Source organism: Pedobacter faecalis, assembly GCF_030182585.1.
In the GTDB taxonomy this organism is placed as follows: Bacteria; Bacteroidota; Bacteroidia; order Sphingobacteriales; family Sphingobacteriaceae; genus Pedobacter; species Pedobacter faecalis.
The window spans coordinates 1,152,728-1,210,398 of the sequence record NZ_JARXOW010000001.1 but is presented as its reverse complement, the minus strand read 5'-3'; the positions used below and the strand labels follow the sequence as shown (position 1 = coordinate 1,210,398).

Below are 57,671 nucleotides of genomic sequence, written 5' to 3'. Positions count from 1 at the left end.
GAGCTGAGGCGTTTGCTGTACTTGGAGAAACTACCCGTGCGATTGAAGATCTTAATGCGGTCAGACAGCGCCGGTATAACGTGGATCAGATGGGACTCAATAACCCGAATGCAGATCAGTTCGTTCGCTACAGCGAGCCTAGGCATGGTTCTGTATTTGAGGCAGTTTTCAAGGAACGTCAGAAGGAATTTATGGGAGAGGGTCACCATTTTTATGATCTCGTGAGATATCATAAAGTAAAGCGCAAGGATCCCGTTTGGCTTAACTTGATTAACAGTGGAGGGATCTACTGGCCGATCTCAAGGCAAATTCTGGCTCAGAATCCTTTGCTTACCCAAAACTCTTATTGGAAATAAACTAAACATTAATAGGCATGAAGAGATCAAATTTTAAATCAAGGTATGTAGTGGCATTATTGTTTGGTGCCCTATTGATCCAATTTGGGTGTAAAAAGGAAGACACCTATAAAAAGGCTGTCGATATAACGATGGAGGTAAATATGAACACTTACGACTATCTGAAGAGTAAGCCGGGTGTATATGATTCCTTATTATATGTAATAGACAGAATGGGTCTAACGGAGACACTAAAAAGCGGAGAGGTTACACTTTTCGCACCATCCAATGAAAGTTTTCGTATAGCGATCCGCAACCTTAACGATGTACGTAAGGCGCAGAGTAAGCCAGCTATGTTTCTAGGTACGATTGCCACGGGCCCGACAGATAATATGTTGCCCAGGGAAAAGCCTAAGGCCAGAGCAGATAAAGAACATTTGGATACGATGATCAATATGTATATTGTTGAAGGCCTTCATACTGCTGGGGAGTTTGCTCTGGGCGATGGCTTGCCGCTTACCGCAAATAAGGTAGGTTACCCTATGCACGGTAAACGTGTATTTGCTGATGCTCAAGGCTGGAAAGGTGGAGGCTCAGAAGTTATTGAGTTCTCCAATACAAAACGCAGCGTGTTTGTTCCTCAGTGGGCCAAAACCACCACCACCTCAGTGAATATAAAGACCACTAACGGTATCGTCCATTTGCTTGAACCTGATCACGTGTTTGGATTTGATGAGTTTGTTACGAGGCTGACTCTAATACCTCCGCCAACCAATTTATTCCTTGATCCGAGAGGTGGAAAAACAAAATTGTATATAGATTGGGACAATTCTGGTAGTTTCGATGGTTCCGTAAACCCGGGCGAGAAATTCATCTGGTCGTACGATGGTAACTATCTTACCAAAATGGTTGCGTCATTCAGCCAGGCCAATAACAAGGTTTATTTCCTGTGGAGCCCGGTAGATCCGCTGGCGGAAGTTGACGGCAGGCCTTTGATTGCCAACTCCTATACAATTACGTCTGCAAACGATTCGAAGATCTATCAGGATCGTGATCCAAAAGCGTGGGTTGTTGAGGGAACAAACGATCAGCCTAACCTGAATGATCTTCGGGATAATAATAACATTAACTGGGTTATCCTAGATACCCGTCAGGATCAGGAGTTCACTACGAACTATCAGCGTAAGATATACGATTTCAAAAATACTGTGCCATATAAGCATTACAGAATTACATTCTTGCAGACGTTTGCAGCGGGCAGTATGCTTCAGCTTTCTGAATGGACATTTAACTACAGAGAGGAATTATAATTAGATGGCTTTGAATAAACTAAACATAACTATGCAAATGCAATTAAAACATAAAGCTGCGGTTCTGATGTTATCGGTGGTTGCTTTCAGCGGGTGTCGTAAAATTTTCGACATACCAGAGGAGAAGGATTACTTTAGTCAGAACGCTGATTATACTGTCAGAACATTCGAGCCCATACTAGGACGTACTACGGTTTTTAACCGCTCTTTCGAGGAGGATAACTCAACTTATCCAATGAAGTTTGAGTTGATCAACCCCAGATTCGGAGACGGACGTCCGGCTGAGGATATGGTTACCAAACGAGATGTGCTCGTATGGACACAGGAGTACACCGGACAGGAGAAGAGTCTGGCTGAGATTGAGGCCAAGCGTAAGATTGAGAACCGCCCTGTGGTTGAAATCAGAAGCAATGGAGACCTCATTGTGTGGAATTCAGCAACCAGGGATCTTATTACTCCAAGAGATTCAGCTCAATATGACTTTATTCAGAAGCAACGTTTCTTTGATGTTCGCGTAAGTAATTCAGGTGGAAGTAAGGTTATTCGTGACCTTAAATTCTGGCCTTGGAGAGAGCGGCCTTATGAGACCGATGACGCGAGCGACATAAACCCGTATACAGGTGCGCGTAACACCACTACGCCTGGAGGTAGTACTTTTATATTAATGTATCCATCTATCAGTAATGTATTTCGAGAGTCGGACAGCAGACCGATGGAAACTGTGAGAGACAGGGTTACGACACGTATTGAAAAGATCGGCGAAGGTAGCTCACTAACGTTTCGCTTCCTTGACAGGCTAGGTAATCCTATTAATCCAGCTAGGTTTAATATGACCAAATGGGATCAGCTCGTTCATGGTTTCAATATGGAGATGACTCCCGAGTATGTTAAATATGATGTGGCGTATCCTATTCCTTTAGCGAGGATTCCAACGCGGTTTACTCAAGGCGGTGTTAACGGGTCTGGCGACCGCGCCCATGTGGAATTTAGCTACTCAAGAATAGGTTTTGGTAACGTTGTGGTTATCGGTACAATCGCCGAGAACTTCAGCATCTACGAAAAAGGTGACTGGCGGATCACATTTAGGTTTGAGACCGTGAATCCTAAGTTTACAAACGACTAGAATCTTAATGATAAAAATTAATACAATGAAAAGATATATTATTTTGCTATCAATTTTTTTCAGTTGCGTATTCGTATGCAAAGATTTGATGGCGCAAACCAAAAAGGTGACCGTTACCGGTACTGTGTATGACGCAGCGACCCGGGAAACGTTGCCGAGCGCGAATATTTACATCGGAAATCCGCCGAAACCGTTAGCTGCGACGAACGCTAATGGAGGGTTCTCTTTGGTCGTAGATGAGGGTTCAAGACTGATGTTTAGTTATACGGGTTACGAAAATAAGTATGTAACCGTGACTGCAGCCAATGCACGTTTAACTATTCTTTTGAGCGAGAACAAGAATCAGATGGACGAGGTGGTAATCCGCGGATATCAGAAACGTACCAGGGATGTAACTACCGGTTCATCATATATTGTAACTGGTAAAGAGATTCAGGACGTTCCTGTAGCTAACATTGAGCAGTTGCTTCAAGGTAAAGTTGCGGGTCTGAACATCCAGAACAACACTGGTGCTCCGGGTTTGAGGGGATCCGTTTCAATACGTGGTCTTTCAACCATCGCTACTCAAGGTTCTGGTGATGAAAAATTCCTTCAGCCAACTTCTCCTTTGTATGTAATTGATGGTGTACCTATGGATGCAGACCGCGCTTCAGAATTCGGTTTCCAGCAACAAGGTTCTGGCGTTAGTCCACTGTCAATGATTCCTCAGGAAGATATCGCCAGTATCGAAGTATTGAAAGATGCGACTGCTACTGCGCTTTACGGTTCAAGGGGCGCTTATGGCGTTATTTTGATCCAGACTGTCCGCGGACAATCGGAGACTCCGCGCGTTCGTTACACAGGAAGGGCGTTCTTGAGTAAGACACCTAAACTAAGGGAAACTTACGGCGGTGTGTCTGAGCGTAATATCAAAACACAACAGATTCTTGATTATGCTTTAATCGGAGACTACTGGAGAATCAACCGCACACCATATTTGTCGGACAGTTTGAACGCTTACTATAACAACTCAACCGACTGGCAGGGTATCTATTATCAGGATACTTATAATATGACCCACAACATTGCTATCGATGGGGGTAACGAGCAGTTTAACTATAAAACCAACGTCGGATACTTCTCTCAGTCGGGTGTAATTAAAAACACCGGATATGACCGTTATAGCATGAACCTGAACATGGAATATAAGCCGTCTACACGCTTACGATTCTTTGGAGCGCTGATGGGTGCTTTAACAAACATCGAAAAAGCTGATGGTGTTGGTTTGCTGCAAACTGGTGTTGCTGCCAACGGACAAACCTCTTCTTTGCTTCCTGGTCCGTCATTCTTTACCGCGAGCAGCCAGCAGTTGGCTGCACTACGTATACGTAACGATGCTGGTCCTAAGTACGTTAAAGCTAACATGGAGGCATCGTATCAGCTTATAGAGGGATTGACCCTGACTACCTTTGGAAGTTATGATTACAATCAGGATCATGAAGACCGTTACACTCCAGCTATTGCTAACCAGCAATTTGCACGTTTAAGCGCATACAATAGCTATACATCTGTTCTATATAACCGTAACAGTGTTGTTTATGCTAAACCGATCAATGATGATCATAGTTTCAGCGTCAACTTGTTCAGTGAGATGTTCATCCGTAACGGAAAAGCCAGTCAGACCCGGCTGGACAGGCTGCCAAATGACCAGTTTGAAGGACCACTTGGGTATGATGGTTTTGAATCCAGAGGTGGTGGTATCCTTGCCGGAAGTTTCCTGAACCAAAATACAGTGTCTCTTGCAGCGGCTATTGGTTATGATTTTAAAAAGAAATACGTTCTTGATCTGACTTATCGCGTAGATGGTTCATCAGATGCGGGTAACGAAGACCCGTATACGGTAAACCCATCCGTTGGTTTTAAATGGAACTTTCACAAAGAGAGCTTTTTCGGCTTTGCTAAAGACTGGCTTACCTATGGTGACGTTCGTTTAACGGCAGGTCGTAACATCTTCCCGATCGGTACCTTACAGGAAATCTACGGTCGCTATGAGCCAAGAGGATTCTATAACAACAACCCGAGCATTGGTATTGCGTTTGATAACGTACCTAACCCGTTGCTAAAACCAAAAGTAGTTACACAGTACAACCTTGGTTTAGACCTTGGATTGTTTAATGGAAAATTAGACCTGATTTTTGATACATATTATAAGCAGGTTGATAACGAGAAGTTCGACGTAATACTGCCAAACACGCTTGTATTCCAGAAATACATTAGTAATGATGCAGCCCTCGCCAACTATGGTTACGAGCTTTCATTGACAAGCAGACCACTTTCTAAAGACAGCAAGGTAAACTGGACAGTGATGGTAAACGGTGCCTGGAACTCAGACATTCTTACCCAGCTTCCTGCACAGTATGGTGGCCAGTTCATTGATTGGGATGGAGGTGAGTTTAATCAGAATTTGGCGAAACGTGTAGGTCGTAACGCCTTGGCTAACTACCTGATCGTTAATCAGGGTGTTTATGCCAATACTTCAGACGTACCTATCGATCCGGTTACAGGTGTTAGATACCGCAATAATAACCCGCTGGACCATAGGGCGTCATTCCAGGGTGGAGACGCGAGGTTCTTAGATGCAAATAGTGACTATGTTCTGGATGAGCGTGATTACCAGGTTTCTGGAAGTACCCAGCCTACACTGAGCGGTGGTTTGTCTAACACGGTTAGTTATAAAAACTTCTCGGTAAACGTTTATGCTTCTTACACCGCGCAACGTTCTATTTTGAACAACGCATTAGCACGTCGTCTAAGATTAATGAACAATCCTTTCAGTCAGGATGCCGTAGTTCCAATAGACAGACTCAACGTATGGAGAACACCTGGTCAGGTGGCTAAATATGCGAATGCTTATGACTATGCACATAACGCATTTACGAATCCTTTCCGTTTTGATCAGACTTTATGGGAAGAAGAAGGTGCATATTTCAAAATCAACGAGGTTACACTTTCATACAGCTTTGATAAGAAACTTGCCAAGCGTTTCGGACTCAACAGCTTCAGGCCGTATGTGAACGCGCAGAACCTGGTTACTTTCTCAGGTTACTCAGGGCCTAACGCAGAAAACGTGACCGCAATTGGTCGTGATGCGTCTAACGGTTATCCTGTACCGCGTATATATACATTTGGTGTAACAGCAGAATTTTAATAGAGGGGAATAAAGGATATGAAAAAATTAGTTATTTATTTATCGCTGCTGGTAGTCGCCAGCCAATATGGATGTAAGAAGTTTCTTGACATTACGCCTATTGACAAGCTTACAGGGAATAATTTTTATCAGACTGTAGACGACGTTGAGGCAAACATTACGGACATGTACAGCACGCTTTACAACAAGTATGCACAGACTGCGACCGCCGCTATCACAGGTGAAGCCCGTTCAGGCGAGGTTATCCCTGCAAACCAAGCCAGTGAGGTAGATCGCTGGGCCGGTCGTGTAGGTGGGCATACGCGTATAGCTCCAAACCCTAACGGTAACACAACTCCGCAAACCATTCCAGGTAGTTCTTATAATGATTACACCGGAATCGAGGAATTACTGGATCCAAGCCGCCCATGGGCTAACTCGGTGTATAATTTCCGGTCTATCATGAACTGGAATGCTTACTATCAGGTCATTCAATCAGCCAATATCTTGGTCAGCAAACTAGAGGAAGGCATTCCAGGGTTGAACGCTAACCAAACCAGACAATATGTTGCTGAAGCTAAGTTCATTCGCAATTTTTGTTATCTGACTTTGGTTCGTCTGTATGGCGATGTAGTTTACTATACAAAAGCTTTCCAGAAAGATCCGCTGCCTAGAGAGAATATGGTTAGTGTAGTGAACAAGTGTATCGCTGATATGAAAGCTAGCTATAAGGACCTTCCTCGGGGATATAGTAATCCTTCGCTTCGCGGTGTAAGAGCTACACAAGGAGCTGCAATGGGTCTTATGATGCATCTTAATATGTGGAATGCAGGTTTTGATCTTAATAATCGTGTGAATTATTGGAATGAAACGGCAGCTTTAGGAGAAGAGCTGATTAGCAGTAACGACTTTAGGCTATTGCCTATATCTGAATGGAGCACTGTTACAAAAGGCCGTTCTGAAGAGAGTTTATTCGAGTTGTTCAACACGATCAACTATAATATTGGCGTTGGTTTAACGGCTAACCCTCGCGATTTTGGTTATTCATTTACCCATTTCCCTTACCGGAGACCTGAGTATGTAAGCCGTTATAACTTCAACATCTTCACAGAAGAATATATGCGGAAGCTATATCCGGATCAGACAGCTCCAGACCTGCGTTTGTCGACCTGGTTTCTTGCACCCTATGACCAGAACAACACTACTTTCCAATTGTTGAAGTTCGCGGGTAACACACTGAATACTGGTCAGGGCCCTGATGATGCGCTTGCTACTGATAATAGTTACCTTATCATGCGGTATCCTGATGCTATCCTTCTGGCTGCTGAAGCAAATGCCAATCTTGGAAATGATGATGTGGCTATATCGCAATTATATAAGGTTCGTGAGCGTGCGGGACTCCCTGGATATCCAGATGCTCCGGGCGATTCCCGTGGACTAAAGGATGCTATTTTCTGGGAGCGGTCTAAAGAGCTTATGGGAGAGGGTCATCATTATTTCGACCTGGTTCGTACGCGGCGTATCATGAACAGGGAATATGCTGATAACATATTAACGACCGATAAATTTAACAGAGGCGCATGGACCTGGCCTATAGACAAATCTGCAAGGAACAATAACCCGTATATGACTCTGAATCAGTACTGGCAAAACTTAAGAAATAACTGATACTATTAGCACAAACATTATGATCAATAAATATTTTAAAACGATAGCGCTTTGTTCAGCATTGCTGATGTTTCTGATCGGGGCGTGCAAGCAGGATGAGTATTTTCTGGATGGAGGGAAGTCAGACCCTAAGTTCAACGGAAATGTTCTGCAGTATCTTGAATCAAACCCGTCCAAGTTTGATACACTTGTGCGTGTGATACGTATAGCCGGACTGGAAGATTTGTTTTCTAACGAGGAGATCACGTTTTTTGCTCCCACAGACGAGGTATTTCGCCGGACTATAGGACAAGTAAACCGTCAATCACAGTTTGGAGATGATCCTTATGTCAATAAGTTAAATCAGGAACTGTTCTCGGCAGGTCGTGATACAATAGCGAATTTTGAAGACGTTCCGGCTGAGATATGGCGGAAGTATCTGCTCAGATATGTTTTTAAAGGAAAAATGCGACTTAGAGATTATCCGCAGCTTGACTTTAGATTAAGGCAGTTATATCCAGGCGGATATTTCTATACTTATGAAAGAGAACTGGCCAATATCGGCGTAGTATTTAACTCAGCAAATGGTGTGAGGTATGCTGGGTCAAGACAGATCAGTATTTCTTATCTGCCTGATCCTTCCAATCCTGAGGCAATTCAAAGTGCAGCTGTTGCGACATCCGATGTCCAACCATCCAACGGGGTGGTACATGTGCTGGCGGTTTATGCAGGCACGGAGTTTATTGACGAGTTGCGTTTAGACCGCCAGGCATCAGATAACTTTGGTTTCAACAAGGAGTTTAATATAGATGTTGTGCTAAATCGTTAATATCAATTTGTAACGGATAAAATAAGGAATCATGAAATATACATATACACGATTTTTCACTTTACTCCTTGCAGCCGCTGTTGTTACAGGCTGTAAGAAGTCTCAGGAAATCTTTGAAGACCCATACGCAGGCGGTGTTCCGGCGCTGGGTATTGTGGTCGACCCACAGTCGGTCGCATCACCTGCTTCCGGTAATGCAGGAACTGTCGTTACCATTAATGCAAAGGGACTGTTGCCCCACAAGGAAAAACTAAAATTCCTTTTCAACGGTGAGGAAGCAGAAGTAAGAACTGTAACCGACAGCAAGATCGAAGTGTTGGTGCCTGCAAATGCAAGCACCGGCGTTACGTCCTTCGTAGTAGATGGTCAGTTGGTTTTCGGTCCTGACTTCACTGTACTTGGTAAGGTGACGAAAGATCCTACTTTCAGGGCCATAAATGGTGCTAACGATTATGTAACTAACATTAAAGAGGTAGCTAACGGAAACCTGATCTTTCTTGGCCGGTTTACCAACTTTGATAACAAAGGTAACGTACGGGCAATTAACCGAATAGCGCGGACATCTAAGGATGGCGTTTACGACCGTACTTTCCAGGTAGGTAACGGAGCAACCGGACAATTAAATGATATGGCAATCATAGGAAGCCAGTATTTTCCGGTTGGTGGATTCGGTGGTTTCGCTCAGCGTGGTGGAATTAGTAATATCACCCGTATCGCGAATAACGGCGTTATAGATACTGTGAAGATCATTACTTATGAGAAACGCGAGCGTTTTGTCTCACCATTCAATGGTGGAACTGACTCAAGTATTGATAACGTATATGCGCGCGATGGTAAACTCATTGTGACGGGTAACTTCCGTTACTATGTTTCCAGAAGATATGATCAGCCTACACGTGACTATAAAGACAGTACTATCCTCGATAGCATTGAGATGCGTCAGCTGGCTAAATTAAACCCAACAGATGGTTCGCTTGACAAGACATGGCGATTTGATCCGAATGCTGTAGGCTATAAGGGTCAGTTGGGTAAGGGATTACCAGGGGCCAACGGTCCGATTCGTACGATTATGCATGACGATGGTAAGATTCTTGTTTTCGGAAGATTCACAAGCTTCGACAACACAACTGTAGGTAGTATTCTTCGTCTGAATGCTGACGGTTCCATTGATCAAACTTTCAATCCTGGAGGTGCGGGGGCCGATCAGGAAGTTTATTCGGTTAGTTACAGCGCTACGCTAAACAAATATATCATTGTCGGATCGTTCAGAACTTACAATGGAGCTGCCGCACCTTTTATGGCGAGACTAAATTTCGATGGGACATTAGATCAGACCTTCCAGGCTAAAGTAATTACCGGAGGTATTCCTAGCTATGTGAAAGTCCTGAGTGATGGATTAATCGTTGTTGGCGGTGACTTTAAAAATTATGGCGGTACTATAAGAAATGGATTTATGATCCTGGATCAGACCGGTGCGCTTGCTGTTGGGTATAACAACATCGGAAACGTACTTGGCGGAGTTTCTAAAGTAGTGGAAACTACTTCGGCTGAAGGTAAACGTGCATTGCTGATCGCGGGCGGGTTCTATACGTTTGATAACGTGCCGACAAACAGAATAGTAAGGGTGACATTGGATTAGTGATGAGAGATATAACAGAAAACCTGATGAATAATAAACTAAAGATTATGAAAACATTCAAGATGAAAGCCTGTTTAGGTGCAGCCGCCATGTTTCTGGCCATGGTCACCTCATCCTGTAACAAGGATTTTGATAAGGTGATTCCCGGTTCGCCTGATAACGAAACCGACCTTACATATAAAACGCCTAAAGTGCTTTATATCATTGCCGACGGAGCCAGGGGTCTGTCGGTACGGGACGCTAATGTTCCGAACATTAAATCGTTGTTGCCCAATTCCATTTATACCTGGAACTCGCTGGCAGACGTTAATGCCTTGAACTCTACAAACTGGGCAGATATGATGACGGGTGTAATGAAGGAAAAGCATAACATTACAACAGAAGATTTTGCCAACAACAAACTGAGTGACTACCCGGTTATCTTCAAGCGGTTAAAGGAAGTAAATCCTGAGATTAAAGTAGCTTCGTTTGCGTCAACTGCTGCTTTCAAGAATAACCTGATGGCAGATGCAGATGTGTCTCAGCTATACAGTAACGATGATCAGGTTAAAACCGGCATCATTGATTACCTTAAGGGTGAAGGTGCTTCTGTTGTGGTAGGGCAATTCTCGAACATTCAAAAAGCCGGTAATAACACTGGGTTCGACAATGAATTCCCTACTTACAAGACAGCTATTGAGCAGTTCGACGCACAAGTTGGCGAGATCCTGAATGCGTTGAAAAGCCGCGCAAATTATCCGAAGGAGAACTGGCTGATTATAATCACGTCGAGCCGTGGCGGTACTTATGTATTGCCACCCGCGCAGGATGACAAAACTCTGTTCAGCAATACGAATGCAAACACGTTCACGATTTTCCACAGTGCAAGTTATAACCAGACGATTGTAGCTAAGCCGTTTCTAGGTAATCTATTCAATGCCAAATCTGTTCGTTTTAAAGGAGACCCGGATAAATCTCAGGCGCTCGTTGATCCAGCTAAATCAAACCAGTATTTCAATTTTGGCTGGGACGGAAGCTTTACAGTTTCTGTGAAGATAAAAAAGCACAAAACAAGGAACACGGGTCGTGGAGACTATTTCTACCAGTGGCCATCAATCCTCGGTAAGAAAAACAGAAGTGGATGGGGTAATGATTGGGGGCCAGGATGGGAAATTAGCTTGTTCCAGAATGGCTGGCGTTTCTTTGCTTCAGGCGGTGACGGCGACATGCGTAATGGTACAGAAGTAGGGGGGCCGGATTTCAGCGGAGACGCATGGCATGACCTTACTTTTGTAGTAGAAAGAAAAGCTGACGGTGCAAAATATGTGCGCCTGTACACAGATGGGGTCAATGGTATGACGAACAAGCTTACCGGCGCGTCAAAAACTAACCCGGTTGCAGGTGAATACAAACTTCCTGCCAGGGCTAACTTTGACAACACGGCACCATTGCGTTTAGGATGGGTCGATGGCGAGATAGATGGACAATACGGAATTATTGATGTACAGCTGGCTGAATACAAAATATGGGGCGTTGCGCTATCAGAAACAGTTGTTAAGCAATTGGCTTGCGAGCCAGAAATGGATGAGAATGCACCTAATTATGACGATTTGGTAGGTTACTGGAGACTTGATGAGGGATCTGGTAATGTGTTAAAGGATCAGATATTTGGTAATAACTTTACACTCCAGGGTACCTATACGTGGAATACATTCTCGGAGTTGCTGTGTACACCAAATAACAGGACACTTAATACCCTAGTACCCAAGAATGCGGATATCCCGGCTCAGATTCTTAGCTGGTTCAATATAGCCCGTCAGGAAGAGTGGGGTATAGACGGAAGGGTTTGGATCTCTAACTAATTAATTTAGAAAAGTAATGAAAAGAATTTTAACATATACGCAGATTGGCCTTATGGCCGCTGCGTTCCTGGCATCTTCTTGTGAGCGAGAAAAGTTAGACGATGTATTTGCAGACGGTCAGTTCAAGTCTGTCAGCGTTTCAATGCCAAAAGAGGTGGTTGTTGGTACAGGCAGCAACGCGACACTATCTTCGGATGCATTGACCTTGCCTGTTACTGTCAATTTTGACGCGCCGACTTCACGGGCATTCGTAGTAAACTTAAGTTCAAATGTTGATACCATTCAAACACTGATTAACAACAATACACTTCCGGCAGGTACCGTTGCACTTGGGGAGGGCGATTTTTCTTTGCCTCCTGTATTGAATGTACCTATCGGTGTTACAAGCGCTTCATTTGACTTGGTTATCGGAAGGTCATTCCTGGAGAGGAATCATGGGAAAAACGTGGCGCTTGCTGTAAAGGTTACTGATGCCGCTAAAGGAAATTCCATTAAAGCAGGTCAGAATGCTACGGTTCTTACCATTAAAACCGGAGAGGTGATGACTGCAGATGATGTTCACCTTATCGGCTTTAATACACCGGCTAATACCATGACGGTGTCCGCTTTTACTAAGGGTTCTCAAGATGTATTCGTGTCAATTCCACTGGTATTAACAGGGGAAGCTGGTTCTCCGTTTACCGTTGATGTTGCCGAAGCTCCTGAGCTTATTGCGCAAATTGCGCCGGATCACAATCTTATACCTGACGCCGACTGGAGTATTGTTGCTACAAATATTCGTTTTGTGACTAACTCAAATGTTGCTACACTTGAAATTTCTGCACGCAGGAATAAGCTTACTTCTGTTACTCAGGGCGGAAAAAAATGGGCTGTGGGTTTAAAGCTGGCCAATCCTAGCCGCTATATCCTAGCCGAGAACAAAGATCGTTTGGTAGTAGTATTCGATCCGGACACTTTCCGTCCGTACAATGACGCCGGACCGTTCAGGATTTTAGGCTCCATCGGTGCAACCTCGCCCATGATTGTAGCCGCAGAATACGACTACGGTGGTCAGGGCATTTCGTATAACGATGATAACGGCAAAAGTGGTGATGCAAACTTCCGCTATCCTGACGGGGTAGATGTATCAGCTGACTATAATCCAAGAACAGTTGTTGGTTGGACCAATGCCGGTGAGTGGTTGACGTATTCTGTGATCGTTGAAGAAGCTGGGGTTTATGAAATGAACATGATTGCTGGAGCAAACAATGCCGACGGTCGTTACAGGGTTCAGTTTGGCAGCACTATTGTTGCTGATGATCGTCCTGCAAGCAACACAGGCGGGCACAACAACCAGCAGCCACATTATACAGAAGTAACATTGCCGGCTGGGCGTCATATTATGAGAGTGACCTGGACTCGTGGTAATCACGACTGGAGAGGTATCGTTTTCAAACGTCTTAGATAATTAGTTATAATTTTTAATAATACTGACATGAATAAGTTATTAAAGCCCTTTGTATTTCTGTTTATTGCTGCGGCCGTTTCAGCATGTTCTAAAACAGATGATCCGGGTTTAACATTTGAACCAGAAGGCGTCCCACCTATTGTTGATTTTGATGTTGTAGCTGGTGATGATCCTTTTACCTGGAAGTTCACTAACAAGACCTCAAACTTCAAAGAAGTAACCTGGCGATTTGGAGATGATAGTGTTGCATACGATAATGCTCCTGAGCATCTTTACAAGACCACCGGTAAATTTCAGGTAACATTGACAGCTACGTCTGAATCAGGTAAGACTGCCCAGGTTTTGAAAGAGATTAATATTACTCCAGACGATGTGTTTCTTGTAAGTGCAACAGGGACAGCTGTAGCTAACAGGCTTAAGTTTACTGCAGAAACTGATGTGGACGTGGAAAAGATAGACTGGAGAATCGTTGACAACACAAGGCCAAATCCTGTGACTACAACGAGCAGTGAAATGTCTCCGGAGTTTAATGTTCCTGTAGGTATGATAGCTCCTGTGAGAGCAACGTTGACAAGTAAGAAAGGGTCGGTTGCCATCCAGAATAAAAACGCAAGTACTGAGGGTATTGTTACCGATTTTACTAAGAGCCTGGTTGCGTATACAGTTACCGAAGATAATACAAGTAACGCCAACGAAACTTCTAAGGAATTGTTCGACCCGAATAATGACGATAAGGGTAAGTTTCTGATCGGTTGGTCTTCCGGAAAAACCTGGAATGTAACCATGGAGTTTGGTGGACCGGAAACCATGAAGTTTTATAGTATCGCCAACGGTAACGACTCGCCAGGCAGATCGCCTAAGAGCTGGAAAATCGAAGGTTCAAATGATAAAGAGAAATGGACACTTGTTGATACCAGAACTTTAGATAAGCACTGGCACCAGCAACTGGTTGACAGAGGGTTTCCGAATACTAACGCGGGTACAGAGTGGAAGAAATTCTATTATCCTGTTACAACTCCAGGATCATACAAGTATTACCGCTTGACCGTTACGGCCAATTTCGGTGATGGTCTGATTCAGTTTGGTGAATTGATTTTCTTCAAGTAATAGCCCAACGTTATTACAATGGAATATTCTTGAAAGGGTGCCTGAAAAGGCACCCTTTTTCGTTGTATCACATTTTGATTACACTCGCACATCTGGTGGTTTTTAGCGCTATTTTTGTTAATACATTAAAAAAAAACAACGCAATGAAAAAATTAGTTAAACCGCTGATGTTTATCTTTTTTGCGACAGCAATTGCTGCCTGCTCTAAAGATACACCAGTCGAAGTCGTCGAAGACGAAGGGACCCGGCCCGTCGTTGACTTCGCAGTAGAACCAGGAGATGACCCATTTACCTGGAAGTTTACCAACAACTCGTCAGACTTTAAGGAAGTGACCTGGCGTTTTGGAGATGACAGTGTTGCCTACAGTAACGACCCCGAACACGTTTACATGACAACCGGTACATTTCAGGTTACGCTCACCGCTACTTCCGAATCTGGAAAAACTTCGCAGTATTTGAGAGAGATCACCATTGACCCGAATGAGATCTTAGGCATCAGTGCTACGAAAACCGGTACACCGAATGAGCTGGCTTTCAAGGCGCAAACGGATTTAGATATTGAATCTATTGAGTGGAGGTTCACCGATACTTCGACGCCAACAACTAAAACGTTTATTTCTGACGATTTGGAGCCCCTGTATAAGGTGCCTACCGGGGTAATTGTTCCGGCTAGAATCCAGCTGACCACAAAAAAGGGTTCTGTTGCAATCATTACCAAAGATGCCAGTACTGAAGGTATCGTGACCAATTTTATGGACGCGATGGTAGGGTATACCGTAACAGAAGACAATACCGGTAATGCCAATGAGAACGCAACAAAGTTGTTCGATAAAAAAGACGACAACAAGTTTCTGATTGGTTGGGCGGCAGATAAAGAGTGGAATGTAACTATGGAATTCTCGAGCGCTCAGACCTTGAAATTCTATAGCATCGGTAACGGAAACGATTCGCCAGAAAGAGACCCGAAAATCTGGACTATGGAAGGATCTAATGATGGCGAGAACTGGACAATTGTTGATTCGCGTTCTATGGAGAAACACTGGACAGACCAGTTACTGGAAAGGGGCTTTCCAAATACAGACGCCGGTCTGGACTGGAAGAAGTTCTACTTTGCGGTTAGCAACCCTGGATCTTTCAAATACTACCGCTTAAATATCAATGAGAACTTCGGCGGGGGTGCGATCCAGTTCGGTGAAGTAGCTCTGTTCAAGTAAGCCTTTAGACCAGGTTTAGCAATATTTTGTAATTTAATCCTCAAGGTGTGTGTAACAACCACTTTGAGGATTTTTGTTTTTACTCCGGTTGATACTCATAAGGTAACTGGTCGCCAATACGCTTGCGTCCCCAAAAACCGCTGATCAAAAAACTCCGATAATCTACATAGCTGCCTTTTGCATCGATCTTCGCCTGTTTTAAATAGGGTTTCATAATCGACCCCGTCTTTTCCATGTATTGCTCGAGGCTTTCCTTATCCATGTTCCGGTCTGCGGATGCGGCTTTTTTGCGGTCGAAAACAGTATACATCCTACTCGGCAGTTCAATGGTTACGAAAGTGCTGTCAGCCCGGTAAGCAATTTGGTCAAGCAAAACCGGTCGTGGGTCAATCTGCATCGGATTAACCCCGTTCTTAATAGAGTAGGTGAGAAAGCCCTCTTCTCGGAGTTGATTATTATAAAAAGCCCGGAAATAGTGCATGAGCGAACCTTCGTAAGCTAGCTTCCTGTTTTCCTGCCAGACTGCCTTTTGTGCTTCGCTGCCCTCCAGTTCTTCAAAAATACACTGACCGTCGTAGCTTGTAGTACCCGTAGCCTGGTTAAAACGGAAGTGCCGCAACAGATATTTGATTCGATAGCCTAAGCTCTGGTTGTCGATAATCAGAAAGTCATCCGTTACGCCCTCAATAATTTTTTTGTTCGTGCTGAAATCGATGATCTGCGGATTAACCAGTTTACACTGTTTGGCATTGCCCGACTCTCCGATGAAGTTCTTGATGAATATCTTCATAAACTTTTCCCGGGCAGCGTTATTTCCGATGACGACCTCTTTAAGGATTATTGCCTTATCGGCCATGCGTATGTCAAGTACAGGCGAAATCGTCTGGATGTTGGTGCTTTGCTTCACAGGCTGGTAACCCATCATATTAACCACCACCTGATAAGTGCCGGGAAATAGGTTTTTGAATGCAAAGCCGCCGTCTTTGCCCGACCGTGTGATACTTTGAGAACCATCTATAAATACAGTGGCAGCTTCTATCGGTTCCCCTTTGCTGTTTTTTACAAATCCGGAAATGGTAAAGGTTTGCTGTGCCATACCCGTAAAAATGGCTGACGATAGCAGGAGAAGCGTTAATATAAACCTGATCATGATTGCGAAAATTTGATTGTTTAGCTAATATACTAAACCTTTCCCAAAGCCCCGTAGATCTCCGTAAACAACAGCCCGCTGCCGCCGCCATAGTGAAACACGACAGGAACGCGATTGCGCGAGCGCTCAATCGTGGTAACCAGTTCCTGTTCTTCTTCTTTGCTGAGCCCGGCACCGATCAGCACCAGGTCGTACGCTGCCGAACGGAACATGGTAAGGGCCTGGTCGACCGTATTAATGCCCGTACCATGCATGTTCGGATTGCTGTTGATCAGTCTGATAATGGTTTCGAGTATTTCATGCTCAGTAGATACTACAAGGATTTGTTTTTGCATAACCTTATAAAAACAATTAAGTCATTATAAATATAGCATTAAAAGTTCATAGGTACTTCCATCAAAAGAATTTCAGCTCCTGCGCTTGCGGTGATCGAGATGTTTTCCGTTTCCCAAACACCGTAGCCGTCTCTGGCATGAAGTTCCTGGCCCTCAACTATAGTCGACCCGTTGATGACAAATACATATAAGCCATTGTCTTTGTTTTTTAGCGGGTAACTAACCGTCGTTTCAGCATCGAACTTTCCGATGTTAAACCAGGCGTTCTGATGTATCCAGACCCCCTCATCATTTGCATCGGGTGATAATACCTGGGTAAATGTATTAGGTGTTAAACGCTCACTATATTTTAGCTGCTGATATCTTGGCGTTACGTTCCGCTGATTTGGAAACAGCCATATCTGCAGAAATTGAACCGTCTCCTGGTGGTTTTTATTGAACTCCTTGTGATAAATCCCTGTCCCGGCGCTCATGACTTGGATCTCGCCTTCCTCTATAATGGCTACATTGCCCATGCTGTCTTCATGCTTTAGTGCGCCGCTCAGCGGGATGGAAATGATTTCCATGTTGTCGTGCGGGTGCTCGCCAAAGCCCATGCCACCGCTAACGGTATCGTCGTTAAGAACGCGCAAGGCGCCGAAGTTGATGCGCTCAGGATTGTAATGTTTACCAAAGCTAAAAGTATGAGCGCTTTTAAGCCATCCGAAATCAGATGTGTCTCTCGATGCTGCCAAATGTAAGATAGATTGTGCCATGGCGATTGTGATTAATGTTGTTTTTTAAACTGTTGATACAAAATTAAGTCGGCCGAATGTTAAAAATCTTGATATAGGATAAGAAATGCTTTACGGGCGGTGTAAAGGTTTGAGAAAACACGTATTTTAGTTCCCCGTTTCAGGTGCTTAAATTATAAGTAATGAAGAAGAATTTTATTTCCAACTCGAGGGAGTCTATCAGGATGTTCAAGAGTCCGCTCTTAGAAAGTCTTTCGAAGGTTCCTTTCTACGTGCCGCTCATCGTTTTTGTGCCGGTGATCCTTTATTTTTCCTGGCTTTCTGTTGCGGAGAGCGGATTTGCTGCCTTTGCGTTTCATCTGATTCTCGGGCTTTTTGTATGGACGCTGACGGAATATGTTATGCACAGGTTCGTCTTTCATTTCTATCCGGCGTCGGAGTGGGGCAAACGCATTCATTTTATCTTTCACGGGGTTCATCATGATTACCCTAACGATGCTAAACGCCTCGTGATGCCGCCTTCGGCAAGTATTCCGCTAGCCACGCTGTTTTACTTTCTCTTTAAATGGACGCTTCCGGACGATATGCTGGATGGTTTTTTTGCCGGTTTCATAGTGGGTTATCTTTTTTACGATATGACGCATTATATGCTGCACCATGCCCAGTTCAAAAGCGGAGCCTGGAAGAAGCTGAAGCAGCAGCATATGCTGCATCACTATAGCGATCCAAACACTAAGTACGGTGTAACCTCCAATTTGTGGGATAAGGTATTCGGTACCAAGTAATCCCAAACAAAGCTGTCTGCCTGCGTGTTAAGCCATTAAAACACCAGGTTATGGCAAAGTATTCTAAAAAAGCATCAGAAAAAGTAGAAGAAACGATGCATGAAATGAAAGAAGGTAAACTGAAGTCGGGCAGTGGTAAGAAGGTCACGTCCAAAAAACAGGCCGTGGCTATCGGGTTATCCGAAGCACGTGAGGAGGGCGCCAAAGTGCCGAAGAAGAAATCTTGAATGAATTATCAGAAAAAAGGAGCCCGATTATTTGGACTCCTTTTTTGTTGTTACTTTTTTAGCGTCTTTAGCTGAGGTGTTATTTTCCGGTTCGGGGCCTTTAGGGTTTTTCTGTTCCTTCTGTTCAGCCTTCTTTGTTTTTTGCTGGGTGTTCATGTCTGATCAATTTAACGGTTGCATTGGTAGTATAATAACAGCGCAGGACTTTATTAGTTCATTTTATTTCTATTTTTACGGCCTTATTGACGATACATTTATGTACATCCGCCTACGATGCCTTTTGGCTTTCTTTTTTACACTTGCGGTGCACGCTGCCAGTGCCCAGAAGCTGGAATATAATTTTAACCTGCATACATTTGCTGACAACCGGGAATATGCTAAATCCGGCCGTTACCCACAAACCATATTCGGTCTTCGTTTCTCGCCGGAGATTGGGGTTTTGCTGGACAGTGTACACCATCTGCGTGCCGGATTCAATGCCCTGCACGAATTCGGTTCTTCCAGGTTTACCGATAAAATAGACCCGGTAGCCTATTATGAATTTAAAAAGAGCGACTGGAATTTTTATATGGGAATGTTTCCCCGGCATGGGTTGGTGTCTGACTATCCCAGAGCGGTGCTTAAAGATACCTTTAATTACTATCGGCCAAATGTGGAGGGTATGCTCCTGAAGTATGAGAACAGCAAGTGGCGGCAAGTGCTTTGGATAGACTGGACAAGCAGGCAAACGGCTACCGACCGGGAGAATTTCATCTTTGGCTTGTCGGGCCAATACAAAACCGGGGTCTTCTTTATATCGCATTATGCGATGATGCTGCATGACGCAGGCCCTGCCGTTGAAATTCCTGGCGATCATATTGAAGACAATGGCGCATTGCTCGTAAAGGCAGGGATGGATTTGTCGCGCAAAACTTTCCTAGACTCGCTTGTACTTAACGTTGGGGGACTAATGTCATTTGAGCGCTTGCGAACTATAGGCGGCTGGCAAACGCCCAAAGGGCTGTTGCTCGAGGCACAGGCCGAGTATAAGTCGTTCGGCATCATCAACTCTTTTTACACCGGGGAGGGGCATAATATCAGGTATGGCGACCAGTTTTATACGGCTAAACAGTATAACCGCACTGATTTGATCTGGCGGCCAAAGATCTATAAAGGTATAGAAGGCATGTTCGCCCTTTCATTTCATTTCGTGGAGGGTGTTGTTGATAACCAGCAGGCCTTTGGGCTCCGGTACAATTTTTCAAATTAAATTGTTACAGATATACAGCGAGAAGTTATGTATATTCAGCCTACAATTTAACCAGATATGACCGACAAACCACTATTCACGGAAAAGAGATTCCTTGTAATTATTGTTTTTGTAACCTCACTCTTTTTGTTTTGGGGTATTGCCATCTCTATGGCAGATGTATTGAATAAGCACTTCCAGAACACGATGAGTCTCTCGCGTATGCAGTCGGGCTTTGTGCAGTTTGCCGTTTTCGGCGCGTACGGTGTCATGGGTATTCCGGCTGGATTATTCATGAAACGTTTCGGCTATAAGAAGGGGGTTCTGCTCGGGCTCTCGCTTTTTGCAGCGGGCGCTTTGCTTTTCATTCCTGCGGCCAATTTGTTTTCTTTCCCGTTTTTCGGGATCGCCTTATTTATCGTAGGCTGCGGATTATCGACACTGGAAACGGTGGCGCACCCTTTTGTAGCGGCATTGGGCGATCAGCGGACGAGCGACCTGCGGATTAACTTTGCGCAGACCTTTAATGCGGTGGGAACGATGCTCGGACCAACCATAGGTGGCTACTTTTTGCTGGCCAGCCATGTGGAGGGTAGTTCTGACCTGACCTCTGTAAAAACACTTTATGCGGTAATAGGTACGGTGATTCTGCTTGTGGCCATTGCTTTCTCGTTTGTGAAGGTGCCGCCACTTACCGATCCGCATGCTGCCGAGGCTGTAGATCCTGAGGCGGTAAACGTTGATATAGCGCCTGGTAAAAAGCTATTTCAGCACAGGCATTTTGTGTGGGCAGCTATAGCGCAGTTCTTCAATGTGGCCGCACAGGCAGCCACCTGGGCCTTCTTTATCAATTACGCTGAGGAGATCGTCGGATTCAGTCACTCAAAATCCTCTTATCTCATGGGCGGACTGTTCATGGGGGCTATGCTGTTAGGCCGGGTGGTGGGTACCACACTGATGCGATTTGTCGCACCAAACAGGCTTCTTGCCACTTTTGCCCTCGGTAATATATTGATGTGTATTATCGTAGCGCAGAGCCTTGGTATGGTGTCATTTGTTGCGCTTATCCTGATCAACTTCTTCTTCAGTATTATGTTCCCTACCATATTTAGTCTGGGACTTAAAAACCTGGGCCACCACACCCAGCGCGCTTCATCATTCCTCTCTATGGGCGTTGTGGGCGGTGCGTTTTATCCTTTACTTATGGGCTTTGTGGCCGATCATTATGGTGTGGCCAACGCCTACTATACGCCGATCATATGCTATCTGATCATCTTCCTTTTCGGGTTTAAGTTTTATAAGACCGGAAAAGCTTAATCGTTGATTGTTTCATAGAGCTGTATGCCATTGCGTATTTTGTGGAGCAGCGGCAGATCGATCTGGCAATTCACAGATTCGCAATGATCATGATTTTTATCGTCTAACTGAACGGTGCCAACCTTGGTGCCGTTCAGATAAACGTCGTACATACTGCTGCCTAAGGCCACTACATCGTAAAATAATTCGCGGTCGCCATCCGCAACCTCAATGCTAAATTCCTCCATGTGTTTGTGTTTTTTACAAGCAACAAAGAAAATCAGCGATTGTTTTCAGGACGAAAAGTATAGGTTTTTCCAGCCTTTGCCTGGAAGCTGAGGTTCAGTCCACCACCCGATATTCTGCATTCTCCTGCGGAACCGGCCGTTATCTTAAGGCTGGTAACTTGCCCATCTCTCCACGCCATATCTGTAATCTCGAAGTTTCCTCGTGTGCGAAGCCCCTGTACCCGCCCGTTCTTCCAGGCTGAGGGCAGGGCAGGGAGTATTTCGATGCTGCCCGTCTGACTTTGTACAAGCATTTCGGCTACGCCTGCGGTATAGCCAAAGTTGCCATCAATCTGAAAGGGCGGATGCGCGCAGAAGAGGTTGGCGTATATACCGCCGCCTTCGTTGTAGTCGACCCCGCCTCCGCCCACAGGCGTAATGAAGTTCTTTAGGATGAGGTAAGCATGTTCCCCATCGTGCAGGCGTGCCCAGAAATTCATTTTCCAGGCCATCGACCAGCCAGTAGAGGCATCGCCTCTGGCCAGTAGGCTCACCTTGGCGGCTTTCGCCAGCTCCGGCGTCTGCGCAATGCTGAACTGCCGGCCCGGGTGCAGACCAAACAGGTGCGATACATGTCGGTGCTTATCGTTCGGGTCGTCGCGGTCGGTTTCCCATTCCTGCAGCTGGCCCCATTTGCCGATTTTGGGCTTAAGCAGTCGCTCTCGCATATCGGCAATACGATCGCGATAGGGCTTATCGGCGCTAAGCACATCAGCTGCCTCGATGTAATTGGTAAACAAATCCCAAACAATCTGCTGGTCGTGCGAGACCCCATCTTCTGTTGGGCCGTGTTCGGGCGACCAGCCCATGGGGGCAACCAGTGTCCCGTTGTCGCGACGTTTAAGGTGGTCGTCCCAGAATTCCGCAATCTCTTTAATGATCGGGTAGGCAAAGTTTTTCAGGTAACCGGTATCTCGTGTAAAGGCATAGTGTTCCCATATCGCCTGTGCATACCAGGCGCTTCCAGGCGTATTCCACGAAAAGCTTTCTCCGCCAAAAATGTTGTTCTCTGTTTTTACCGTCCAGCCCCTAACGCCAGGATATTGCTTTTGGGTATTTGCTTTCTTTACCTCACGCATGCTGTTGATGTAATCGAGATAGGGGATATGGCATTCTGAAAGGTTAGTCGGCTCTGCCGGCCAGTAATTCATTTGTATATTGATGTTGGAGTGGTAGTCGGAGCGCCAGGGCGGATTGTTGCTGTGGTTCCATAACCCCTGCAAGTTTGCTGGCAATCCGCCTTTTCTCGACGAACTGATGAGCAGGTAACGGCCGTACTGCGCAATAAGCGCTTCCAGTTGTGGATCAGGGTTGTTCTTGTAGTCGCTGAGTCGCTGCACGGTAGGCCTGGCAAGGATGTCCGCTGAACTCGAACCCAGGTCGAGGCGAAAACGGCCGAACAGAGACTGGTAGTCGCGGATATGACGATCTTTTATCTGCCTGAAGGATTTTTCTGAAGTTTTCCGGAAGATCCGGTCGAGCTTTATCTCCGGCAACTCGCCCTTCCAGTTCTTGCTGCGCTTATTGCTGTAGTCGGTAGCCGCCGACATAAGGATGGTAAAGCTATTTACCTTGTCGAAACGCAATTCAGCGTTGCCTTTGGCGCCCCTGTCCGCAGATACCGATCCGCCTTCGGCTTTAAGCAGGAGCCGTGCGCTGTATGCCATGCCATTTTCCAGCTTTCCCTTAATGATGAGTTGCCCGCCGCTTACAATTGCGGTTGCTTCATGTGCATCTTTTAAGGTGATAGTGCCGCTATACGCCTGCTTCTTGCTGGCCGTAAACGATATGGCTATTACGCTGTCCGGAAAGCTGCAAAAGTATTCCCGTTTAAAGTGTGTATCGCCAAGCGTATAAGAAACCGTTTGCACAGCATTGCGTATATCCAGTTCCCTGCGGTAGCCTTGTGCTTCGCCCTGCCGCTGTGTGTTCAGATTGATCAGGATATCCCCGAATGCTTGGTAGGCACCAGTTTCCTGCTCATCGCCGGTCCAAAGACTGATCTCATTGAACTGTATACGGTCGGATGTTATACCGCCGAACACCATTCCCCCGATGCGGCCGTTGCCCATGGGGTAGGCCTCCGTCATCCAGTCGCCCGCCGGCTTACTGTCCCACAACTTCAGGTCTGAACCTGTGAGGAGTTTGTTTTTAACTTGAGCACGCATACCAAAGGGCAGGGCGAGAAGGGCAAATAAAAGGCCGAGGGTACTTATATATCTCATTGTGGGTTGTTTCAAATCCAAAGTTAGCCTATGCGCTTCTCAATAATTCAGTTATTTTGACTGGGTCTTCAGTTATTTTGACCGCGCATTTGTACCGTAGTTTTAATTTTTGGTATGTTTGCCCTATGCTCGCTTTTGCCAATGCTAAGATTAATCTGGGGCTCAATGTCACCGGTAAACGACCGGATGGTTATCACGAGCTTCAGACGGTATTCTATCCGGTGAAGATCTATGATGTGGTAGAAATCACCGATGCTCCTGAGACTACTTTCGAATCGTACGGCATCGCAATACCAGGCAGCCAAAGCGAAAATATCTGTCTGAAAGCCTATGAGTGCTTGAAGGCTCATTTCGAGATTCCGCCGCAACGCATTACCCTGCTAAAAAACATTCCGGTTGGTGCCGGACTGGGCGGGGGATCTTCCGATGCCGCCTTTTTAATGAAGCTCGTCAATGATAAATTCAAGCTTGGTCTAACTACAGCGCAGTTGGTAGAATATGTTCGTCCGCTAGGTGCAGATTGTGCTTTTTTTATTGAAAATAAGCCTGTGTACGCTACTGGCAAAGGCGATGAGTTCAGTCCTGTTGAACTGGATCTTTCCGACCGCTTCATCGTTTTGATCCAGCCTGAAATACATGTTTCTACGGCAACGGCATATGCAGGTGTTCGCCCTCAGGAACCAGCACATGCGCTGCGGGAACTTATTGAGCTGCCGCTGAGCAGTTGGGCTGGGCATATCAAAAATGATTTTGAGACCAGTGTTTTTGAACGATACCCTGAAATTGAACAAATTAAGACAAAACTTTACGCCGCGGGCGCTACATTTGCATCCATGAGCGGGAGTGGTTCTTCTGTATTCGGGCTGTTCGACCATCCGGTATCCCTTCCGGAACTGGAAGGCCAGTACAAAGTATTTTACAACGTTTGACAAAGCATATATGGAAATCAATCTGATAAGGAAAAGCGGTAAGTTTAATTTCGAAGCACAAAATTCGGGCGGTTTTTCGGTAGAACTGGATGCCAAGACCGAGATAGGTGGCGAAGGCAAGGGTTTCAGGCCCATGGAGATGCTGCTGATCGGTCTGGGCGGCTGCAGCGGTATAGATATGGTCAACATCCTTGCGAAACAGAAAGAGGAACTTAACGATATCAAGATTGCGATCCGCGCAGAGCGCCGAGAGGAAATCCCTTCTATATTTGAAACGGTCAACATACACTTCGACTTATACGGGTCGCTCAGCGCACAGAAAGTAGAGCGTGCCTTAAGCATGACTTTTGAGAAATATTGCTCGGTGGCCAACATACTGGAACGCTCGGCACAATTAAAATATACATACACTATACATCAGTAATACCCATGCAGGAAGAAAACTTTGAAACCCTTGCCATTCGTTTACAGGCCGAAAGAAGCCAGTATAAAGAACACTCTGTTCCGCTCTATCTTACCTCAAGCTATAAGTTTGACGATGCTGAAGATATGCGGGCTTTGTTTGCAAACGAGAAGGAGGGCAATGTATACAGCCGTTATGCCAATCCAAATACCGACGAACTGATCGGAAAAATGGCAGCGCTGGAAGGGTCGGAGACCGGCTGGGCTACTGCAAGTGGTATGGCGGCGATCTTTACAACCTTTGCGGCCTTCCTGAAATCGGGCGATCATGTGCTTTCCAGTCGCTCTGTGTTTGGTTCTACGCATCAACTGCTGAATAATGTGTTTTCGAAATGGGGTGTTACCTATACCTATGCCGATCTTGATAAACCTGAACAATGGGAAAGCGGCGTAAAGCCCAATACGCGGATTATTTTCGTGGAAACTCCATCCAATCCGGGCATAGACATTATTGACCTTGAGTGGCTGGCTGGCTTTGCTAAAAAGCACAATGCTTTACTGGTAGTGGATAACTGTTTCGCAACCCCTTATCTGCAGCAGCCTATCAGGCTTGGGGCAGATATTTCCATACATTCTGCAACAAAGTTTATTGACGGACAAGGCCGTACACTTGGCGGTATTATCCTTGGTTCTAAGGCTTTGATTAAGGAGATTGAAGGTTTTGCACGGCATAGCGGACCGTCGATGTCGCCTTTTAACGCCTGGGTACTCTCTAAAAGTTTGGAGACATTGGCGGTACGCATGGACAGGCATTGCGAAAACGCCTTGAAAGTGGCTGAGTTCCTGGAGGAGCATCCGAAAATTGACCGGGTGATGTACCCTTTCCTTAAATCGCATCCGCAATACGAGATCGCGAAAAAGCAAATGAAGCTCGGCGGTGGCATTGTAACCCTTGTGGTGAGCGGTGGTGCCGCAGCGGCAAGTGCTTTTATGGATAAACTGAAGATGTTTTCTATTTCTGCTAATCTGGGCGATACACGTTCTATTGCCACCCATCCGGCAACAAGTACGCATTCTAAACTTACGGAAGAGGAACGCTTACAGGTGGGCATTGAGCAAGGCACCATCCGCTTGTCGATCGGACTGGAACACGTAGACGATATCCTGAGAGATATCGCTCAGGCTTTAGGTCAGTAAGCGCTAGTTGATATAATCCCGGTCTTCGTCGGACAACCTTTTATCAGTTTCCGGCTGATCGGGATCAATGCGGTCATCGTACGAACTGACCGTAGTTCTTGGTCGGCCCGCCCAGTATCCCAAAATAAACCCGACAAAGGTACATACGCCTATAACCAGCAGTTTGGATACATCTGCTTCTGTAAAGATGAAATTGAACCGTACGGCGTCGGTGTTGATGGTTAGGAATACGGTGATCACGGCTGTGAAGGCAATGATAAAAATCGTTTTGCTGCTCATAGACTGTAGGATAAGGTGAATTCTAAGATAGGCTTTTGATCGTAAAGTTTATTGACAAACACAAATCTTGCGCCAACATCGACAAGAGGCTGGTAGCGCAGCAGATGCATATGGCTGCGCAACTCGAAGCCGTAGGTCTTAGGTTCAGCAAGGGATGTTTCTGTTCCAATGTTTTCGTAGTGACAGAAAATTCCCGCCCGCAGGTTGCGCACATAGGCCAGCGGTCCAATCTCCGCATCGGGGAATGCAAAAGGGAAACGGTAGTTGAATAGCAAAGTGTTGTTGAGCGGACTTCTTGCATTGATGTTATTGTATCCGAATACCGTGTTGATCTGCGTTTCGTACCTGCGTATGCCGGTGGCGGTCTGGTAATTAAAATTGGCCAGAAAAGAATGATTACGCGCAATCCCCGGGAAGTACAGGAATCCCTCTGCGGCAAAGATGCGCCCCGCGAGATTATCGTCTAAAGGCTGATGTGCATATGTGACGCGCAAGATTTGTGCCCAGGCCGGTGCAATGTCGCGCGGTGCCGTCCTGGTGCTGTGCGTAAAACTCAGGTTATACTCCAACGGAAAGCGCAATGTCCGGATGTAATTAGCAGGCATGTTTTCTCCCATGTAGCGTTGTGTATAGCTTGTGGAAGTATTGAAAGAAAAACTATAATTGTGGTTCATGGCATTGATGCTGAGTGGAACAGATGCCTGTAACTGCATGTGGTTCTCGCGCCAGTCGCCCTGCTGCATGCCGTTTCTTGTGTTGTAAAATGTCCTTCTTGGCCGGTTGCGGTAAGTTGCACGCAGGATGGGGTAGAGGCTTTTAAAACTGAAACCGGTATAGTAAGCAAAGCGCTTGAGGTCGCGGTGATAATCTGCTCCGGCAAACACATCCAGCGTGTTGAGCAGGTTGTTCGACTTGAGCTGTAATCCGCCCTGGTACTCATTTGCAATAACCGGCGACAGGCTGTGGAATTTAAAGAGGTTATGCAGGCTGTGGCTGTGATAGCGTGTCGATTGATAGCTGCTGTCGGGTATGTTGCTAAACACGTCCACATCCCCTTCCTGCGCTTTCGCCGCCGTACCAAAATTTACAAAGTTGTTTTGGCCTATGGTCCCGTGCTCAAACTTTGTTTCCGCAATTTGATAACCGGTGGCTCCAAAATCATTGAAAAGTATTTTTGGAGCATCGGAGTTTTCATTCTGGAGTGAGATGTTGAACGCGCCGTATTTAGAGGCGCTTAGAGCGCTTATCTTTTTGCTGGTGGTGTCGATATAGTAAATGTTGTCAATTCCATTGTAGTGGGCGTTAAAAGCGATTCCATTGCCTATAAAGACCGGACGATTGATCTGCTGTCGACTGCTGTCGATCAACACACGCATATTTCCCTCGCCGTCCGTAAGGGCGAGTTGCTTGCCGTCTTCACTAACCCGTACGACGGCGATGCGCTGGCCGTCATGGTCGTACGCAGGCGTTTGCAGAATGTGGTTGTCGACATTCGGAACCGTGTTTAGTATTTTCCCGGTAGAGGCCTCAAGTTCCACCAGATTGGATTTGTTCGACAAGTCGATTTGCACCGCAACGATCCTGCTGGCATCTGCCGACAGCGAGGGCGAGAATAATCTGCTTCTTCGTGTCAGCGTTCTCCGAGTGCCCGACTTGAGGTCGTAGCTGCAAATGACGCTGTAACTTCTCTGCTTATATCGGGGATCCTCCCGGATCTCGTCCCAAACCACCAGTCCGTTGGCGTAACTGAACCAGGGCTGTTCCTGCGGACCAATACCCAGCAGTTTCTTTTCATGTTTGGCTGAATCAATCACAACGAAGCAGGATGCCTCGGCTTTGCTTTGCTTTAAAGCAAGGATACGCTGGTCTGCCAGCCTCACCGGCATGAAGTAGTTTGTGGCAAAGTCGGCCGGCTTATTTAAGATCTCGTAGGTTTTAGATTCCGTCCTGCCGGCTTGGCCCGACCACGAGCGCTGCAAGTCTGATTGCGTTTGCAGGTACCAGCGGCGTGTACCCATGCCAGTAAATTTTTTAAGACTTCCTGAAAAAGGGTAGGGGCGGAGCGGCCGTTTGCGAACGTCGGTCAGGATACTGTCGGACACCCCGCCGCCATGCTTCGACCGGATGTGTGATGACAACAAATAACCGAGCTGATAATACCCCGGGGTGAGGTCTTTGTCTGACCCGAAGTAAGCCTTGCTGTACGACAGTCTTTTTCCCTCCAGAAGTGCCGCACGGTAAGGCATAATCCAGGACGGAATTTTACCGCGACCAGCCCGGGTAAGCGCCGTTTCAATGCTCACTGCATCGCCTTCAAAAAACCACAGCGGAATGCTTGCGCCAAACCAGGCAAAGTAAATTTCCTCGGGAAATGGCGACGCCTTTCCGCCAGTCAGTTTGTCGAACTGCGCTACGTGCCGGAGCTCATGCACCGCAAGGTTGTTAAGCCAGTCCTGACTGTCGAATTGCTGGGGTGGGGTGGTGTAGAATTCTGACTTTTTTGGAGCTAGCTGGACGAAGCCATTTGCTGTTACCCCGCCGTTTTGCAGTACCACCGGAATGCTGGTTTTATGCCGGCTCAGACTGCTTCCTACATAGGGGTAAATATGCGACATGGTATTGGCCATTCGCTGTGCCTCGTGTTCGAGTTCGTCGGGATAGATGATGCGGAACCCGGGCGACTGAATCTGTCGCCATTTTACACTAAGGGGGTTCTGTTCTTCACTAAAAATCTGTCCGAAAGCCGATTGTGATGTGATTATTAAAATAATAACGCATATGGCATTGAAAATTAGAATAATATGTGCTTTATATTGGTTCATTTAATATTAATGCTAAAAATATTAGTTTTTACAGCTTTCATTTTCAATTTTAAGCTTCTTAATTAATTTACGTGCCTATATTTAATATGCTGATATCTAGTGTGGTAATACGTTTATATATGTCTGTAAATACTGTCGTTTATTTTGCTTTTTGAAACCTAAAAAGCACCTTTTTCGGCCTTTTATATAATCCGCTAACCATATGCTTATTACGATTGTAATATACACTAATTAGCCAGAAAATAAACAAATAAAAAGGAAGGATTTTACTGTAGGCCCCTACGCTTTTTGTAGATCGGATACAAGAAAACTGCGCCTAAAATGAGGATGCTTCCAGCGTAAAAACCGGTCGACATAGCCTCTTTGGAACCAAAGAAAACGAAGGCTAACAGGATGCCATAAACAGGTTCGAGATTGGTGACCAGCGCCACCCGAAAGGCCGACAAACTACGCATCACGGCCACCCCGGCAACATAGGCAAGTGCGGTACAAATGGTGCCCAGCAACAGCAGGTTCGTCCAGTCGGAAACCGAAAGATCAAAGTGTTCTGACCACAAGCTTTGATCGGCCATTCGGTATAAGGTTATCCAAAAAAACGCACCGGCGATCTCGTAAAATCCGATAATCCGGTAGTCGCTTTTTTGAACTAAAGTGGAGTTAATCGTAGCGAAAAGACTGGAGCCGAAAGCCGACAAAAGACCGAATATGATGCCTTCGGTATACTGAGATTCAAACTTAAAGATAAGGTAAATTCCGAGAATAATAATGAGGCCGACGACCACGTCAGGAAGCAGTATGCGCTGACGTTTTACGAGGGGTTCGAGTATGGCTGTGAACAGGGTAAATGAGGACAAACAAACGAGTGCTACCGACACGGTTGACGCCTTGATGGCGTAGAAGAAAAGCACCCAGTGGATGGCAACCACCCCTCCGGTGGCGACGAATTTTATGAATTCGCTGCCAGTAACTTTGAGGTTCGTTTTCGTTAATATGAAGTAGCCAAAGAGTGTAATGCTGGCAATCAGAACCCGGTACCAAACTAACTGAATAGCGTCTACAGAAATCAACGCGCCGAGGATACCGGTGAATCCCCAAACAAATACCGTAAGGTGGAGGATAACCAGGTTTCTGGTAACGGAGGTCGGGTTGTTTTTCATTATTTAGGAGCTTTCCTGAGCAGGTAATAGCCCAGGACGCCGAATATCAATGTGGGTGCAAGTACAGCAAACAACGGCGGCATCCCTCCCTTTATGGAGAACATTTTGGCGAACTGATTGAAGACGATATAGGCAAAGCTCAATAAGATTCCTATTCCAAGCGGTAAACCTACACCTCCACGCACCTTTCTTGAAGAAAGCGCCACGCCGATCAGCGTAAGCACAAAAGCCGACAAAGGGTGCAGATATCGTTTGTACTGTTCAAACAGCAGGTCGTTCCATACACCTGTGCCCCTGATCTTTTCCTTACGGATCTTCTCAGCAAGCTCCTTGTTGCTCAGGTTTTCAAAGATGTTGTCGTAGGCCGAAAAGTCGTCGGGCCGCATATCCAGTACGGTGTCTTTAGTTAAGCCTCTGCCTTCCACAAAAGTCTCTTTCAGGCTGTCTATATAACGTACCGAATAGTTGGTCAGCTTCCAGTGACGCTTTACCGAATCCCACTTAATCTCGTCTGCCACAAGTTTTTTAGTAAGTACATCTCCCTTGAAGTTATCCAGCGAGAACTTGTAGCCTACCTTGGTCCTGTTGTCAAAATTGTCCATAAAGATGTAGCTGTTCTTGTCGAGCTTCATGTGTATGTTCATCTTGCTTGAGGGACTGTTTTTCTTCACATAAGTGTTCTCAAAACTGTTTTTTAAGCGATTGGTGTAGGGCAGAATATAGAGGTTGGAGGCAAGGTTGGCCGCAAAAATTACAAAGGCCGAAATAAAGTATGGGCGCAGGAAGCGGTTGAAGCTTACCCCCCCGCTCAATATAGGTACGATCTCCGTCTGGTCGGCCATCTTTGCCGTAAAAAAGATCACGGCAATGAAGTTGATCAGCGGGGATAACATATTTACGTAAAAGGGGATAGACCCCGCGTAGTAAAGTGATATGACCTGCCAGAAAGTAAGTTTGGCGCTTAGGAAGTCGTCCAGTTTTTCGGAAAGGTCGAAGATGATAATGATGACCACGAACAAAGTGAGGGTATACAGGAATGTACCCAGATACTTACTGATGATATACCAATCGATGATTTTTACTCTGCTCCTGAAAAAGTTCATTTACCCGTTATCGTCCTACAATTTGTTGCCTAATATACTCACCATTTTGTTCTTCCAGTCATAAAATTCACCGCTGATGATCTTCGCCCGTGCCTCCTGAACCAGCCACAAGTAAAAGTGGAGGTTATGCAGCGTAGCAATCTGTGCACCAAGGATCTCTTTAGAGTGCATCAGGTGTCTTAAATAAGCTTTGGAGTACACCCTGTCGGCTTCAAGATCACTGTCTGCATCGATAGGAGAATAATCGTTCGCCCATTTTTTGTTGCCGATGTTGATGATCCCGTTTCGCGTAAACAGCATCCCGTTCCGGGCATTCCGGGTCGGCATTACGCAGTCAAACATGTCTACCCCGAGGGCAATGTTTTCCAGAATATTGACAGGTGTCCCTACACCCATCAGATAACGCGGTTTATCGGCCGGAAGTATATCGCAAACCACTTCGGTCATGCCATACATCTCTTCCGCAGGCTCGCCAACAGAAAGACCGCCGATGGCATTGCCTTCACGATTCATTGAGGCAATGAACTCAGCCGATTTAACCCTCAGGTCCTTATACACGGATCCCTGTACAATCGGAAACAGCGTCTGCTCAAAACCATACTTAGGTTCGGTAGTGTCAACCCGCTCGCAGCAGCGTTTAAGCCAGCGATGCGTCATTTCTATAGATGAAGCGGCATACTTATAGTCGCACGGGTAAGGCGTGCATTCATCAAAAGCCATGATGATATCGGCACCGATGCTGCGCTGGATGTCCATCGCATATTCGGGCGTAAACAAATGTTTTGAGCCATCTATGTGTGAGTTGAACGTAACGCCTTCTTCCCTGATCTTTCGGACCTTGCTCAGGGAGTAAACCTGGTAGCCCCCACTATCGGTCAGAATCGGTCTGTCCCAGCCAATAAATTTATGCAGGCCACCCGCACCCTCCAGTACGTCCAGCCCCGGCCGTAGATACAAATGATAGGTGTTTCCCAGGATGATCTGGGCTTTTATATCGTCTTTCAGTTCACGCTGATGCACTGCCTTAACCGTACCTGCTGTCCCCACGGGCATGAAAATAGGTGTCTGTATCTCGCCGTGTGCGGTTGTTACTGTTCCTGCCCTCGCTTTGGAGAGAGGGTCTTTTGCCTGTAAACTAAATTTCATGTATTAATGTGTGCCCGCTAAAAATCTGCCCAAAAGTAGCAAAAAAGCCGGAGAAAATTGAGAGATTTGCCGCCTTACAACCAATACATCGTGGAATTAACCTTAGTGGAAAGCTGCCTGTTGGGCGGTTTAGCCTTTTGCTTCATTATACAGCTATGGTTCACGCTCGGCGTGCATCTAAAACTTGCCCTGTACAAAGTAGAACCCGTTTTTTCTGAAGGGCTTCGCCCGATCAGCGTGATCATATGTGCAAGGAACGAGGCCGCCAATCTACAAAAATACCTTCCGCTTGTGCTGGAGCAGAAATATCCCGATTACGAGGTGATCGTAGTAAACGACCGTTCATGGGACGCTACAGAAGACATTCTGAAAGATATTTCTGCACGCTATCCCCATCTCAGGGTCGTCAACGTTAACGACGGTCAGAAATTCCTTGCCGGAAAGAAGTTTGCCGTCACCATGGGCATCAAGGCCGCTAAACATGAATGGCTGGTATTCACAGACGCAGATTGTATGCCTGCCACGGAAAACTGGTTGCTGGGCATGCAACAGCCGGCAGACGAGGCAACCGAGATTGTGCTGGGCTATTCGCCTTATCTCCGTAAAAGAGGATTGCTTAATGCCCTGATTCGTTTTGAGACTTTTTTTACGGCCGTCAACTATCTGTCCTTTGCCTTGAAGGGCATGCCATACATGGGTGTTGGCCGAAACATGGCCTATAAAAAATCGCTCTTTTTCAAAAGCAAAGGCTTTGCGGCACATATGCACATTCCATCAGGTGATGACGATCTGTTTATCAATGCCAATGCACACCACAAAAATACCAGGATAGCTATTCACCCTGATGCACACGTATGGTCGGAGCCCAAGACTGGCTTTATCGCCTATCTGAGGCAAAAGAAACGGCATCTGGGGGCTGGTAAATTTTACAAAGGCAAGCATAAGTTTATCCTTTCTGCTCAGATCTTTTTCCAGTTTATGTTTTACGTAACCCTTATCGCAGCACTATTCTTTCAGCCCCTGGCAGTCTACATAGCTCTGGGCGTATTGGCGCTGAGCATTATCATCCGCTGCCTGGTGTATCCGCGATTGCTTCGTAAGCTGAATTACGCCGGCCTGCGCTGGTGGTTTCCGCTCCTGGATCTCCTGCTCTTCATTTTTCTAGTGTTTAATGCCGTAGTGTCTATATTTGTCAAAAAAGTACAGTGGAAATAAGCGCAGCAATCATACAAAAGTATTTCAAAGACCTCAGTGTGGGACAGATTGATCAGTTTGGTCAGTTATTTGAACTGTACAACCATTGGAATGCCCAGATCAATGTAATTTCCAGAAAGGATATCGATGAGTTATACACGCGGCATGTGCTTCACTCCCTGGGTATAGCCAAATTCTGCAGTTTTAATGCCGGAGCAAGGGTTCTCGACGTAGGTACCGGTGGAGGTTTTCCAGGCATTCCTCTTGCTATCTTGTTTCCTGAAACGCAGTTTCATCTGGTCGATTCCATAGGCAAGAAGATCAAGGTGGTTAAAGAAGTCGCCGAGGCTTTAAGCCTTAAAAACGTCCAGGCCAGTCACCTGCGGGCCGAGCAGGTAGAAGGGCAGTTCGATTTTGTCGTATCCCGTGCGGTTACCCGGCTTATCGATTTTTATCCATGGGTGAAAGGTAAATTCAAGAAAGCATCAACCCATGCTATCCCGAACGGAGTCCTGTATCTTAAAGGGGGTGATCTTACAGAAGAGATTGCTGAATCACGCCTGAAAGCGGAATTGTATCCGCTTTCTTACTATTTCGAAGAAGAATTTTTCGAGACTAAATACGTGGTTTATATCCCACAGTAATTTTTATTCCATAATAATTTTGCCCTTTTTGAGTTCGATAACCCCGTCCCTGGCTTGTTCCCCATAGAATTCAATTAACTTGTCTGTGTTCTTCGGATGTATGGAAACAGATTGGGCTTCAAAGCGAAATTTCTTACCGGCCGGTATTGTTACAACTTCCCCATTATTTACATAGATGGGATTTGGGCCCAATTCCATTTCATCTTTTGTCTTTTCATCATACTGGCTCATTGATTTGATGGAAGGCGGCGGAAATTTAACCGCTTTTCGTTTATACTGTTTTTTCACTAACGGCGGAGTTGGAGGAACGCCTGGTTTTTTGATCTGGGCTGGTGGTGGAAAAGTGACAGATAACCTGGTGTTTTTACCCTCAAATTCCAATGCGCCTTTTGCAGCACGTTTACCGTATTTTGCCGTGGCTTCGCTACCATTGAGCTGTACGAGCCGGTCATAGCCCTCCACAGACCGGATATTCTCAGCCTTCGATACTTTGCCGTTTATCACGATCAGTTTAATGGGACTATTGTTGCCTGTCTGCGGATTGTACCTGCTTTCGATGATGAAGCGATTTCTCTTTTCCATTTTTGGTTCCTGAGGTTTTCCTTGTTTTGGTTCCTGAGGTGTAACAGACAAGAAGGGTGGGTGCTTTTTGGCATAGAGGTCAACGAATGCGTAGTCTTTGGTAAAGCCTAACGTCGAAACGCAAGGCATTATACCGATGAGCGGGAGAAGGAACAGGAGGCGGAATCTGATCCGTCCTGCCGACTTTTTCTTGTTTAACATCATGATTCTTGGTTTTAGTATAGATTGATTGAATACCTGGTTGGCCAGTTGTCCGACACCAGATTGTATCGAATTCTGGATTAAGAACATCGCATAGTAATGTTTGGTTACGCTTCCGCCGATCGTTGCTTCGTCTGCAATGTATTCATGAATGAGTTTTATATTGCGCCTCATTGTCCATGTTACCGGATTAAACCAGTTCAACGCGTGAACCAATTCAAGTAACATGATATCTAGGCTGTGTCCTTGTTTTATATGAGTTAGCTCATGACCTATGATCACATCTTTCTGATCAGCATTTGGATCCATGAAAAGCAGGCCAAAGAAGGAAAATGCCAGGCCGGATTGAGGTGAGCCGAGGTAACGGACACCATTATGGTCATGCCAGCGAGCGCGTCTGTATATACTTATAATTTGGAAAACCGAACGGGCCAGTCGCGACAGAAAGAATATACTGACCAGGCCATAGGCAACAAACAATATCAGGCTCCAGTCAAGCCCCTCCTGGTTTTGTACTACGACATTTGTCAATTCCGGCGTCTGCAGAACAAATGTTTGTTGGTCCAAAGGTTCCGACAAGGCGCGCAGGTAACTGACCTGTAAGAGAGGCAGTATAAAAGCCGCTGCTACGCTGGCGAGAAGGAAGAAACGGCTTAAGGTATAGAAAGTCTCCCTAGCCAATATTAACCTGTAGAACCCATAAAATATGGCCAGATAGACGTTCGCCTCCAATAAATAATAGACCCAGTTCATGACCTCTCGTTTTTAAGTTTATCTGCAAGCTTGATGAGTTCGTCAAGCTCATCAATGTCCATTTTCTTCTCGTTCACTAGAAAGGAGACCAGGCTCTGATAAGAGTTCTCGAAGTAATTGTTCATTACTTTGTCCAGCGCGAAATGCTTGTACTGGTCTTCAGATACCACCGGGAAATAGATATGGGTATTGCCAACTGCCTTATGGTCCAGGAAGCCCTTGCCTTCCAGCACCCGTACTACGGTCGACACCGTATTGTAAGCAGGCTTGGGCGATGGCATACGATCTATCACGTCTTTTACTAGACCTTCCCCGATCTCCCATAGGATAAGCATCACCTGTTCTTCTGCTTTTGTTAGTTCTCTTAGCATCTAAATATCCTTTTTGTTTTCCTAAGTTACAACTATAAAAATAGTTTGCAAACTATTTTTATAGTTTATTTTATTTTGTTGGTTTTTAATGATGTAGAACAGGGGAGTTGTTTGCAACCTGACGTTTTGAATAACTTAGCCTATGAGTTTAATCCACAAAATTGCGCTTACCTTGATCGACTCGGTAGGGCATGTCCATGCAAAGCAACTTGTTGAACATTTTGGCTCCGCCGAAGCAGTATTTAGCGCCTCTTTAGGTGCATTAATGGAAATCCCCGGGATAGGCAAGGTAACGGCGGGTAACATAATAAAAACCGATGCACTGAGGCGTGCGGAGGAGCAATTACATTTTATTGAAAAGCATCAGGTGAAGGTGCTTTTTTATACCGACGACGACTATCCTCATCGGCTAAGGCATTGTTACGACGCACCAATGGTACTCTATTATAAGGGCGGTGCCGATCTGAACCGCCAGCGGATCATCAGTGTGGTCGGTACCCGCCGTGCCACTGAATACGGCCGGCAGCTTTGTCGACACCTTGCCGAAACGCTTGAACCTTATGGGGTCACTATTGTTAGCGGGATGGCATACGGCATCGATATTGCGGCACATAAGGAGAGTCTGAACTTCAATATTCCCACCGTAGGGGTGCTGGCGCATGGGCTCGACCGTATTTATCCGCCTGCGCACCTTCCTGTTGCCCGGCAAATGGTTTCCGAAGGTGGCCTGCTTACAGAGTTTCCGTTAAATACTGCGCCCGACAAGAAGAACTTCCCTAAACGCAACCGCATTATTGCCGGACTTGCCGATGCTACCATCGTTGTAGAAGCCATTGCGAAAGGCGGCGCGCTGATCACCGCAGATATTGCAAGCTCTTATAGCAGGGATGTGTTCGCTTTTCCAGGGCGTACGGGCGATAAAAGTTCTGAGGGATGCAATTTCCTGATCAAAACGAACCGGGCGGGACTGATCACACATGCGCAAGACATTCCATATTACATGGGCTGGGAGAAGGAGCAGGTACACGCAGCTGCGCTACAAATACAGTTGCCTGTCGGACTTTCTCATGAAGAGCAGCGGGTGGTAGACGTGCTTCGGGCCGGGCCGGCGCGGGTCGATGAGCTTGCCGTACGTTCCGGTATTCCGCAAAGTCAGCTCGCTATGCATTTGCTCAACCTAGAGATTCAGGGGTTTCTGATTGCTTTGCCTGGGAGTTTGTATCAACTCGCGGGTTGACCGGATGTGGATAAAATTGTTGATTGTTTAAATCTAGAGAATAAGTAGTATAAAATAATATTTGTACTTTTGTGCCATGTGGTACAATAATATATTGGAGACGATCGGCAATACGCCACTTGTGAAGCTCAATTCTATTACTAAAGGTGTACCAGGCACCATCCTTGCTAAGATTGAGACCACCAATCCCGGTAACTCAATTAAGGACAGAATGGCGGTCAAGATGATTGAGGAGGCCGAGAAGAGTGGCAAGCTTAAACCCGGCGGTACCATCATTGAAGGTACATCGGGAAATACCGGTATGGGCCTGGCCATGGCGGCTATTATCAAAGGGTATAAGTGTATTTTTACCACAACAGATAAACAATCGAAGGAAAAGGTTGATGCACTTCGGGCTTTTGGTGCGGAGGTTATTGTCTGCCCCACCAATGTTGAACCCGAAGATCCGCGTTCCTATTACTCTGTATCCTCGCGGCTCGAGCGTGAAGTCCCGAACTCCTGGAAGCCAAACCAATACGACAACCTTGCCAATTCGCAGGCGCACTACGAGCAGACTGGTCCTGAAATATGGGCGCAGACTGAAGGTAAGATCACTCACCTGGTGGTTGGCGTGGGTACAGGAGGGACCATATCTGGAGCAGGCAAATACCTTAAGGAACAAAATCCTAACATCCGCGTTTGGGGTATCGATACCTACGGTTCCGTATTCAAAAAATACAAGGAGACCGGTATTATGGATAAAAACGAAATCTATCCGTATATCACAGAAGGTATAGGAGAGGACTTCCTGCCCAAGAATGTGGATTTTGATGTTATAGATCTGTTTGAGAAGGTTACGGATAAGGACGCAGCGCTTATGACCCGTGAAATTGCGCGCAAAGAAGGCATTTTTGTGGGTAACTCAGCAGGCGCCGCCCTGGCCGGTTTGCTGCAGCTGAAAGATAAACTTAAGCCGGAAGACGTAGTTGTCATCATCTTTCACGATCATGGCAGCCGTTATATGGGTAAGATGTATAACGAAGACTGGCTGCGTGAGCGTGGCTTTTTAAAGGATGAAAAACTTACCGCCCGTTCTATTCTTTCCAAGAAAAGTAACCCTGAACTGGTTATGGTCGACTGTGAACAGACCGTGCAGGAGGCAATCAATACCATGCATACGCTCAATATATCGCAGATACCTGTTACGCAAAAAGACATGGTGGTAGGCAAGCTGGAAGAGCGCGATATATTGCGGGTCCTCATGGAAAATCCCTCGCTTAAATCGGCCAAAGTAGCTGAAATCATGACCGCAGGTTTCCCCTTTGTAGATCTGAATACCTCTATCGACCGAATTTCAGGGCTTATCAATAAGGACAACAGTGCTGTGCTGGTAGAAGATGAGCAGGGCAGGATCGAAATCATTACACAATACGATATCATCAATGCGATATCGGGATAATTAGAGAACCGAGACAAAAACACCTAATAACTAAAACCAGAAAAGCCCCTTACGGGGCTTTTTGTTTAATGTCCGGGTGCGTTGGCTTCTACCCGTTTTATCTGTGCACCGAGTGCCCGCAAACGGATGTCAATATCCTGATAACCCCTTTCAATCTGTTCTATATTAAAGATGGTCGATTTGCCTTCGGCCGAAAGTGCAGCAATGAGCAGTGATACACCCGCCCGTATATCCGGAGAGGTCATGCTGATGCCCCTTAGTTTGTATTTCTTATCAATTCCGTTTACCGTAGCACGGTGCGGGTCGCAAAGAATGATCTGTGCACCCATATCTATCAGCTTATCCACAAAGAACAAACGGCTCTCAAACATTTTCTGATGGATCAGCACATTTCCGCGTGCCTGGGTAGCCACTACCAATACAATGCTAAGCAAGTCTGGTGTAAAACCCGGCCATGGCGCATCAGCAATGGTCAGCATAGAACCATCGATGAATGACTCAATGACGTAGTTTTTCTGAGAAGGGATATAGATGTCGTCGCCACGCAGTTCAAACTTGATTCCCAGCTTTTTAAATACATCCGGAATAACACCAAGCTCCTGATAGCAGACATTCTTGATCGTGATCTCAGATTCTGTCATAGCCGCCAGACCAATGAATGAACCTATCTCAATCATATCCGGAAGCATACGGTGCTCGGTACCCCCCAGTTTCTCAACACCTTCAATGGTGAGGAGGTTAGAGCCCACGCCACTAATTTTAGCGCCCATACGGTTCAGCATCTTGCACAACTGCTGCAGGTAAGGCTCGCAGGCCGCATTATAAATGGTCGTTGTTCCCTTGGCCAGTACAGCAGCCATCACAATGTTGGCCGTACCGGTTACAGATGCCTCATCTAAAAGGATATAAGCTCCTCTCAGATTTGTTGCATCTACATTAAAGAACTCCTTCTTGGTATCGTACACAAACTTGGCCCCAAGTTTCTCGAAGCCCAGGAAATGCGTGTCCAGTCTGCGTCGTCCTATCTTGTCGCCACCCGGTTTCGGAATGGCCGCTTTTCCAAAACGTCCCAGAAGCGGACCAACAATCATTATAGAACCTCTTAAGCCGCCGCCTTTTGCTTTAAAAGAGTCAGACAAGAAATAGTCCAGATTGATGTCTTTAGCTTCAAACGTGTAAGTATCCTTCGATAAGCGTTCTACCAGTACACCCAGGTCGCCAAGCAGTTCAATCAGCTTGTTTACGTCCTTAATGTCGGGGATATTGCTTATGGTAACCTTCTGATCGGTCAGCAAAACGGCTGCAATGATCTGAAGCGCCTCGTTTTTAGCACCCTGAGGATGGATTTCGCCCTTCAGCTTCTTTCCGCCGATAATTTCAAATGCGTTCATTAGTGTCTTTGCTTACCGTTATTGTGCTTCTTGTTATTGTTGTTGTTCTGCTTGTTCTTGTTTTTGCCCTGCTTGCTGTTGTTTTGCGGACGTGCTTGTACCGGCTTAACTTCCACTTTGGCAAGGTTAATATTGTCGGCAAGCTTCAGCTGGCCTTCCGACAATTCATTCAGGTTCTTAAGGATCGTTTCATCGGCCACCGTGTCTTTGTTCCAGGTCACGTACGACATCTTCATGAAGTTGGCAATATTATGCACCATTGCTGCTTTAGCCTCTTCATCTTCAATTGCTTGTGCTTTTTCGATCAGCACTTCCACGGTTTTGCCGTAGTGCTTATAACGGATCCTTTTTTGCGGATAGCCGATATGTTTTGGTTTAACCAGCGCAGCTTCAGGCGTAGGCTTTGGGTAGGGACTGTCCACATCAATTTTATAGCCTGATATGATGTGCAGGTGATCCCATAATTTATGCTTGAAGTCGGCCACATCACGAAGATGCGGATTCAGGAAGCCCATCAGGTCAATCACCGCCTGAGCATATCTGTTCCGCTCTTCACGGTCCTCAAGCTCAATAATGTACTTAACCATATTTTGCACGTTCCGGCCGTATTCGGCCAGAATGAGCTCGTTTCTAGTAGTATTATAATCGAAATTCATGTACTCTTTATCTCTGATAGATGTTATTTAACAATTCGCAATTTAGCAAATTTTAACAATAGCTGTTTGTTGCCCAGTCCCTGGAAAAATACCGTAGCCTTTACATCGGGCAAACTGCCCTCCAAATTCACAATTTTTCCAAAACCAAACTTCTCATGTTCAACATCCATGCCGTTCTGGAAGTCGCCCGCCGCATCCGGTGCAAAGCCCGGTGTTGGAACATGCGCTTTAGGAAGCAAACTCGTTGTCTTAGGTTTGGGTGCGCCGCCTGCCGTCCCAGCCGAAGCTGCCGGTTTAGGTTTTGAAAACGAATCGCGCTGCTGGCTCCAGCTCTTACGCTCCGAGTCAAAACTATCTGCACCCAGTACACTTTTCGAAGGTTTGACGACCTCAATTTCGAGGTATCTCGGACTAATCTCGTTGATGAACCGGCTTGGTTCGCAACTGGTTAGCGTTCCCCAGCGGTACCTTGATGTAGCGTAAGTCAGCGTAAGTTTTTTCTCCGCACGGGTAATGGCCACATAAAACAGTCGCCGCTCCTCTTCCAGATCGCTCCGCGAATTCAAACTCATTTGCGAAGGGAAAAGATTCTCCTCGAGGCCAACCACGAATACATTTTTAAACTCCAGACCTTTGGCCGAGTGTATTGTCATCATCGACACCGTATCCTTTTCCTTGTCGTTTTCACGGTCGTCGTTCGTAAGCAGCGCGATATCCTGCATAAACACGGCCAGGCTGCGGTCTTCAATATCTTCGCGCTCCGCAAATTCCTTTACTCCGTTCAGCAATTCCTGGATGTTTTCATAGCGCGCGCGGCCCTCAATACTGTCGTCCGTGTGCAGTTCTTTCAGCATACCCGAATGCTGTGCGATATAAAGCGCAGTCTCATAAGCATCCAGTTTCTTAGATTCGGCCGCAAAGCTCTGAATCAGCATCGCAAAGTCATTCAGCTGACTTGCGATACGTCCTTCAATATAAGCCTGAGGGTTGCAGATGACCTGCCACATCGTGATGTTGTGCTTGTCAGCCGCAACGATGATTTTCTCTACCGTGGTATCACCCAAACCCCGCCTCGGATAATTGATCACACGCTTGATCGCCTCCTCATCGGCCGGATTAAAGGTTAGCCTGAAATAAGCGATCAGGTCCTTAATCTCCTTACGCTGATAAAACGACAAGCCGCCATAGATCTTGTAAGGCACGTTCAGCTTACGCAAAGCTTCTTCCATCGCCCTCGATTGCGCGTTGGTACGGTACAGGATGGCAAAGTCCTGGTAGTTGTAACCCTTCAACGAACGCTCCTGTACAATGGCTTCGGCCACCAGCTTTCCCTCCTCGTTATCGGTAAAAGCACGCTGCACCTTAATGCGGTCGCCCGCCTCATTCTCCGAAAACACGTTCTTTTCCAGTTGGTTCTTGTTGTTGGCAATGATGCTGTTCGCCACTTCAACGATGTTTTGTGTCGACCGGTAATTCTGTTCCAGTTTGTACACCTGAAGCTCAGGATAATCCCGCTCAAAATTGAGGATGTTCTGGATGTTGGCACCCCGAAAGGCATAGATACTCTGCGCATCATCGCCCACCACACAGATGTTCTGGTAAACCGCCGCCAGCTTTTTCACAATCGTGTACTGCGAAAAGTTGGTATCCTGATACTCATCGACCATCAGGTAGCGGAATTTATGCTGGTATTTATTTAATACGTCCGGATGCGTTTTAAGCAGCACATTGGTTTTAAACAAGAGATCGTCAAAGTCCATTGCCCCGGCTTTAAAGCAGCGTTTTGTGTAAGTCTCGTAAATCACACCCAGCAGGGGCCGTTTATTGCTCACGTCCTCTGCCTGTATCTCCGGGTTTTCGAGGTATTCTGTATACGAAATCAAATTGTTCTTTGCAGACGAAATCCTGTTGTACACAAAATTGGCATTGTACAGCTTATCGTCAAGCTGCATCTCCCTCAAAATGGAGCGGATCAGGCTCTTGCTGTCGTCCGTGTCATAAATTGTAAAATTGGAAGGATAGCCGATCTTCTCAGCCTCTACCCGCAAAATCTTTGCAAATACAGAGTGGAAAGTGCCCATCCAGATGTTTTTAGCTTCATTACCCACCACCTTCATGATACGCTCGCGCATTTCCTTGGCCGCTTTATTCGTAAAAGTAAGCACAAGAATATTGAAAGGATCGACGCCCTTCTGTATTAAGTGAGCTACCCGATAGGTAATCACCCGGGTTTTACCCGATCCGGCACCAGCCACGATCATCGACGGCCCTTCGGTATTCTCTACTGCGGCGCGCTGTTGGGGGTTTAAGCCTGCTAAATAATCCAAAATACGTTCTGCTGTTTAATATGCGATTTTGCCCGGTATTTTCTACGGGGGCTTGCAAAGTTACATGTTTTAAGGCTTGTTTCAAAAGGAGAGGAGGCAGAATTAAACAGGTAGTTTCCCCTGCCGGAATAAGTCTTTTTTGATAAACTATTCTTCCTCTTGTATGTAGTATGAGAAAAAGATATATGGATTTTATTCAGATACTGGGCCTGGTAGCGGGGATATGTACCTCTTCATCAATATTGCCTCAACTTATCAAAACCTTTAAAACCAAGCAGGCTAACGATGTGGCCGTGTTTATGTTTATTGTCATGATGACCGGAAACAGTCTCTGGATCTACTACGGGTTCGATAAGTCCGACATACCCATCATCTCAACCAACTTTTTATCGCTCGCACTAAACATCGCCATGCTGATTCTCAAGTTCAAGTACCGCAACAATAAGGAACAGGCTTAAGCTTAGGTCTGGGAATTGAAAAATATACGTTCGCGCTACCGGCAACTAATGAAATTTTTCTAGTTTAGCCGCGGATTACATCCTTGGTTCTAACTAGATAACTTATTATTATGCAAGAGATTAAAAAATATGTAGCGGAAAACAAACAGCGCTTTCTCGACGAACTGTTTGAGTTGCTTCGTTTTCCTTCGGTAAGTGCCGACCCAAAGTATAAAGACGATGTGCTGAAAACGGCAGAATATGTGGCCGCTAAACTCCGCGAAGCAGGAGCAGAGCAGGTAGAGGTTTGCCCTACCGCCGGTTATCCCATCGTGTATGGCGAGAAAATCATTGACCCTAGCCTGCCTACAGTGCTCGTGTACGGTCATTACGATGTACAGCCGCCGGATCCGCTGGAACTTTGGAAGACACCTCCTTTTGAGCCTACGCTGCGCGACGGCAAGATCTATGCACGTGGTGCCTGCGATGATAAAGGACAGTTTTATATGCATGTAAAGGCGTTTGAACTGATGATGCAGACCAATACCCTGGCCTGCAACGTAAAGTTCATGATCGAAGGTGAAGAGGAAGTCGGGTCGGCCAACCTTGGCATTTTTGTTAATAACAACAAAGAACGGCTGAAAGCTGATGTAGTGCTGATCTCAGATACCTCCATGATCAGTATGGAAAATCCATCCATTGAAACGGGCCTGCGCGGACTCGCCTACATGGAAGTTGAGGTAACCGGGCCTAACCGCGACCTGCACTCGGGGGTTTACGGTGGCGCTGTAGCCAACCCGGCCACCATCCTTTGCAAAATGATCGCTTCGCTGCACGACGAAAACAACCATATCACTATACCGGCGTTTTACGATAAGGTGGTCGACCTGACAGAAGAAGAAAAGAAGGCCTTAAATGCCGCGCCGTTTGACCTGGAAGAGTATAAAAAGGATCTTGATATCAACGCGGAGTGGGGTGAAAAAGGTTACTCTACCCTGGAGCGGACCGGCACCCGACCTACACTGGAAGTAAATGGGATCTGGAGCGGATATATCGGCGAGGGCGCAAAAACGGTGCTTCCTTCTAAAGCAAACGCTAAAATCTCCATGCGCCTGGTACCTAACCAGAGTTCAGAGGAAATATCGGAGATCTTTGCAAAGCATTTCGAAAGCATCGCGCCTGATAATGTAAAGGTGAAGGTCACAGCGCACCATGGAGGTGAGCCGGTGGTTACGCCGACCGACAGCGTGGCTTATCGTGCGGCCGAGCAGGCTATTGTAGATTCATTTGGTAAAGCCCCGATTCCAACAAGGGGTGGAGGGAGCATTCCCATTGTGGCCTTGTTTGAAAGCGCATTGGGTATTAAGTCTGTGTTGTTCGGTTTTGGCCTCGACAGCGATGCACTTCACTCACCAAACGAAAAATACGACGTTTACAATTACTACAAAGGGATTGAAACCCTTCCCCTGTTTCATAAGTACTTTGCTGAACTAAGCAAGTAGCCACACAGTAGATACCAGGTTCGGCATGAATGCACAGTGCTTGCACAGTGCTACCGTCATGAGTCCGCCTTTTTTCAGGGAAAAGGCGGACTCACCCCGGACTCATGGCGGACTCATGGCGGACTCACTAGCTTCTTGGTGGCCGCAAATGCCCAACTTGGCCCGGCGCTGATCCTTGAGATAGATCAATTCTCGATAAGAAATTAACATGCTAATTTACAACATATTACATATATATTACAAACTAAATATACTACTAAATCCCTATACTTTATATATTTGCTGTTGTTGCTTCGGCAATTGCACCAAATTAAAAGAGTTTAGCAATGCAAAGTTTTAGGACAGAACTGGAAAATCCGGTCGTCGAAAAAGATATTATTGATCTTGAAAAAAAGATCAGGGCTTTTCGGGAGGGTACCATCCATGAGGAGAAATTCAGAAGCCTGCGTTTGGCCAGGGGCGTATACGGACAACGTCAGCCGGGTGTGCAGATGGTGCGGATCAAGCTTCCTTTCGGGAAGGTTACTTTTAAGCAGCTTCTGCGTATAGCCGATGTGGCCGACGAATACGGAAGCGGCAACCTGCATTTAACCACGCGTCAGGATATTCAGATTCATTATGTAAGCCTGGATCGTACGCCGCAGTTGTGGCAGGAGCTGGAACAGGATGACATTACCCTGCGTGAGGCCTGCGGCAATACAGTCAGGAATGTGACTTCATCGCCTGATGCGGGCATTAACCCGAATGAGCCTTTCGATGTATCGCCTTATGCACATGCGTTCTTTGCTTATTTCCTGCGCAATCCGATTTGTCAGGAAATGGGACGGAAGATCAAGTTTTCGTTTTCCTCTGATGACCGCGATACCGCTTTTAGTTATATACACGATCTGGGTTTTATACCTAAGATCAATGCGGAGGGCGAGCGTGGTTTTAAGGTCATGCTGGGCGGAGGTTTAGGGGCGCAGCCCTTCCTAGCCAGCATAGTGCACGACTTTTTGCCCGAAGATCAGATCATTCCTTATGCCGAAGCGCTGTTACGGGTGTTCGACCGTTACGGTGAGCGCAACAACAGGAATAAGGCTCGACTGAAATACCTGGTGCAGAAGCTGGGTTTGGAAGAGGTGCTTCGCCTGGTTGAAGAAGAGCGTACCGCAAACAAGGTAAAGTCGTTTGTGGTCGACCGCAACAAGGTGCTGCAACCAGAGCCGCCGCAATTGCAGGATTATCCGCAATTGGAGGTGGCCGACACGGTTGAATACAAGCACTGGCGGGCAACCAACGTTGTTGCACAAAAGCAGGACGGGTACTTCGGTGTCTACATCAAAGTGGCTAAAGGCGATATTAAAACAGATCTAGCCAGGGCGTTTGTATCGGCGGTAAGGTCATTTGTGGCCGACGAGCTGCGGATTACGCAAAACCAGGGCTTGCTGCTGAAGTTTGTGCCGGAAGGGGCGCTGCCTGCATTGTATCAGGAATTGTCTGCCTTGGGTATGGCCCGGCCGGGCTTCGATAGTGTAGCCGATGTAACCACTTGTCCCGGTACCGACACCTGTAACCTCGGGATATCCAACAGTATGTCTTTGTCGGTAGCCCTCGAGGAGGTGATCTATGAAGAGTATCCGGAACTGGTGTATGATAAGGATCTGAAAATTAAAATAAGCGGGTGTATGAATTCCTGCGGACAACACGGTCTGGCGCATATTGGCTTCCACGGCAGTTCGCTGAAGGCGAATGGCAAGGTGGTTCCTGCAGTACAGGTGATGCTTGGCGGCGGAACGATCGGCAATGGCGAAGGCCGTGTAGCGGAACGGGTAATTAAAGCGCCATCTAAGCGTGCTACCGGTGTGCTGCGGATGATCCTGAATGACTTCGCGGCAAACTCGGGTGAGGGAGAAAGCTTCCATCAGTATTACGACCGCAAAACGAAGGACCACTTTTACCAGTTGCTGAAGCCGCTGGCCGATCTGACCAACCTGGTGGATGAGGAGTATGTAGACTGGGGCCATGAAGAAACGTTTGAGACCGCTATAGGGGTGGGCGAATGTGCCGGTGTGGTGATAGACCTGGTGGCTACCCTGCTGCTTGAGTCGGAAGAAAAGCTTGGCTGGGCACGGGCGTCTTATGATGCGGGTGCATGGGCTGATGCGATATACCATACCTATGCGGTTTATGTGAGCGCGGCGAAAGCCTTGCTTCTGGATAAGGGGGTAAACAGCAGTACCCAGATCGGTGTGATCAGGGAATTTGAGAATCATTATGTGCAGACCGGAGAAATTCCTTTGACGGGTTCGTTTAACGACCTGGTGCTGCAAATCAATAAGAACGAACCTTCTCAGGAATTTGCCACGGCCTATCTGGCTTCAGTGGAAGAGTTTCTGCAGGTAGTTAAAGCAAAACGTGGAGGGCAACTGGTATGAGCGCAGTAAAAGAAACAAATATAAAAGAGCCGCGTATTACGCTGGTTGGCGCGGGTCCCGGCGATCCGGAACTGATCACGCTTAAAGCGGTGAATGCATTGAAATCGGCCGACGTAATCCTGTACGATGCTTTGGTGAACGAGGTTTTGCTCGATTACGCAAAGCCTGGGGCTATTAAAGTATATGTAGGTAAAAGATCGGGCGAGCATTCGTTCGGGCAGGAGGCGATCAATAAACTGATGGTCGACTACGCACTGAATTACGGACATGTGGTTCGCTTAAAAGGCGGTGATCCTTTTGTGTTTGGCCGGGGCTACGAAGAACTGGACTATGCGGCCGATTATAGTATTCCGGCATCGGTTATTCCTGGTTTATCGAGTTCTATCTCGGTTCCGGGATTGCAGCAGATCCCGGTAACACATCGCGGTCTGGCCGAGAGTTTCTGGGTGGTTACAGGTACTACGGCCTCCGGCAAGTTGTCGAACGACCTGTACGAGGCGGCGCGCTCTAAGGCTACGGTAGTAGTGCTGATGGGTTTGGGTAAGCTGAAGGAAATTGTAAAATTGTATCAGCATGAAGGTAAAGGCAAACTTCCGGTAGCGGCTATTCAAAGCGGTTCCACAGAGAACGAAAAGCTTGCCGTAGGCATCGTAGATACGATTGTGGAGGTGGTAGAAGAGAAGCAGATCGAGGCCCCGGCCTTGCTGGTTTTTGGTGAGGTGGTATCATTGCATCCTTCCTTTCAGCCCATACGGGATTTCTTTGAGGCTTTAAAAGAGGAGATTTAACTGCCGCAAGACAAAATATATCGATATTTTGCATGTAAATGAACGAAGATGGAAGGTAATCAGTTATTCCCGGTATTTCTTAAGTTAAATGAGCTTCATACGGTGCTGATCGGCGGCGGACCGGTAGGTCTGGAAAAGCTGAACGCTATTTTACAAAACAGCGCTGAAGCAAGGGTTACGGTGGTGGCACGTGAGATTATTGACGCGGTATATGAATTGGCGGAGCAATATCCGAGGGTGACGCTGGTATGTAAAAGTTTTGAGCCGGCCGACCTGGACGAGGCGGATCTGGTGGTGGCTGCAACGAACAATCCGGAGCTTAATGTATTGATCAGAGCCTCTGCAAAATCACGGCGTTTGCTGATCAATGTGGCGGATAAGCCTGATCTGTGCGATTTCTATCTGGGTTCGGTGGTGCGCAAGGGTGATCTTAAGGTGGCCATTTCCACCAATGGGAAATCGCCCACCATCGCAAAAAGACTTAAAGAGGTACTGAACGAAGGCATTCCGGCAGAACTGGATACCACGCTTCAGCAAATGAGTGCATTGAGAGAAACGCTTAAAGGCGATTTTAATGAAAAGGTTAGGCAGCTGAACGAAATAACTGCTGTCTTGGCGCATAATAAGGGGGATGGGAAATGAATGAACAGTTGGAACTGATATCAGGGCAGATTGCAGGTATGGATCCGGTGGCGGCGTTAAGGCGCCTAACAGAGCAGTATCCGGGCCGTGTGGTTTTCTCGACAAGCTTTGGTTGGGAAGATCAGGTGATTACACATCTTATTTTTTCAAACGATCTGCCGATCGAGGTATTTACGCTCGAGACAGGGCGCCTGTTTCCGGAGACCTATTATGTATGGAACCGGACACTGGAAATCTACAACAAACCTATCAAAGCCTATTTTCCGGAGGCCGCAGCTTTACAGCGCATGGTAGACGCCAAAGGGCCTAGCAGTTTCTACACCTCGGTGGAGAACAGAAAGGAATGCTGTTACATCAGGAAAATAGAACCTCTGAAACGCGCGCTGAGCGGTCATAAAATATGGGTAACAGGAATACGTGCGGAACAGTCGCCCAACCGCCACGACATGCGTAACCTGGAATGGGATGAAGGCAATCAGATGATGAAGTATCACCCGCTCTTCGAGTGGTCGCTCAACGAGGTAAAAGACTTTATAAAGAAGCACAATATTGTATATAATACCCTTCACGACAGGGGCTTTCCGAGTATAGGATGTGCGCCGTGTACACGCGCGGTGCTTGAGGGTGAAGATTTCAGGGCGGGCCGCTGGTGGTGGGAAGACCAGTCGAAAAAGGAATGCGGCTTACATGCCACAACATAATTGCAGAACACTTATGAGTAAATATAATTTAGATTATTTAGATGAGCTTGAGGCCGAAGCGATTCATATCCTCCGGGAGGTGGCAGGCCAGTTCGAGAAACCTGCCCTGCTTTTTTCGGGTGGTAAGGACTCTATCACCCTGGTGAGACTGGCCGAAAAGGCTTTCAGGCCGGGAAAATTCCCATTTCCCCTGGTGCATATAGACACCGGGCATAATTTTGAGGAAACGATTGCTTATCGCGACAAGATGATTGAGCGTATTGGCGAGCGACTGATCGTGGGTTATGTGCAGGAGTCTATAGATCAGGGCAAGGTGGTGGAGCAGACCGGCAAGAATGCCAGTCGCAATGCCCTGCAAACGGTAACTTTGCTGGATACGATTGCGCTGCATGGTTTTGATGCCTGTATTGGCGGTGCACGCCGCGACGAGGAAAAGGCCAGGGCAAAAGAACGCATTTTTTCGGTGCGCGACGAGTTTGGTCAGTGGGACCCTAAACGCCAGCGCCCGGAGCTGTGGAACATCTATAACGGTAAAATCCACAAGGGCGAGAATGTGCGGGTATTCCCGATCAGCAACTGGACGGAACTTGATGTTTGGAACTACATAAAACGCGAGGGCATTGAGCTGCCTTCGATCTATTTTGCGCATGAGCGTGAGGTGATTACCCGCAATGGTCAGCTCATGGCCGCATCACCTTTTTTAAATATGGACCATGAAGATGTGGTGGAGCGTAGGAAAGTCAGATTCAGAACGGTGGGCGACATGAGTTGCACGGCTGCGGTGGAATCGGAGGCCGACCAGCTGGACGATATTATTGCTGAGATCAGCGCATCTAAAATAAGTGAACGCGGCGCCCGTATGGACGATAAGGTATCGGAGGCTGCTATGGAAGACCGTAAGAAAGGAGGGTATTTCTAATGAATATATTGAAGTTTTTTACTGCAGGGAGTGTCGACGACGGAAAGAGTACGCTCATCGGCAGGTTATTATACGATACCGGCTCTATTTTGGCCGACCAGCTGGAGGCGCTGCAGGCGAGCAACCGCAAGAATGATGACGGCTCGATTGATCTGGCGATACTGACCGATGGCCTGCGCGCTGAGCGTGAACAGGGAATTACCATTGACGTAGCCTATAAGTACTTTCAGACAGACAAAAGGAAGTTTATTATAGCGGATACACCCGGACATATTCAGTATACGCGCAATATGGTTACCGGTGCTTCTACGGCCAAACTGGCTATTATATTAATAGACGCGCGGAATGGGGTGGTTGAGCAAACCATCAGGCACTCTTATCTGGTGTCGCTGCTGGGCATTGAGCATGTGGTGGTATGTTTAAATAAGATGGACATGGTGGGCTACAGCGAAACGGTGTTTAATGCAATCCGGGAAAAGTACCAGTCGCTAGCCGCTGAACTGAAACTAAAGGATGTGAACTTTATTCCGGTGAGCGCACTGAAGGGCGATAATATTGTTCATGAGTCGGAGAATATGCCCTGGTACGACGGACGAAGCCTGCTTCATTTCCTGGAAAGCGTGGATGTATCGGCCGACGACAATGATTTGGCGAGGATGCCCGTGCAATGGGTTGTTCGTCCGCAGACAGAAGAACTGCACGACTACAGGGGCTATGCAGGCCGGATACTGAGCGGGGCTTTTCATGTGAACGACCGCGTGACGGTACTTCCTTCAGGCTACAGCTCGGTGATAGAGCGTATCGAGATCTTTGATCAGACGCCCGAAACCGCACATGCGGGGCAATCGGTAACGCTGCATCTGCAAGACGATATCGACATCAGCAGGGGAGATGTACTGGTCAATTCGGCACAATTGCCTCAGCATACGCAGGAGATTGAGGCCGACATCTGCTGGATGGATACGCGTCCGCTCGATGATAGCATCACTTACCTGCTTCAGCACAACAGCAAGATCACCAAATGCAAGATCAAAGAGATCATTTACCGGGTGGATATTAATACGCTCGACAAGCAGCCGGCCTACGAATTTAAGCTGAATGACATCGGTCGGGTGCTTATTAAGACGGCGGACGCCCTTCCTTTTGATCTTTATCATGAGAATAAGGCTAATGGTGCGGCCATTTTGATAGACAGCCGGACGAACTTAACCGTTGCAGCTCTGATGTTTAGGCGGGCGGCCGACTAAGCGCGATTATTCATCCATTATTTATTTGCTTTGTGTATTCTTATCCCTAATTTGAGGTGATTTTTAAAACCTCAGATTATGGAGATAATACACTTCAGTGCGGAGTGCTACCCGGTAGCTAAAGTTGGCGGTTTGGGTGATGTGGTGGGGGCGCTGCCGAAATACCAGAATAAGCTCGGACATATAGCAAAGGTGGTGATGCCGGCCTATGAAAACAGCTTTCTACACAACAATGAATTTGAAGTGGTGTACAATGGCTGGGTGCGTGTGGGCATTGGTAATTTTCAGGCCAGGGTACTCCGGGAGGTTAGTAATAAACTGGGCTTCGATCTGTTTCTGGTGCAGGTAGACGGACTGATGAACCGCGACCGGGTTTATGGGTATGGCGACGATACGGAGCGGTTCCTGGCTTTTCAGATAGCGGCGCTCGACTGGATTGCGCAGTGGAAGCACCGGCCCGATGTGATCCATTGTCACGATCACCATACCGGTCTTATTCCTTTCATGACGGCTTACTGCCGGCAGTTTGCCAGTCTGAGTCATATTCCTACAATTCTTACCATACATAACGCGCAGTATCAGGGGCAGTTTGGCTGGGACCGTTTAGGTTATATTCCTGCATTTGATTTATGGAAGTCGGGCATGCTCGACTGGAACGGGGCGATTAATCCGCTTGCTGCGGCAATCAAGTGCGCCTGGAGGGTTACTACGGTGTCGCCGAGCTACCTGGACGAGATCAGTTACCAGGCCAACGGACTGGAAAGCCTCCTTACCAGAGAACGCGGGAAGTCGGCCGGAATACTCAATGGAATTGATACCGATGTATGGAATCCTGCTACGGATGCAATGCTCCCCAAAAAATATAATTTACGCACCATCGAAAGTGGAAAAATAGCAAACAAAGCGGCCTTATGCGATGTTTTTAGCCTGGATCCGGACAAGCCGCTGTTTACCTTTATTGGTCGACTGGTAGGTGAGAAAGGGGCAGATCTTTTACCTGATATTTTCTATAACGCGCTGCGTGAGCATGGTGCAGAAATGAATATATTGGTGCTGGGCTCGGGAGAGCCTGCTGTGGAAGGAAGGCTCAATGAACTCAAGGGCGTGTTTCCGGGACATTATAACGTTTTTATAGGTTACAATGAGCAGTTATCACACCAAATGTACGCGGGAGCAGATTTTCTGCTGATGCCTAGCAGAGTAGAGCCTTGCGGACTGAACCAGATGTATGCGCTCCGTTACGGTACTGTGCCTATTGTGAGAAGAATTGGCGGTTTGAAAGACACGATTATAGACATAGGCGACGAAGGTTTTGGCATATGCCACGATCAGACCAGTGTGTGGGACGTGAACCATGCGATGGGAAGGGCGATGGATCTGTATCGTGATAAAAAGAAGATGAAAGAAATTCGTAAGTTTATGATGCAGCTGGACCACTCGTGGGACAAGGCTGCGCAGGAATATATTAATCTGTACCATATTTAATAGGAAATTTAATGACTGAAAAAGTTCTAGGTGTAATTCTTGGCGGGGGCCAGGGCTCAAGGTTAGCTCCTCTTACACAAACTCGCTCTAAGCCTGCAGTGCCGATTGCAGGCAAATACAGATTGGTTGATATTCCGATCTCTAATTGCTTAAACTCGGGCATACACCGTATGTTTGTACTCACGCAGTTCAACTCTGCGTCGCTCAATAAGCATATCAAGAATACCTATCATTTCAGTCATTTCAGTACGGCCTTTGTAGACATACTTGCGGCAGAGCAGACACCGGATAATCCCACCTGGTTCCAGGGAACTGCGGATGCGGTGCGCCAAACCATGCATCACCTGCTGAACCACGAGTTTGAATACGTGTTGATCCTTTCGGGCGACCAGCTCTACCAGATGGATTTCAATGAGATGGTAGACGCACATATTGAAAGCGGGGTAGAGATGACGCTGGCGACCATACCGGTAAACGCCAAAGATGCGCCAAGCTTCGGTATCTTGAAGGCGAATGAGCAGAACATCATTACATCTTTCATAGAGAAACCTAAAACCGAGTTGCTGGTCGACTGGGCCTCCGACACTGGTCCGGAAATGCAGGCGGAGGGCAGGGACTATCTTGCTTCTATGGGGATTTATATCTTTAACAGGGATTTGCTGATCAGAATCTTCTCTGAAAATGAAGAGGAAAAGGATTTTGGGAAGGAGATCATTCCGCGCCTGCTGAACGAGTACGATGTGCTCAGCTTCCAGTATGAGGGGTACTGGACCGACATAGGTAATATTTCTTCGTTCTTCGAGGCCAATCTGGGCCTGACTGACGACATTCCGAAGTTTAACCTGTTCGATCATAATCATAGCATCTTTACCCGGGCGCGTATGCTTCCTCCGTCAAAACTGCTGGGCACAACACTCGATAAAACCGTCATTGCGGAGGGTTGTATCCTGCAGGCCGAGAGCATTAAACATGCGGTGATCGGCATCAGGGCAAGAATCGGCGTGGAAACGCAGATCGAAAGCTGTTATGTGATGGGTAACGATAAATACCAGACGCTGGAAGAAATTGCTGATGATAAGGCGAACGGTGTTCCGATGATCGGTATCGGCGACAGGTGTTTTATTAAGAATGCGATTATCGACAAAAACAGCCGCATCGGTGATGATGTACGGATTGTAGGCGGTGACCATCTGGAGGATGGCGACTTTGAACTTTATACCATTAAGGATGGTATTGTTGTGGTGAAAAAAGGTGCTGTTGTTCCGAGCGGTACAACGATCGAGTAAGGCGAATACGTAATGCATCAGCTATTTACGGATCAGATGGGGCGGGAGGTTTCTATTAACTTCCCGCCCCGTCGTATTGTTTCGCTTGTACCGTCGCAGACTGAACTGCTGTTCGATCTGGGTTTGAACGAGGAGGTGGTTGGGCTGACTAAATTTTGTATCCACCCAATCGATAAGTTTGCCGCACGTACAAAGGTGGGGGGTACCAAAACACTTCATATGGACCGGATCAGGGATCTGAAGCCAGACCTGATCATTGGAAACAAGGAGGAGAACCAGCAAGATCAGATTGAACTCCTGGAGCGGGAGTTTCCGGTATGGATGAGTGATATTTATACCCTCGGCGATGCAATTTCTATGATCCGTGATATTGGCGCGATGGTAAACCGCAGTCCCGAAGCAGGCTATCTGACGCATCTTATACGTGCCGGATTTGACGATCTGCAAAGACTTGCGGAGCAAAGGGGAACGATTAAACGTGTGGCCTATCTGATCTGGAAGGATCCATATATGGCCGCTGCCCGGGATACGTTTATCGACCATTTGCTTAGACTGAACGGTTTCGTTAACGTGATCAGGGACCTGCGTTACCCGGAAGTGACGCTGGAAAAGTTATCTGATTTACAACCTGATCTGGTGTTTTTATCTTCGGAGCCATATCCCTTTAAAGAGAAACACGTGCTTGAGATAGCTCGCGCATTGCCTGATGCCAAAGTAATGCTTGTGGACGGAGAGATGTTTTCCTGGTATGGTAGCCGGCTGGTTAAGGCGGTGGAATATCTTTTTCATTTACAGCAGGAATTAGCTTCTGTATAGTTTTAAGTACATTTTTTCTTTTCTTTTCGGCCTCACGCTTGTTGGCGGCTATTATGTTGTATGTATCTGAAAACCAAGCAATTGTTTGATGTTAATTGTAAGCGAAGTTTAAGAAATTGTTAAAAAAGGTGTGTTTTTTGTGAGTTCTTGAATGCAACCATCTACCTGGTTGAGGGTTAAATGATCAATAAAACTTTAAGACAATGAAAAACAAATTTTTATCAAAAGGAATGTTTATGGGTGCCATAGTACTGGCGCTAGCAACAACGGTGTCATCTTGTAAGAAAGATGACATAGACGAATCCGGATCAGCGAATGTGAAGGTAGTGAATGCCTCTACGGCGTCTACAGCACAGGGCTTTTACCTGGCCGGCAGAACAGTAGTGCAGGGCGGATTGACCTTCGGAAATGCTTCTGATTATATTTCGGTGAACTCAGGCAACAATCTGCAGTTGCAGTTCAGAAATGAAGGATCTTCTTCTAATTACGCCAGTGCACAGATGGATCTTGATAATGGTGCTTACTACACCGTATTCCTGGCAGGCGATGGTCAGGCTGCAAGGGTTAAAGTGTACAAAGACGACAGGTCGGCCCCAACAAGCGGGAAAGTTAAAGTTAGGTTTGCTCACCTGAGTGATGCCGCGCCTTCGGCCATCGATATCAGAACCAGTGCAGGTACAACGCTGATTGCCGGACTTTCGCGCGATAATGCGAGCAATTACATTGAGGTAAACCCTGGTGTGGTGTCGCTGCAGGTATTTCCAGCAGGTCAGAATACCAACGTAAATGCCGCATTTGATATTACCGCGCTGGCAGAAAACAGGATTTATACCATTTATGTGACTGGATCTACAGAAAACAGCATTTCCGTGAGACAAATCTCACATAACTAACATAAGTATGTAATTTTTTGCCATTCAGGCATTTAAAGTCCCGGTTCATAGTCTATATGGCCCGGGACTGATTTTTTACCTGAAATTATTCTTGAAATAAATCGAAAACTGTTTTGATAATTCAATCCAATACCTATCTTTGCAGTCCGAAATAATCCTAACTGCGGAAGTGGCGTAATTGGTAGCCGCACCAGACTTAGGATCTGGCGCTTCACGGCGTGGGGGTTCGAGTCCCTTCTTCCGCACATTGATCAAAAGCAGCTCGTTTGGGCTGCTTTTGGTTTAGATGCAGGATGAGTACGGAGCTAAGTTTGACAAAACAAATATTGATTCAAAATGAATATTACACAGGAAAAAATTGATGATCTGAACGCAGTTGTTAAAATAAAGATTGCGCCTGAGGATTACACAGAGAAGGTTGACAAAGCGATCAAAGAGCAGGCTAAAAAGGCAAACCTTCCAGGTTTTCGTAAGGGAATGGTTCCTGCTTCGCATATTAAAAGGATGTACGGCAAGAGCATTCTTGTAGAAGAGATCAATACCCTGTTAAGCGATACCATCAATAAACACCTGACAGATAATAAAGTAGAGATTTTGGGTCAGCCGCTTCCTAAAATGGATGACGAGCGCGAGTTTAAGTGGGATTATACAGATGAATTTGAATTTGATTACGAGCTGGGCCTTGCTCCCTCGATAGATATCTCTGTTAGTTCCAAGAATCAGTTTAAAAAGTATAATGTTAAGGCCGATCAGGAAACGCTGGATGCCAGGATCAAGAATATCC

Annotated in this window: 51 protein-coding genes and 1 tRNA gene (2 of these 52 running past the window's edge); 36 read left to right on the top strand and 16 right to left on the bottom strand. The window is 46.5% G+C overall.

Annotated elements, in window-relative coordinates:
* From QEP07_RS05370 to QEP07_RS05320, 11 genes are all read left to right on the top strand, one after another.
* Window positions 1-356, top strand: the final stretch of a protein-coding gene (locus tag QEP07_RS05370; RefSeq protein WP_285008917.1) for a RagB/SusD family nutrient uptake outer membrane protein. The gene continues 1,204 nt to the left of window position 1, outside the view; 356 of the gene's 1,560 nt are visible here — the last part of the coding sequence; its start codon lies beyond the left edge, outside the window; the stop codon is at window positions 354-356.
* Window positions 357-373: 17 nt separating this feature from the next.
* Complete coding sequence (locus QEP07_RS05365) at window positions 374-1,645, top strand: fasciclin domain-containing protein (RefSeq protein ID WP_285008916.1); 1,272 nt, start codon at window positions 374-376, stop codon at window positions 1,643-1,645.
* Window positions 1,646-1,682: 37 nt separating this feature from the next.
* Window positions 1,683-2,768, top strand: a complete 1,086-nt coding sequence (locus QEP07_RS05360; RefSeq protein WP_285008914.1) for a DUF5007 domain-containing protein — start codon at window positions 1,683-1,685, stop codon at window positions 2,766-2,768.
* A 25-nt stretch (window positions 2,769-2,793) separates the two neighbouring features.
* Window positions 2,794-5,955 carry a SusC/RagA family TonB-linked outer membrane protein gene (locus tag QEP07_RS05355; protein ID WP_285008912.1) on the top strand — a complete coding sequence of 1,054 codons (3,162 nt, stop codon included), beginning with the start codon at window positions 2,794-2,796 and terminating at the stop codon, window positions 5,953-5,955.
* An 18-nt stretch (window positions 5,956-5,973) separates the two neighbouring features.
* On the top strand, window positions 5,974-7,602 hold the full coding sequence (locus QEP07_RS05350; protein WP_285008910.1) for a RagB/SusD family nutrient uptake outer membrane protein: 1,629 nt from the start codon (window positions 5,974-5,976) through the stop codon (window positions 7,600-7,602).
* A 19-nt stretch (window positions 7,603-7,621) separates the two neighbouring features.
* Window positions 7,622-8,410 (top strand): fasciclin domain-containing protein, encoded by a 789-nt coding sequence (locus QEP07_RS05345; protein WP_285008908.1) that lies wholly within the window; start codon window positions 7,622-7,624, stop codon window positions 8,408-8,410.
* A 31-nt stretch (window positions 8,411-8,441) separates the two neighbouring features.
* Window positions 8,442-10,049 carry a DUF5008 domain-containing protein gene (locus QEP07_RS05340; RefSeq protein ID WP_285008906.1) on the top strand — a complete coding sequence of 536 codons (1,608 nt, stop codon included), beginning with the start codon at window positions 8,442-8,444 and terminating at the stop codon, window positions 10,047-10,049.
* Between the two features lie 47 nt (window positions 10,050-10,096).
* On the top strand, window positions 10,097-11,890 hold the full coding sequence (locus QEP07_RS05335) for a DUF4983 domain-containing protein (protein WP_285008904.1): 1,794 nt from the start codon (window positions 10,097-10,099) through the stop codon (window positions 11,888-11,890).
* Window positions 11,891-11,906: 16 nt separating this feature from the next.
* The gene (locus QEP07_RS05330; RefSeq protein WP_285008902.1) at window positions 11,907-13,337 is read left to right on the top strand and encodes a carbohydrate-binding protein; all 1,431 of its coding nucleotides are present in this window, start codon (window positions 11,907-11,909) and stop codon (window positions 13,335-13,337) included.
* 27 nt (window positions 13,338-13,364) lie between these two features.
* Window positions 13,365-14,444 carry a PKD domain-containing protein gene (locus QEP07_RS05325; RefSeq protein WP_285008900.1) on the top strand — a complete coding sequence of 360 codons (1,080 nt, stop codon included), beginning with the start codon at window positions 13,365-13,367 and terminating at the stop codon, window positions 14,442-14,444.
* Window positions 14,445-14,587: 143 nt separating this feature from the next.
* A complete protein-coding gene (locus tag QEP07_RS05320; RefSeq protein ID WP_285008898.1) occupies window positions 14,588-15,658 on the top strand; it encodes a PKD domain-containing protein in 1,071 nt (356 codons plus the stop codon).
* Window positions 15,659-15,737: 79 nt separating this feature from the next.
* Here the strand turns inward: QEP07_RS05320 and QEP07_RS05315 are convergent, their stop codons facing one another.
* The 3 genes from QEP07_RS05315 to QEP07_RS05305 are packed head-to-tail and all read right to left on the bottom strand — an operon-like array spanning window position 15,738 to window position 17,898.
* The gene (locus QEP07_RS05315; protein WP_285008896.1) at window positions 15,738-16,808 is read right to left on the bottom strand and encodes a carboxypeptidase-like regulatory domain-containing protein; all 1,071 of its coding nucleotides are present in this window, start codon (window positions 16,806-16,808) and stop codon (window positions 15,738-15,740) included.
* A gap of 32 nt (window positions 16,809-16,840) precedes the next feature.
* Window positions 16,841-17,143: a response regulator gene (locus QEP07_RS05310; protein WP_256004772.1), complete on the bottom strand. Its 303-nt coding sequence runs from the start codon at window positions 17,141-17,143 to the stop codon at window positions 16,841-16,843.
* 38 nt (window positions 17,144-17,181) lie between these two features.
* Window positions 17,182-17,898 carry a pirin family protein gene (locus QEP07_RS05305; RefSeq protein ID WP_285008894.1) on the bottom strand — a complete coding sequence of 239 codons (717 nt, stop codon included), beginning with the start codon at window positions 17,896-17,898 and terminating at the stop codon, window positions 17,182-17,184.
* Between the two features lie 161 nt (window positions 17,899-18,059).
* On the opposite strand from QEP07_RS05305, the gene QEP07_RS05300 reads away from it, so the two are divergent.
* Complete coding sequence (locus tag QEP07_RS05300; protein WP_285008892.1) at window positions 18,060-18,662, top strand: sterol desaturase family protein; 603 nt, start codon at window positions 18,060-18,062, stop codon at window positions 18,660-18,662.
* 50 nt (window positions 18,663-18,712) lie between these two features.
* On the top strand, window positions 18,713-18,889 hold the full coding sequence (locus tag QEP07_RS05295) for a DUF6496 domain-containing protein (RefSeq protein ID WP_285008890.1): 177 nt from the start codon (window positions 18,713-18,715) through the stop codon (window positions 18,887-18,889).
* A 27-nt stretch (window positions 18,890-18,916) separates the two neighbouring features.
* Here the strand turns inward: QEP07_RS05295 and QEP07_RS05290 are convergent, their stop codons facing one another.
* On the bottom strand, window positions 18,917-19,045 hold the full coding sequence (locus QEP07_RS05290; protein WP_256004775.1) for a hypothetical protein: 129 nt from the start codon (window positions 19,043-19,045) through the stop codon (window positions 18,917-18,919).
* Window positions 19,046-19,145: 100 nt separating this feature from the next.
* Between QEP07_RS05290 and QEP07_RS05285 the strand changes: the two genes are divergently transcribed.
* Together QEP07_RS05285 and QEP07_RS05280 are read left to right on the top strand one after the other, a co-directional pair.
* A complete protein-coding gene (locus QEP07_RS05285) occupies window positions 19,146-20,138 on the top strand; it encodes a lipid A deacylase (protein WP_285008888.1) in 993 nt (330 codons plus the stop codon).
* 57 nt (window positions 20,139-20,195) lie between these two features.
* Window positions 20,196-21,434, top strand: coding sequence for a sugar MFS transporter (locus QEP07_RS05280; RefSeq protein ID WP_285008886.1), 1,239 nt, complete (start codon window positions 20,196-20,198; stop codon window positions 21,432-21,434).
* On the opposite strand, the gene QEP07_RS05275 is transcribed toward QEP07_RS05280, so the two are convergent.
* Together QEP07_RS05275 and QEP07_RS05270 are read right to left on the bottom strand one after the other, a co-directional pair.
* Complete coding sequence (locus QEP07_RS05275) at window positions 21,431-21,661, bottom strand: hypothetical protein (RefSeq protein ID WP_256004778.1); 231 nt, start codon at window positions 21,659-21,661, stop codon at window positions 21,431-21,433. The two genes, QEP07_RS05280 and QEP07_RS05275, sit on opposite strands and share 4 nt — an antisense overlap.
* Window positions 21,662-21,693: 32 nt before the next feature.
* Window positions 21,694-23,925, bottom strand: a complete 2,232-nt coding sequence (locus QEP07_RS05270; RefSeq protein ID WP_285008884.1) for a glycoside hydrolase family 95 protein — start codon at window positions 23,923-23,925, stop codon at window positions 21,694-21,696.
* 125 nt (window positions 23,926-24,050) lie between these two features.
* On the opposite strand from QEP07_RS05270, the gene ispE reads away from it, so the two are divergent.
* Genes ispE through QEP07_RS05255 form a run of 3 tightly spaced genes read left to right on the top strand, consistent with a single transcriptional unit; the run spans window position 24,051 to window position 26,453 of the window.
* Window positions 24,051-24,854, top strand: a complete 804-nt coding sequence (gene ispE, locus QEP07_RS05265) for a 4-(cytidine 5'-diphospho)-2-C-methyl-D-erythritol kinase (RefSeq protein ID WP_285008881.1) — start codon at window positions 24,051-24,053, stop codon at window positions 24,852-24,854.
* Between the two features lie 10 nt (window positions 24,855-24,864).
* Window positions 24,865-25,278, top strand: coding sequence for an OsmC family protein (locus tag QEP07_RS05260; RefSeq protein ID WP_285008879.1), 414 nt, complete (start codon window positions 24,865-24,867; stop codon window positions 25,276-25,278).
* 5 nt (window positions 25,279-25,283) lie between these two features.
* Window positions 25,284-26,453 (top strand): O-succinylhomoserine sulfhydrylase, encoded by a 1,170-nt coding sequence (locus QEP07_RS05255; protein WP_285008878.1) that lies wholly within the window; start codon window positions 25,284-25,286, stop codon window positions 26,451-26,453.
* A gap of 3 nt (window positions 26,454-26,456) precedes the next feature.
* Here the strand turns inward: QEP07_RS05255 and QEP07_RS05250 are convergent, their stop codons facing one another.
* The 5 genes from QEP07_RS05250 to tgt all read right to left on the bottom strand — a co-directional run bounded on the left by QEP07_RS05250 (window position 26,457) and on the right by tgt (window position 32,960).
* Window positions 26,457-26,732, bottom strand: a complete 276-nt coding sequence (locus QEP07_RS05250; protein ID WP_256004783.1) for a LapA family protein — start codon at window positions 26,730-26,732, stop codon at window positions 26,457-26,459.
* Window positions 26,729-29,554, bottom strand: a complete 2,826-nt coding sequence (locus QEP07_RS05245) for a TolB-like translocation protein (RefSeq protein ID WP_285008877.1) — start codon at window positions 29,552-29,554, stop codon at window positions 26,729-26,731. Before QEP07_RS05245 ends, QEP07_RS05250 begins: the two co-directional genes overlap by 4 nt.
* Window positions 29,555-29,820: 266 nt before the next feature.
* Window positions 29,821-30,711 carry a DMT family transporter gene (locus QEP07_RS05240; protein ID WP_285008876.1) on the bottom strand — a complete coding sequence of 297 codons (891 nt, stop codon included), beginning with the start codon at window positions 30,709-30,711 and terminating at the stop codon, window positions 29,821-29,823.
* The gene (locus QEP07_RS05235; RefSeq protein WP_256004786.1) at window positions 30,711-31,814 is read right to left on the bottom strand and encodes an LptF/LptG family permease; all 1,104 of its coding nucleotides are present in this window, start codon (window positions 31,812-31,814) and stop codon (window positions 30,711-30,713) included. Before QEP07_RS05235 ends, QEP07_RS05240 begins: the two co-directional genes overlap by 1 nt.
* A 15-nt stretch (window positions 31,815-31,829) precedes the next feature.
* Window positions 31,830-32,960, bottom strand: coding sequence for a tRNA guanosine(34) transglycosylase Tgt (gene tgt / locus QEP07_RS05230; RefSeq protein WP_256004787.1), 1,131 nt, complete (start codon window positions 32,958-32,960; stop codon window positions 31,830-31,832).
* Between the two features lie 90 nt (window positions 32,961-33,050).
* On the opposite strand from tgt, the gene QEP07_RS05225 reads away from it, so the two are divergent.
* A complete protein-coding gene (locus QEP07_RS05225; RefSeq protein WP_285008875.1) occupies window positions 33,051-34,175 on the top strand; it encodes a glycosyltransferase in 1,125 nt (374 codons plus the stop codon).
* A complete protein-coding gene (rsmG, locus tag QEP07_RS05220) occupies window positions 34,172-34,798 on the top strand; it encodes a 16S rRNA (guanine(527)-N(7))-methyltransferase RsmG (protein ID WP_437126691.1) in 627 nt (208 codons plus the stop codon). Before QEP07_RS05225 ends, rsmG begins: the two co-directional genes overlap by 4 nt.
* 3 nt (window positions 34,799-34,801) lie before the next feature.
* Here rsmG and QEP07_RS05215 read toward each other — a convergent pair whose 3' ends face one another.
* Window positions 34,802-36,334, bottom strand: a complete 1,533-nt coding sequence (locus tag QEP07_RS05215) for a M56 family metallopeptidase (protein ID WP_285008873.1) — start codon at window positions 36,332-36,334, stop codon at window positions 34,802-34,804.
* Window positions 36,331-36,705, bottom strand: a complete 375-nt coding sequence (locus tag QEP07_RS05210) for a BlaI/MecI/CopY family transcriptional regulator (RefSeq protein WP_256004791.1) — start codon at window positions 36,703-36,705, stop codon at window positions 36,331-36,333. Before QEP07_RS05210 ends, QEP07_RS05215 begins: the two co-directional genes overlap by 4 nt.
* 142 nt (window positions 36,706-36,847) lie before the next feature.
* Between QEP07_RS05210 and dprA the strand changes: the two genes are divergently transcribed.
* Together dprA and QEP07_RS05200 are read left to right on the top strand one after the other, a co-directional pair.
* The gene (gene dprA, locus QEP07_RS05205; protein WP_285008872.1) at window positions 36,848-37,942 is read left to right on the top strand and encodes a DNA-processing protein DprA; all 1,095 of its coding nucleotides are present in this window, start codon (window positions 36,848-36,850) and stop codon (window positions 37,940-37,942) included.
* 76 nt (window positions 37,943-38,018) lie between these two features.
* A complete protein-coding gene (locus QEP07_RS05200) occupies window positions 38,019-39,380 on the top strand; it encodes a pyridoxal-phosphate dependent enzyme (RefSeq protein ID WP_285008871.1) in 1,362 nt (453 codons plus the stop codon).
* A 65-nt stretch (window positions 39,381-39,445) separates the two neighbouring features.
* Here QEP07_RS05200 and murA read toward each other — a convergent pair whose 3' ends face one another.
* Genes murA through QEP07_RS05185 form a run of 3 tightly spaced genes read right to left on the bottom strand, consistent with a single transcriptional unit; the run spans window position 39,446 to window position 43,754 of the window.
* Complete coding sequence (gene murA, locus QEP07_RS05195) at window positions 39,446-40,771, bottom strand: UDP-N-acetylglucosamine 1-carboxyvinyltransferase (RefSeq protein WP_285008870.1); 1,326 nt, start codon at window positions 40,769-40,771, stop codon at window positions 39,446-39,448.
* On the bottom strand, window positions 40,771-41,427 hold the full coding sequence (locus QEP07_RS05190; protein ID WP_256004795.1) for a DUF4290 domain-containing protein: 657 nt from the start codon (window positions 41,425-41,427) through the stop codon (window positions 40,771-40,773). The genes murA and QEP07_RS05190 overlap by 1 nt, the downstream gene beginning before the upstream one ends.
* Window positions 41,428-41,450: 23 nt before the next feature.
* Window positions 41,451-43,754 carry an ATP-dependent helicase gene (locus tag QEP07_RS05185; protein ID WP_285008869.1) on the bottom strand — a complete coding sequence of 768 codons (2,304 nt, stop codon included), beginning with the start codon at window positions 43,752-43,754 and terminating at the stop codon, window positions 41,451-41,453.
* A 170-nt stretch (window positions 43,755-43,924) separates the two neighbouring features.
* Here QEP07_RS05185 and QEP07_RS05180 point away from each other — a divergent pair, with 170 nt between their 5' ends.
* The 14 genes from QEP07_RS05180 to tig all read left to right on the top strand — a co-directional run.
* Window positions 43,925-44,212, top strand: a complete 288-nt coding sequence (locus tag QEP07_RS05180) for a SemiSWEET family sugar transporter (protein ID WP_256004797.1) — start codon at window positions 43,925-43,927, stop codon at window positions 44,210-44,212.
* A 110-nt stretch (window positions 44,213-44,322) separates the two neighbouring features.
* Window positions 44,323-45,693 (top strand): dipeptidase, encoded by a 1,371-nt coding sequence (locus tag QEP07_RS05175; RefSeq protein ID WP_285008868.1) that lies wholly within the window; start codon window positions 44,323-44,325, stop codon window positions 45,691-45,693.
* 326 nt (window positions 45,694-46,019) lie between these two features.
* Window positions 46,020-48,110 carry a ferredoxin-like domain-containing protein gene (locus QEP07_RS05170; RefSeq protein WP_285008867.1) on the top strand — a complete coding sequence of 697 codons (2,091 nt, stop codon included), beginning with the start codon at window positions 46,020-46,022 and terminating at the stop codon, window positions 48,108-48,110.
* Window positions 48,107-48,898: a uroporphyrinogen-III C-methyltransferase gene (gene cobA, locus QEP07_RS05165; protein WP_285008865.1), complete on the top strand. Its 792-nt coding sequence runs from the start codon at window positions 48,107-48,109 to the stop codon at window positions 48,896-48,898. The genes QEP07_RS05170 and cobA overlap by 4 nt, the downstream gene beginning before the upstream one ends.
* Window positions 48,899-48,946: 48 nt before the next feature.
* The gene (locus QEP07_RS05160) at window positions 48,947-49,540 is read left to right on the top strand and encodes a precorrin-2 dehydrogenase/sirohydrochlorin ferrochelatase family protein (RefSeq protein ID WP_285008864.1); all 594 of its coding nucleotides are present in this window, start codon (window positions 48,947-48,949) and stop codon (window positions 49,538-49,540) included.
* Entirely contained in the window at window positions 49,537-50,241 is a 705-nt protein-coding gene (locus tag QEP07_RS05155; RefSeq protein WP_285008863.1) for a phosphoadenylyl-sulfate reductase, read from the top strand. Before QEP07_RS05160 ends, QEP07_RS05155 begins: the two co-directional genes overlap by 4 nt.
* A 13-nt stretch (window positions 50,242-50,254) precedes the next feature.
* Window positions 50,255-51,160, top strand: coding sequence for a sulfate adenylyltransferase subunit CysD (gene cysD / locus QEP07_RS05150; RefSeq protein WP_285008862.1), 906 nt, complete (start codon window positions 50,255-50,257; stop codon window positions 51,158-51,160).
* Window positions 51,160-52,407, top strand: a complete 1,248-nt coding sequence (locus QEP07_RS05145) for a sulfate adenylyltransferase subunit 1 (protein WP_285008861.1) — start codon at window positions 51,160-51,162, stop codon at window positions 52,405-52,407. Before cysD ends, QEP07_RS05145 begins: the two co-directional genes overlap by 1 nt.
* A gap of 78 nt (window positions 52,408-52,485) precedes the next feature.
* A complete protein-coding gene (locus QEP07_RS05140) occupies window positions 52,486-53,892 on the top strand; it encodes a glycogen synthase (protein WP_285008860.1) in 1,407 nt (468 codons plus the stop codon).
* Between the two features lie 11 nt (window positions 53,893-53,903).
* Window positions 53,904-55,178: a glucose-1-phosphate adenylyltransferase gene (locus QEP07_RS05135; RefSeq protein ID WP_285008859.1), complete on the top strand. Its 1,275-nt coding sequence runs from the start codon at window positions 53,904-53,906 to the stop codon at window positions 55,176-55,178.
* Window positions 55,179-55,190: 12 nt separating this feature from the next.
* A complete protein-coding gene (locus QEP07_RS05130; protein WP_285008858.1) occupies window positions 55,191-55,994 on the top strand; it encodes an ABC transporter substrate-binding protein in 804 nt (267 codons plus the stop codon).
* A 203-nt stretch (window positions 55,995-56,197) separates the two neighbouring features.
* Window positions 56,198-56,887, top strand: coding sequence for a DUF4397 domain-containing protein (locus tag QEP07_RS05125; RefSeq protein WP_285008856.1), 690 nt, complete (start codon window positions 56,198-56,200; stop codon window positions 56,885-56,887).
* 163 nt (window positions 56,888-57,050) lie between these two features.
* A tRNA-Leu gene (locus QEP07_RS05120) sits at window positions 57,051-57,132 on the top strand.
* 91 nt (window positions 57,133-57,223) lie between these two features.
* Window positions 57,224-57,671, top strand: the 5' portion of a protein-coding gene (gene tig, locus QEP07_RS05115; protein ID WP_285008855.1) for a trigger factor. Its footprint extends 899 nt past the window's final position; 448 of the gene's 1,347 nt are visible here — the first part of the coding sequence; the start codon lies at window positions 57,224-57,226; its stop codon lies beyond the right edge, outside the window.

What these genes read in the sequence shown, in the direction of transcription:
- QEP07_RS05260 (WP_285008879.1), top strand. Translation starts at nt 24,865, where the DNA reads ATGGAAATCAATCTGATAAGGAAAAGCGGTAAGTTTAATTTCGAAGCA.
- QEP07_RS05255 (WP_285008878.1), top strand. Translation starts at nt 25,284, where the DNA reads ATGCAGGAAGAAAACTTTGAAACCCTTGCCATTCGTTTACAGGCCGAA.
- QEP07_RS05250 (WP_256004783.1), bottom strand. Translation starts at nt 26,732, where the DNA reads ATGAGCAGCAAAACGATTTTTATCATTGCCTTCACAGCCGTGATCACC.
- QEP07_RS05335 (WP_285008904.1), top strand. Translation starts at nt 10,097, where the DNA reads ATGAAAACATTCAAGATGAAAGCCTGTTTAGGTGCAGCCGCCATGTTT.
- QEP07_RS05305 (WP_285008894.1), bottom strand. Translation starts at nt 17,898, where the DNA reads ATGGCACAATCTATCTTACATTTGGCAGCATCGAGAGACACATCTGAT.
- QEP07_RS05345 (WP_285008908.1), top strand. Translation starts at nt 7,622, where the DNA reads ATGATCAATAAATATTTTAAAACGATAGCGCTTTGTTCAGCATTGCTG.
- QEP07_RS05240 (WP_285008876.1), bottom strand. Translation starts at nt 30,711, where the DNA reads ATGAAAAACAACCCGACCTCCGTTACCAGAAACCTGGTTATCCTCCAC.
- QEP07_RS05245 (WP_285008877.1), bottom strand. Translation starts at nt 29,554, where the DNA reads ATGAACCAATATAAAGCACATATTATTCTAATTTTCAATGCCATATGC.
- QEP07_RS05360 (WP_285008914.1), top strand. Translation starts at nt 1,683, where the DNA reads ATGCAATTAAAACATAAAGCTGCGGTTCTGATGTTATCGGTGGTTGCT.
- QEP07_RS05355 (WP_285008912.1), top strand. Translation starts at nt 2,794, where the DNA reads ATGAAAAGATATATTATTTTGCTATCAATTTTTTTCAGTTGCGTATTC.
- tgt (WP_256004787.1), bottom strand. Translation starts at nt 32,960, where the DNA reads ATGAAATTTAGTTTACAGGCAAAAGACCCTCTCTCCAAAGCGAGGGCA.
- QEP07_RS05215 (WP_285008873.1), bottom strand. Translation starts at nt 36,334, where the DNA reads ATGAACTGGGTCTATTATTTATTGGAGGCGAACGTCTATCTGGCCATA.
- QEP07_RS05160 (WP_285008864.1), top strand. Translation starts at nt 48,947, where the DNA reads ATGGAAGGTAATCAGTTATTCCCGGTATTTCTTAAGTTAAATGAGCTT.
- cysD (WP_285008862.1), top strand. Translation starts at nt 50,255, where the DNA reads ATGAGTAAATATAATTTAGATTATTTAGATGAGCTTGAGGCCGAAGCG.
- QEP07_RS05340 (WP_285008906.1), top strand. Translation starts at nt 8,442, where the DNA reads ATGAAATATACATATACACGATTTTTCACTTTACTCCTTGCAGCCGCT.
- QEP07_RS05290 (WP_256004775.1), bottom strand. Translation starts at nt 19,045, where the DNA reads ATGAACACCCAGCAAAAAACAAAGAAGGCTGAACAGAAGGAACAGAAA.
- QEP07_RS05325 (WP_285008900.1), top strand. Translation starts at nt 13,365, where the DNA reads ATGAATAAGTTATTAAAGCCCTTTGTATTTCTGTTTATTGCTGCGGCC.
- QEP07_RS05130 (WP_285008858.1), top strand. Translation starts at nt 55,191, where the DNA reads ATGCATCAGCTATTTACGGATCAGATGGGGCGGGAGGTTTCTATTAAC.
- QEP07_RS05155 (WP_285008863.1), top strand. Translation starts at nt 49,537, where the DNA reads ATGAATGAACAGTTGGAACTGATATCAGGGCAGATTGCAGGTATGGAT.
- dprA (WP_285008872.1), top strand. Translation starts at nt 36,848, where the DNA reads ATGAGTTTAATCCACAAAATTGCGCTTACCTTGATCGACTCGGTAGGG.
- QEP07_RS05300 (WP_285008892.1), top strand. Translation starts at nt 18,060, where the DNA reads ATGAAGAAGAATTTTATTTCCAACTCGAGGGAGTCTATCAGGATGTTC.
- QEP07_RS05200 (WP_285008871.1), top strand. Translation starts at nt 38,019, where the DNA reads ATGTGGTACAATAATATATTGGAGACGATCGGCAATACGCCACTTGTG.
- murA (WP_285008870.1), bottom strand. Translation starts at nt 40,771, where the DNA reads ATGAACGCATTTGAAATTATCGGCGGAAAGAAGCTGAAGGGCGAAATC.
- QEP07_RS05135 (WP_285008859.1), top strand. Translation starts at nt 53,904, where the DNA reads ATGACTGAAAAAGTTCTAGGTGTAATTCTTGGCGGGGGCCAGGGCTCA.
- QEP07_RS05320 (WP_285008898.1), top strand. Translation starts at nt 14,588, where the DNA reads ATGAAAAAATTAGTTAAACCGCTGATGTTTATCTTTTTTGCGACAGCA.
- QEP07_RS05295 (WP_285008890.1), top strand. Translation starts at nt 18,713, where the DNA reads ATGGCAAAGTATTCTAAAAAAGCATCAGAAAAAGTAGAAGAAACGATG.
- QEP07_RS05235 (WP_256004786.1), bottom strand. Translation starts at nt 31,814, where the DNA reads ATGAACTTTTTCAGGAGCAGAGTAAAAATCATCGATTGGTATATCATC.
- QEP07_RS05190 (WP_256004795.1), bottom strand. Translation starts at nt 41,427, where the DNA reads ATGAATTTCGATTATAATACTACTAGAAACGAGCTCATTCTGGCCGAA.
- ispE (WP_285008881.1), top strand. Translation starts at nt 24,051, where the DNA reads ATGCTCGCTTTTGCCAATGCTAAGATTAATCTGGGGCTCAATGTCACC.
- QEP07_RS05275 (WP_256004778.1), bottom strand. Translation starts at nt 21,661, where the DNA reads ATGGAGGAATTTAGCATTGAGGTTGCGGATGGCGACCGCGAATTATTT.
- QEP07_RS05180 (WP_256004797.1), top strand. Translation starts at nt 43,925, where the DNA reads ATGAGAAAAAGATATATGGATTTTATTCAGATACTGGGCCTGGTAGCG.
- QEP07_RS05350 (WP_285008910.1), top strand. Translation starts at nt 5,974, where the DNA reads ATGAAAAAATTAGTTATTTATTTATCGCTGCTGGTAGTCGCCAGCCAA.
- QEP07_RS05310 (WP_256004772.1), bottom strand. Translation starts at nt 17,143, where the DNA reads ATGCAAAAACAAATCCTTGTAGTATCTACTGAGCATGAAATACTCGAA.
- QEP07_RS05175 (WP_285008868.1), top strand. Translation starts at nt 44,323, where the DNA reads ATGCAAGAGATTAAAAAATATGTAGCGGAAAACAAACAGCGCTTTCTC.
- QEP07_RS05330 (WP_285008902.1), top strand. Translation starts at nt 11,907, where the DNA reads ATGAAAAGAATTTTAACATATACGCAGATTGGCCTTATGGCCGCTGCG.
- QEP07_RS05285 (WP_285008888.1), top strand. Translation starts at nt 19,146, where the DNA reads ATGTACATCCGCCTACGATGCCTTTTGGCTTTCTTTTTTACACTTGCG.
- QEP07_RS05280 (WP_285008886.1), top strand. Translation starts at nt 20,196, where the DNA reads ATGACCGACAAACCACTATTCACGGAAAAGAGATTCCTTGTAATTATT.
- QEP07_RS05210 (WP_256004791.1), bottom strand. Translation starts at nt 36,705, where the DNA reads ATGCTAAGAGAACTAACAAAAGCAGAAGAACAGGTGATGCTTATCCTA.
- QEP07_RS05125 (WP_285008856.1), top strand. Translation starts at nt 56,198, where the DNA reads ATGAAAAACAAATTTTTATCAAAAGGAATGTTTATGGGTGCCATAGTA.
- QEP07_RS05140 (WP_285008860.1), top strand. Translation starts at nt 52,486, where the DNA reads ATGGAGATAATACACTTCAGTGCGGAGTGCTACCCGGTAGCTAAAGTT.
- QEP07_RS05315 (WP_285008896.1), bottom strand. Translation starts at nt 16,808, where the DNA reads ATGATCAGGTTTATATTAACGCTTCTCCTGCTATCGTCAGCCATTTTT.
- QEP07_RS05365 (WP_285008916.1), top strand. Translation starts at nt 374, where the DNA reads ATGAAGAGATCAAATTTTAAATCAAGGTATGTAGTGGCATTATTGTTT.
- QEP07_RS05170 (WP_285008867.1), top strand. Translation starts at nt 46,020, where the DNA reads ATGCAAAGTTTTAGGACAGAACTGGAAAATCCGGTCGTCGAAAAAGAT.
- QEP07_RS05145 (WP_285008861.1), top strand. Translation starts at nt 51,160, where the DNA reads ATGAATATATTGAAGTTTTTTACTGCAGGGAGTGTCGACGACGGAAAG.
- cobA (WP_285008865.1), top strand. Translation starts at nt 48,107, where the DNA reads ATGAGCGCAGTAAAAGAAACAAATATAAAAGAGCCGCGTATTACGCTG.
- QEP07_RS05270 (WP_285008884.1), bottom strand. Translation starts at nt 23,925, where the DNA reads ATGAGATATATAAGTACCCTCGGCCTTTTATTTGCCCTTCTCGCCCTG.